The organism is Sporosarcina contaminans (genome assembly GCF_042679045.1).
In the GTDB taxonomy this organism is placed as follows: Bacteria; Bacillota; Bacilli; order Bacillales_A; family Planococcaceae; genus Sporosarcina; species Sporosarcina contaminans.
This window is the reverse complement of record NZ_JBHTLT010000123.1, coordinates 1-47,127: the sequence shown is the minus strand read 5'-3', so window position 1 is coordinate 47,127 and position 47,127 is coordinate 1. Positions and strand designations below refer to the sequence as shown.

Genomic DNA, 47,127 nt, shown 5'->3' with positions numbered 1-47,127 from the left:
GGAACGGAAAGCGACGGTTGTCAGGGGTTCCCCATTTATTCTCCAACCAGAAAGGGACTATCACAGAAAATCAGTTTTCACTGACTTTCTGGACAGCCCCTTTCTCATTGTTTAAAGCTAGTTATGTCCCAGCCTCTTTCAAATCAATTATCGGAACCGCTTACTCAGAAAATTTCTTAAGTTGATCTCCTATAACATCGCTGAGCGAGAAGCCGGTTTCTTCCGTCATTTCATAATCACCAAATGATTCATTGTCTTCTTTTTCAATCAAATCTTTAATGCTTAGAGACAAACGGTTTTCATTAGCGTTCACATCAACGACTTTGACTTTCACTTTTTGTCCTTCTTCGAGGACTTCATGCGGCGTGCCGATATGCTGATGGGAAATGCGGGAAATGTGCACCAATCCCTCGACGCCAGGCAGTACTTCAACAAACGCACCGTAAGAAACGAGACGCTTTACAATTCCTTCAAATACCGAGCCGACTGGCGCCTTTTCTTCAATACCTTCCCAAGGTCCAGGCAAAGTTTCTTTAATAGATAAAGAAATCCGTTCAGAATCTCGGTCAACTGACAATACTTTTACGCTAACCTTGTCTCCTTCTTTTAAAACATCAGATACTTTATCTACATGCTCATGGGAAAGCTGTGAAATATGGACGAGTCCATCGACACCGCCAATATCGATGAAAGCACCGAAAGATGCAATGCGCTGAACTGTCCCTTCAAGCACTTGGCCTTCTTTGAGATTTTCGAGCACTTCTTCTTTTTTTTGCGATTTCTCTTCTTGGATAACCGCACGATGGGATAGGATCAGACGATTCTTTTCCTTGTCCATCTCAACAATTTTGAATGTCATCGTACGTCCTTTATAATCCTCGAAAGATTCAACGAAATAATCTTCAACGAGCGAAGCAGGTATAAAACCGCGAACGCCAAGATCGACGACTAAACCGCCTTTTACAACATCTTTCACTTCTGTTTCAATCGTTTCTTGATTTTTGAACTTTTCTTCTAAAGAGTCCCAAGCGTTCTCTGCATCCACTTTACGCTTAGAAAGGACATAGTTTTCATCTTCAACTTTTGTAATAACTAATGTCAGTTCATCGCCCACATTAACTGCATCTGATGCTTTCTCGATATGCAGGCTCGATAATTCGCTAATCGGGATGACACCGTCGAATGGTGCGTTAGGGATTTCTACTGTTACCGCTTTGTCTTCAATCTTTGTAACTGTAGCGGTTACCTTGTCCCCTTCTTTATATCCGTTCAAAGCGTCCAAATTCATCTCTTCAGTCATATGTAGTCCTCCTCCATAATGAATCCTACTTCTATATTATTCGAATCAATCGATAAAAACAAAAAATTACCCTTACGATTCATTTATTTAGTTCTAAAAGTTTACGGATTTCATCCATAATGACAGCAGTGACCTCATCTGCAGATGCACGTCTTTCACGGTATGGGGTCATATCGATTGGTTTGCCGTAGACGACTCGCAGCCGTTTAAATGGTTTATATGGGCCTATAATCGCACATGGCACAACAGCGGCATCTCCTTTCAAAGCGAAAAAGCCTGCGCCTGATAATCCCTTGCCTAACTCTCCGGTTTTGCTTCTCGTACCTTCTGGAAATAGACCAACCACTTCCCCGCCTCTCAGTAACTTTAAAGCGGTCCTTAAAGCTTCACGGTCGCTCATGCCACGTTTGACCGGAAAAGCATTAACCTTTGGCAAAATGGTTTTTAAGATCGGCATGTTAAACAGCTCTTCCTTCGCCATGAAATGGACCGTTCTTGGACACGTGATGCCTACGACTGGCGGGTCCAAGTTATCGATATGATTCGTACAAAGCAACACCCCTCCTTCTTTCGGGAAATTTTCCTTACCTATGACTTTTATGCGATAAAGCGGAAAAAAGATCGTACTGACAAGCATTTTGCCTAATGGATATAAATTCATCGTTCCATCCTCTTTTCAGCAAGTTCTATCACTTGATCCGCGACTTCCTCAATTGACAAAGAAGTCGTATCAAGTAGAATGGCATCCTCTGCCTGTTTTAAAGGAGAAACTTCGCGTTCGCTATCAGCCCTGTCACGTTCTTTAATATCCGCTATCAATTGCGCCAAGGAAGTTTGAATGCCTCGTCGTTGATTTTCAATATAGCGACGGTCTGCACGTTCTTCAACGGATGCCGTCATAAATATTTTCAAATCTGCATTGGGCAGCACAGCAGTGCCGATATCCCTTCCATCCATAACGACCCCAATGCCAGCAGCCAAATCCCGCTGCTTTGCTACCATCATCTTGCGGACATTCGTATGAGCAGCTACTTGAGATACGTTTGCGGTCACTTCTTGAGATCGAATGACCTCCGTACAATCTTTGCCGTCTATAATAACGGCTTGACCATCTCTATTAGGCTGTAACTGGATGTCCGTCTCCTCGAGCAATTTCGAAAGATCTCTATCACTGTCCATATCTATGCCTAACTGAAGCGCCTTATGCGTCAATGCGCGATACATCGCTCCTGTGTCGATATATGTGAAATTCAACTTTTCAGCAATTCTTTTTGCAATCGTGCTTTTTCCTGCAGCAGCTGGTCCATCAATTGCAATAATAATCCCTTTTGACATATCATCTACCCCCGAATTCAAATCAAAAACATTGTATCACAAGGAAAAGGGAAAAGTCCTAATGTACAGGACTTTTCCCGATGAACCTTTCATTTCTCGTTTCGCTCCATCAGTTGTCTTTCAAAACAGAAACGAATGATATTTCGGCGATCAATGTCATCAACTTGTAAAAATTGCAACGATGCGATCTTCCGTTTGTCCTTTTCCCAAATCCGAATAACTTCCGCCTCTGTTCTCACATACTTCACTTCATCTTTTTCAAAAGGAAGTGCGATCGTCAAATGAACAGTATCGTTTTCGGCAAAAAAGTCTTTCGAACTAAGATATAGCGCGATTCCTCCTGCACTTATGTCAGCTGCAACGAACTGTTCGTACACACCATCAAGGCAAACTGCAACGTCAATCGCAGTTTCTACGCGCACGAATTCTCTTCTTTGAATTTTGATCAGTTGATCATCGCCAGGATAGTTCATTTTCAACATCGGAATGCCGCGGTTCAATCGTCCTTTTACTTCACTACGAAATGCGTAAGACATTTTATCTTCCACAAAGGAAATGAGGAGTTGCGTACCGTCCATAAAAAATGCTGTACGGTTCGTTTCAATATGGGTTGGATAATCAATCATGAAAAACCCTTCTTCGATATCCACCACTTTACTTTTATATTTGTCACCTAACTCCGTATAGTCTTTATCGATGATAATTGTGGTACCTATCGAAAGTCGCATTACGAAACACCTACCCTCAACAATATATCTCTATTATGTCATGGGTATGGTGAATTGCCAATATGGTTTCAATAAGTTACTTTTTACTCTAAACGTTCTGTCTTTATTACTTCTGCCGTTTCTGTATCCACTACGATCCGATAAGTTCCTGTATGCCCATTTTCATCTCGAATTGCTGTAAGGTAGTATGCAAGCCTTTGTTTCTTTTCATCATTTTCAACATAGGCTAATTCGTCCTTCATAATTTTAACATCATCATGGAAAAAATCTTTCCAATCAATTTTATTAACTTGCTGTCTTGCAAGTGTTTCTTTTCGTATATACTCTGCAGCATCCAAGCCTAAAACATCCCCGGTATCTTTGGAGAGTTTCAAGTGGATAGTATCTGAAAATACTTTCGCCTTATAAAATGGTTCTTGACGTACATATACAAAGTGATAGGCATTGCTATTCTCCCTTGATTCCTCATAAACCAAATCCTTATATCCCGCGCGCTCAAGAAAATCCTCCGCTTTTTCTTTCACTTCTTCAAACGATAAATTGGTGTTGCCGACAGAACGCTCTGATAGGTAAGAGAGGACATGGCCACCCTTCTCGGTAATATCGATATATCCAACAGATTCATTTGTTGCAAAACGAATATGGAAAAATGGATATGGTGAACCAGGTTTACTCATCTCTACACCAATCACTTCATTTGAAACTTCCGGAAACAATTTTTTGAATCGCTCAATCGCTTGATCCTTTGTAACTTTAGCATCGTCCAAATCTTTCAGCTCTTTTTTCTTCATAGCATCCGATTCGCTTGCTGTGAGTGGAAAATCACTTTCAGTATATTTCTTAACTGTATTCCCCATATTGGACCAATCATAGTCCGGACTCGTACCGTCCAACCGCTCCGTCCATTCATTGATATTATACTTGCCGTCCATAAGACCAGCTGTTGCAATTTGCCACTCATCCGCCATAACTCTTAAATTATTTGACGCCTTCGACATCACTTCGTAATATTCTTGTGGATTCGACAGCCGATCCGCTTCTTTAGCATAGTTACCAAGCCTTCCAAGATAATTCATCCATGAAGTGGAAAAGCTATTATCAAACGGCAACGATGAAACGGAACTCTTAATGTCTGAAGAAAGTCGCCAAACATCTTCTCTTGCTTTTCTTGAACCATCGGAGTCATTAAACAGCAATGTCTTCTTCACTGCAGTATCTAACTCCTCCAACTTCTCAGATGCGTCAGACATTTTTTTTGCGTATTGCGTACTAAGTGCCAAAGACAAATTTTCATTCTCTGTAACTTTTGTAAATGAAAAAACTCCTAAAACAGCCACAGCATATGCGAGTAAAAAAATAATTTTTTTCATATTAAAGAAACAGTGCCGGTAATGAATATCATCGCCGAAACTATTTGCTTAACCTCCCTCCAATGAAATTTTAACTGCAGAAAATATGCAAACCAATTTTCTTAATTTGAGGTCTTGACCATATCCATTTGCTTGTTGCGGTAATCGGATTAAAGTAATAAATTGCATTTTCGGATGGATCCCATCCATTAATTGCATCTAACACTGCTTCTTTTGCCCTTTCATTTGGCGTAAGCCAAATTTGACCGTCAGCTACAGCCGTAAATGCACCTGGTTGGAAAATGACACCGCCAACCGTATCTGGAAAGTCAGGATGTTCAACACGATTTAAAATGACAGCCGCAACTGCTACTTGACCTTCATATGGTTCTCCGCGGGCTTCTCCATAAACCGCATTAGCCATTAGTTTTAAATCTTGCTCTGAATACTTTGAAGGTAAATGGATATTTTCTTGTTTACCTCCTCCCGCCTTAACTTGGGTAGATAGTGGCTTACCCCCATAATGGGTGAATTGATTCCCTTTTCTCAAATTATCCATGACGAATTTTTCATCATAATTTGAAGCTGCAATTAATTTCTTTTTAGTTTGGGAACCGGCAATACCATCGATCGGCAACCCATATTTATCTTGGAAGTTTCGCAAAGCCCAATAAGTTCCGTAGCCGAATTTCCCGTCAATTTTGCCGTTATAGAAGCCGATATATTGAAGCCTCGCTTGCAATTCGATCACATCGTCTCCCGTTGCCCCTTGTGATAGATCACGTGGACTGAAAGCTCCAATTTGGACAGGTGAAGTTGCATAGGCACAACTAAGCAATAATACAATTGCCAAAAGCTTTATTATCATTTTTTTCAATGTCATCGCCTCCTTTTTCACAGTCTGTCCAATTCAATTTGTTTTATAACGATCCCGTTTCTTGTTTTCCATTGCCAACTTTAATAATCGTCCATCTTCTTATGCTTGCTTCATGATTTAGTCATTTCAAACATGACACGCCTATAATTGCATATACAAAAAAAGCGAATTCCTCATCTGCAAGGAATTCGCTTAATAATCGTTAGTAATTTCAACCTATCAATTCTTCTACATTTTCGTCTCTGCTTTTTTTCGGAATTGTTGCATGGCAAAGGTGTGGGCATATTTGACGCGCGTCAATCCAAACCACCATAAGAAAAGCATGAATGGGATAATTAAATATAATGATAGATCATTAACAGCCAAAATACCGTTATAAATAAAATGCAATAGAAACGGAGCAAAGAATGCGAAAAACAACATGCCTCGATGATTGGCAGTAGAAGCAAATTTTGCTCTACCAAAATAGTATCCCATAACAACACCGAAAAGTGCATGACTTGAAACAGGCAACAGCGCTCTTAAAAAAGCAGTGTCCAAACCGAATGTAAATAAATATAAAATATTTTCAACCGTTGCAAATCCTAAAGAAACGCTTGCACCATATAAAATGCCATCATATGCATCTTCAAATTCTACATGTCTATAAATAGAAATGATTAATATAAACCATTTAAAAAACTCTTCAATCCAACTTGTGAAAATAGCATTTCTAAAAAACTCATTTGTGAAAATTTCCTCTTCCTCGAAAACATGTTGGATAAACATAATCGGAAAGGTCATAGCCGCCCCATATATAAATGTGTGAAATATTGTACGGGATGGATCTTTGGCTATTTGTTTCCGTAAGTAAAAATAGCTAAAGAGCGCCAGTCCAGGCGCAATCGCTACAGTAAGCAATATAAACATGCTGGCGGCCCCCTTCAAAGCCATTATAACATGATTTTCAACCTTTTCTGTCAAGAAATTGAAAGGCAAAGCGTTCGAAGTATAATTTTATAAAATATAGTGAAATTATTTAGAAGGTGATTTGCAATAATATACAATGTCTCTACGACTTGCTTTCTATATGATTCGCAATGAGACCGCCATGCAAACGACCATTTTCAATGAATATTTCGTTTGCATTATTTCCGGCCGCTATCACTCCTGCAATGTAAAGGCCTTCGATTGTTGTTTCCATTGTTTGTTCATTAAACAATGGTCGGCCTGATTCCTCATCAATTTGGATTCCAATTTTTTTAAGGAAGGCATGGTCTGGGTGGTAGCCTATCATCGCAAAGACATAGTCGTTTTCCAATAAATGCAACTGTCCATCTTTTTCCATCGTCACGGATGTAGGTGAAATTTCAACAACTTTGGAGTTAAAATGCATTTCAATTTCACCATTTCTAACAAGGCTATCGAAACCTGGAAGTATCCACGGCTTGACACTAGGGGAATATTCACTTCCACGGTAAATGACCGTTACGAACGCTCCTGCGCGCTGCAGCTCGATTGCAGCATCTACCGCTGAATTCTTTCCTCCTATGACGACAACTTTCTTGCCGAAAAACGGATGTCCTTCCTTAAAGTAATGATATACGTTCGGCAATGACTCACCGGGAACACCTAATTGATTTGGTTGATCATAATATCCTGTCGCCACGATGACATATTTCGACGCATATTCGCTTTTATCGGTTAAAACGTGAAATTGGTTGTCTTTCTTTACAACTTTTTCTACTCTTTCATAATTGTTGATTTGTAAGCCTTTCAATTCAGCTACTTTTCTGTAATAGACAAGTGCGTCGTTTCGCTTAGGTTTTTCTTTCGCCGTAATGAACGGAATATCTCCAATGGATAATTTTATGCTTGAGCTAAAAAAGGTTTGATGCGTAGGGTAATTGTATATTGAATTGACGATATTGCCCTTTTCAATGATTAATACATCCATACCGATTTTTTGTAATTCAATTGCTGCCGATAATCCGCAAGGACCACCACCAACAATTATGGCATCTTTCGAATTCATTTTTATTGCACTCCTTCATATCATCCATACAATATGTTTAATAATGAATTTTAATGACGTGGCATTCTGGCGCAGCACCGAAACGCAAAGGCAGTAAGGAAGTGCCATAGCCATTGCTTATTAAATTCGCTCTTCCTCCTAAGTCGCAAAAACGCCCTACTTCATGAAGGCCAAATTTGCCGAACCGAATTTGTCCTCCATGTGTATGTCCAGAAAGCATTAGTTGAGGTTTTACATATTCTTCAACTTTTCTTACTAAAGATGGTGTATGAGTTGCTACGATTGTATAAGGAAATTGCTTTGAAAGCTGGATGGATGCTTCGACATCGACATTTTTACTTGATGGATCATCAGTTCCACAAATGCACCAATCTGAATGGCCGTCAATTGCAACCCCTTCATTATCAAGAATCTTTACGTTAGATGAGGATAATATTTCCCTTAAATGAGTTTCACCGACTTCTCGATCGTTGTTCCCCCATATGAAACATGCCGGTCCTAAACTGGACAGTTTTGAAACGTTCTTTTGAATCCGATTGAGAGGTACCCCTTTTTCAGCGAGATCACCCCCAATTACAACCAGGTCAATCTCACCATGCCGCCGTACTCGTCTCAACAACGTTTTATTAATTTTTCGTCGATGAATGTCCGAAATGAAAAATATTGTTAAAGTACGGTTTTCTTTTTGAGTCATATTCAATTGGTGCAAACGAACGTTTCTCCCTTTTGCAAACAAAAACATATATAAGAGAAATGCTAGATTAGCGCCTGTTAACCACTTAACTAAATTAAAAATCTTTTTCATTTTGCACCTGCCATAAGAAAAAGGCAAAGATCTTGGCTTTGCCTCTTCAATCCATTTCAATAGTTTTATGGGATAATCAATTTTTGACCGACTCTTATTTCATTCGATGTGAGTCCATTCGCTTGTTTGATTTTATCGATCCCTTTATCCGAACCATAGTAATTAACTGAAATTCGATATAATGTTTCATTTTGACGAACAATATGGGTTTTTCCTGTGTTTTTCGGAGGGTCCGGCTTCTTTTCTTCTTGTTTTTTCACGGGTTCTTTTATTGATTCTTTCGATGGTTCTTTTTCCGCTTTTTGATCAATCTTTTTAGGCTCTGTTTTTTGGTCTACTTGCGTCGACTTGCTATCATTGTTATTTTTTTCCTGAACAGTCCCTTGACCGCTATTATTGTTCCCAGTCACATTCTTTTTATCCTCTTTGTCATCTTCTTTGTTATCATCATCTGCCACTCCAACTGCTTTGTCAGTCGGGTCTTGGTAATTAGGAGTGTTTGTGTCGATCTCTAATCGGACATTTGAATCTCCTACACTTGCAGAGCTGCTATCTGTTCCGAAATAAAAATTATAAATGACATAAACGAAAATCATGATAGGAATGAATGTGAAAACACCTAAAATGACATTGATCACTGTATGACTTGAAGCCTTTTTCCGTCCTTTACTATGACGTTCCGCTCGGGAAGGCAACTTGCCTCCATTCATACGCTCAAGTACATCGATTTCTTTGCGATGTTCCTCAAATTCAATTTTGTAATCATTGTTTTTCATCGGCATATTCTCCTATTCCATGTCGCTCTTCCTTATATTATGACGAATCTTGTAACAAAAGTAAACGGACAACGGACCTCTATTACAGGAGAGATAAAATTCTTTCATCCCAACTACGAGCTCTTTTACTATGTCGTTCTACTAATCGTTGATTGGATGAGAGCCATACAGCATTGGGCAAGCCACAAACAGAGCAACAATATTCGCGTTTGCTATCCAATTTTTCATCAAAATACGACATTAAACTTTCACGAATACACCTTTGACCTGTAATCAGTTGAACCATTTCGTGCACTTCACTATCTTTTTGTTTAGCTAGACGGTCAACAATGTGAAGAACTTTGTCGATTGAAAACTGCTCCATATAAAAATCAAGTACCCTTTTAGCTGTCTCTCCTAAACTCGCTCGATCAGCCGCTTCATCATCGTTAACGCCTTCTGATAATAAATATGCATAATGCATTATCTGTTCTTCTGCTGGTAAATCATTTTGAACGATGAATCGAGTCATATCTTCATCACGTGGCACATAAAGCAACGTCGCTGCAGCAGGCTTACCATCTCTCCCTGCCCTTCCGACTTCCTGGACATATGCATTCATATTGGAAGGCATATGCTCATGAATCACTTGCCGAATATCTCCTTTATGAATTCCCATTCCGAAAGCATTCGTCGCGCAAATCCATTCAATTTCACCGTTAATAAATTGCTCTTGAATAATCGCACGATCTTCATTTTCTTTTCCTGCGTGATATGCCTGGACAGCAACTCCAATACTTTGCAATTCAGTAGACAGCTCATCTGCCCTCTTTCGCGATGAAGCATAAATGATCCCTGGACCAGTTGTAGCTGTTACTCGTTCTTTAATCCAATCATATTTTTCATCATATGTATTTAGTTGGATAATACAATACGATATATTTTGCCGATCAAGTGAATGTCGCTCTACTACTGGATTATCCATATGTAAGTAATCTGAAATTTCTTCGATAACTTGACTCTGAGCAGTTGCCGTCAAAGACAAAATAGGCGGGCGTCCATCAAAATCAATCAACTTTCCAATCCTTAAATAATCCGGACGGAAATCAAAGCCCCACTGCGAAACACAATGGGCTTCATCTACTACAATAATTGATAGCTTCATCGAACGTAGCTTATTTGCAACACGTTCTTGCAAAAGCATTTCTGGAGAGACAAATATGAATTTATATTGCCCTAAGTTTTGCAAAGCGATTTTGCGCTCTTGAAATGAAAGAAAGGAATTGAGGGCAATTACACTTTTCTCTCCATTCTTTCGCATTTGCGCTGCTTGATCTTCCATTAATGAAACGAGCGGGGAAACGATAACGACCGAACCTTCCAGTAAATAACCAGGAAGTTGATAGCATAACGACTTTCCCATACCCGTAGGTAAAATGGCGATTGTATCTTTCCCGCTTAAAATATGCTGGATCACTTCTTTTTGACCGGGTCTGAATTTTTCGTAACCAAATCGTTTTTTTAACGTTTCATATAGTTCAATCATCTTGTCCTCCTGTATTTATCGACAAAATGAGCCGTAATTGGAAATAGGATAATGCTTGAAATTCATCCTTTAGCACCCTTAATCGTTTCGTTTGCAGTTCTTTCATCTTTAACCTTACTGCCTGAACATCCCTTTCCGTTACAAAAGAGTGAATCGGGAATCTTTCATCATGGATTGCCATTTCAACAAAATGATCTTCTATCGTACTTAATTTCAAATTACGCTTTGCTGCAATTTCCTCCATAGTTAGCCCTTGTAAATAAAGTTTTTTCGTTGCTGTTGCTGATTCGGTCAAATCTTCAACTATGCGAATATCAGCTGCGATTGAACTCATAATCGGAAATTCTTTTTTATGCTCAACAATTGGCAGCAATCTATGAAGGCTTTCCAAAAATAATAGACGTATGGAGGAAGGGGAACGTTTCAATTCAATAGAAAGCTGATCATACGTCATTGCCGCATTTTTATACCCTGTAAGCCTGTATGCAAAAATAAGCTTCTGTTCTTCAGACATCCCGGACTGAACAATAGCTTTTATTAACTCTTTTCCAATTTGCCTTGCAAACTCCGGATCAGCCAATGGTCGATTCATAAAAAAACGTTTAACGAAAATTTGTATAGTACGATCTGATTCAATCGGCAAAAAAGATCGGTTGCCATTTTTTATATTTGAAACGGTTTGCACGACAAGGGAAAGCCTTCTGAAAAAGAGTAGTTCCTTGCCTCGATAACTCCAACCTTTAAAATGAGTTGATGGGAGCTGTTGCAGCTGTTCAAAACCTATTTCTGTAATAAAAACTAGCTGGTCTTTTATTTCTATCAAATGTTCTTTCTGAAGTAAATGAATAGCCTCCTCATACTCTTCGACCTCTACTTTCGGCAAAATAGAAAAGTACGGTTTCAAATTAAAATACTTAACATCTGAGAGTGTCTGGCCGGATTTTTTGCCACGCAATATGTATAATGCTGCGTTTTTAGAACGCTCGCCATGCATCTTCCCTATAATCTGCAATAGGATTGAAGATAGTTTCATAATATTGTTTTCCCCCATTTGTCAAAGTTTTATTGTTGAAACTTATCCTAAACAGCTTTAGAATGGAAATGGAACGAAATCGATAGTGCGGATAGAAGAGGAGAGAGCATCAATGTCTACATGCAAAAAATATACAATTGTTGACCAAGATACATGTATCGCCTGCGGAGCTTGCGGGGCAGCTGCGCCAGATATCTATGATTATGACGATGAGGGGATCGCCTTCGTTATTTTAGATGATAACACGGGTACAACCGAAGTTCCAGAAGAACTGTTGGAAGACATGGAAGACGCATTCGATGGCTGCCCAACTGACTCCATCAAAGTTGCGGACGAGCCTTTCGACGGTGATCCGTTAAAATACGAAGACTAATGTATTTCATTCGCACCATTCAGAAAGAAGTTTCGAACGTCGAATCAATCGACATTTGAAACTTCTTTTTGAGTGGACTATTTCTTCTCAAATAAAAATTGGCGAACGGTTCGTCTATCCGCTCGCCAATATTTTAATTGTTCTATATTATGCTGTTAGCTTTTGCTGTTGGTTATGAATCCATCTTTCCATATTCTTATACAGCAGCAATGAAATAATCAATAGCATGATCCCTTTTATAATATTGAAAGGTAAAATCCCTAACACAATCATATTGAATAATGCTTCTCCAGTGTAAGAAGGCATATTCAAAAAATAAGAATACATAGGCAGGAATACTAGGTAATTCAATAAACTCATACCAATTGCCATTGTAAATGTGCCTGCTATAAGACCTGCTGTTAAACCTTTCATGGATCTCACCTTTTTAAAGATCCAATAAATTGGCATGATGAACAAGATGCCGGTTACAAAGTTTGCAATCTCGCCTACCGGCACACCTGTCGGACTGCCCGATAAGAACCAATGCAAAACATTTTTCAACAACTCGACCGCAATTCCAGCTACTGGGCCCATCGTCATAATCGCCAACACAGCCGGTATTTCACTAAAATCAATTTTTAGGAATGCCGGTAAAATAGGAAGCGGAAAATTCAATTGCATTAAAACGGTTGAAATACTTCCTAAAATAGCGACGAGAATCATTTTGCGTAATTTTTTATTACCCATTTCTTCCTCTCTCCTTTTTCGATTCACTTCAAAAAGAGGAAAGGTTCGCCGTGTTTCTGAAAATTGTTCATTAAAAAATCCCTAAAGCAATTGCTTCAGGGAGAGTTTTCAAAGGCAACTTTAAATAAGGGTTATCAAAGAGGTTCTTTTACTCCACTTTGCCCCATACTTAAATAAGCACCCTTTTTGCGAACAACACAAAAAAGACGGCTGCACCTTCACCTTCTCCCATCCAGACTATACTGTCGGCTCCGGAATCTCACCAGAATCAGCTGTTAAGCTCGCGGGCTAAGAAGACAAACTTCCATTTCCGCCGGTCGGGAATTACACCCTGCCCCGAAGATGAATCATATTCTATTACCTTTTCATTGTATACAATAAAAGTTCAGATGTAAAGTAGTCTGTTTGTCATGCATAAATCGTTTATTTAAAGGTTACACCGTGCACATTTATTGCTATACTATTTCATACTCGATCCTTTTCATAGTAAGCAGCTAACATATGCCAATACTTCTCATGGTAAGCAATAGATTTTTATCGGTTTTCGCCATAGTTAGAACATCAAGTTATAGCTTTCTATAACGTATAAATGGCCAAATCATGATGATTTGACCATTCATTATTCAGTGTACAGAATAGGATTTACTCCAACCGGCATCGGCAATGCCTTCGTTAAATCGTATTTGTCAAACTGATCTTGAACAACATTTTGCAGTTGAACGCTCATGTCAAAACTACTTGCAGTTAGCATAAAACCCTCAATCATATTCAATGCCTCATTTGGTGCCAACGTTGATAAGTCGAGCGGTTCAGTAAATTGGATTGTCACAATCCCTTTCGACTCCTCAACGGTATAGTGAACCGTCTCTGGAACGATTTCCTCTACAATTTCATTCTCAGCCTTTTTCATGGATAGTAAAGCGGCGCTAACCGAGCTCTCATCACCATTTTCATGCGGCACTAAATATTCCTGTCCTGTTGGCATTATATATTTAAAATAAGGAGAATGCCTTTTCAAAGCAAACTGTTCGAACTGTCCTACATACTCGAACACCACTGGGCTGTTTTTCTCATCAACAACTTTCCATTCATTATAATTACCAAAAGTCGCTTTCGCCGAATTTTCATAAACTCCTACTGCAGCCGGAGACATGTCGTATTGGTGATCTTCTGGCACTTCGTGGATAATTGTGCCGTCAGCTTCACTTATAGTTCCTTTATACGGATGATAATCATCAAATCCGTATGCCTCTTCATCAATCTTAGGAGCGAATTGATTGTAAAGAGCTACAAGGTCCGGCTCTCCTTTTACATTTTGGGTTGGTATAAGAATGGAGACAGGTATAACATTCGCTTCATGAACAAGGCCTAACGGCAACATTTTCATCCCTTCCATCTCATCTTCCAAAACAATATGTGATATTGCCATATCGGCAGTAGAGAATGTGCTAATGTTCGGTTCGTCAAAAGCGGCATTATCCGCTTCCGATTCGCTTTCCTCTGTGGAATTTTCTAATGCTCTTGAGTCTTTTTGACTCATCTTCGATTCAGGATAAGATTCAACTGCTGTATCCGTGCTATTTTTGAGCATAGATGGAACAATTAAACTGACCATTATCAACGCTGCAATCGTTACAATCGCTGGGATCCAATTATGTTTCTTGCGGCGTTTCGACTCCTTCAATCGGCTATCCGTTTTCAGCCGTTCCAATATTTCCGAAGCTGGACGGTCATCCTTTACTTTCGGCATTGAATGAAGTAATTGTTCAATTTTGTCGTCATTCCAATGATTGTCATCCATTCAACTTCCCCCTTCTGCCGAAAGAGCTTTCAACTTCTTTTGCAATGCTTTAATTGCTCGATGCTGTGTCGTTTTTACCTTACCTTCCGACCAGCTCAAAGTTTCTGCGGTTTCTGCAATGGATAGCTCTTGAAAGTATCGTAAAACAATAACCATCTTCTGGTCTCCCGTACATGTATTCAATACTTGCAGCATTTGCTTCATATCATCATTCATTTCAGCAATTTCATCAGGTTGGACATCAGGAGAAACGAGCTCACTCTTTTCCCAATCAAACTTGTCATATAAGTGTTTTTGCCTTACAGATTTTTTTCTGAAATGATCAATCGCCACATTTTTAGCAATTGAAAACAGCCACGTCTTCTCGGAACTTTTCCCCTCAAACCCGGCATAGGCCTTCAAAACTCTAATATACACCTCATGCATCAAATCTTCCGATAATAATCGATCCCCTGTTAAATAGGTAAGAAAATTGAATACATCCTGGTGGTATGCTTCATACAGCCGGTGGAAAACGGAGTCATCCACTTAATCCCCCCGTTCAATACATTAGTCGTAAATCGAGATGATAAGTTTCATCTCAGCTATAATGATTTTATTCCATATTGTTACATAAAAACTTATTGCTCCTCTTGTAATTGTTCAGAAGGATGATCTACAGGGAGCACGCATCTGAATACCGTTCCTACTTTTTCTCCTAATTCCGCAGAAATTTGCCCTCCATGTGAATCAATAATTTTTTTTGCAATTGCCAAGCCTAAGCCAGTTCCCCCTTTTCCTCTCGTACGTGCTTTATCTGCTTTATAGAAGCGTTCAAATATATATGGCAAGTCCGCTTCGGGAATGCCCGTTCCTGTATCAGCAACTAATATTTCTATATTGTCCATTCTTTTTTCGACATAGACGGTCACTTTCCCTCCATCGGGAGTGTGTCGGATTGCATTGTCGATTAAATTGGTGAAAACCTGTTCCAAACGATCAGCATCCGCATTAATAATAAGATGTTTATTATTTTCATCATATTGAAGAGAAAGCTTTACATTCGCATCCCTTGAAATTTGCATGAATTTCGTTATGACTTTATTCATGAAAGGAATCATTTCAAAACTATTTTTGTACAAGCGCATATGCCCTGATTCCATTCTTGCTAAGTCAAGGAGATCCGTGACAAGCCGGCCCATCCGCTTAGATTCATCATGGATGATCTGTACCATCTCATTACGCTCTTCATCACTAGCCATGACATCATCGATAATTGCCTCACTATATCCTTGAAGCATGGAAATCGGCGTCCGCAATTCATGAGAGACGTTGGCGATGAAATCGGAACGGAGTTTGTCCAATTTATGTTGATCCGTCATATCCCGCAGTACTGCCACTGCTCCCCTAATACTATTCTCGCTATAAAGCGGGCTAATGGAGATAGCATAAAACTGGCCGCCTAACTCAAGTTCATCTTCGACTTCTTCAGCGAAAGAAATGACATGCTCTAACATATGAAATACTTCCGGAGGTAAAGGTTTGTCCTGCTCTCCTCCATTTTGCCAATTTTGTAGCAAACGATCTGCCTGAGGATTGCTTAACAATATTGTATAGTCACGATTAAAAGTAATTACCGAATCGGTCATGGATGTCAAAATACTTGATAATTGCTCTTTTTCCTGTTTAATTAGTTCCATTTGGTATTTCAGCTGCCTGCCCATTTGATTGAAGGCTGTTGCCAATTGACCGATTTCATCATTTTGATTCGCTCGTAGCCTCGTATCAAAATTTCCTTTCGACAATTCAAATGCAGCTTGCTTCATCCCCCTTAAGGGAGAGGTAATTTTCGTAGAAAGGAAGAATGCGAAAAAGGTTGTTAATACGAATGCAATAAACGCTGAAAGAAAGACAATATGCGTTGTCCGTTTCGTTGTCCTATGCACTGCATCTAAGCTTTGGTACATAATAATTGAATGATAAACTCCATCTTCCTCTAAAAATGGATAGGACAGCACTAAATATTGCTCCATAACATGCTCATCGTTAATGGATGGCAACACCATCTCTTTTACAGACTTTTCATTGAGCGTAACTGAAGAAAAAAACTTTTCCTCTGACATAATTTTTCTCTCAATTTTATCTTCGTTCAATCCTTTATGAAATGAGTCTAAAATTTGTCCATTCGAATCAACTAATAATGCATTTGTTTCGTTATCTAAAATATCCCGAATAATTAACCGCATCGCATTTGCATCTTCATGATCAATAATGATTTTTCCGATCGTCGTCGCTTCTCGTCGCAAGGTGTCTTCCGCTTGTTTCGTGTGAAAATTATCCAAAAATTCCAGCAAAAGAACGGTTACGATGAACAACACAAAGGAAACGAGAAGCAATATGGTTGCCCATAGCTTCCCGACGATAGAATTCCATATTCTATTCATTCATTCGGCACCTCGAACTTATATCCGACGCCCCAAACCGTAACAATCATTTTAGCCGCACGTTCAGAAACACGGCTTAGCTTTTCACGTAGCCGTTTTACATGCGTATCAACTGTTCGCAAATCTCCAAAAAACTCATAATGCCATACTTCCTTTAATAATTGCTCCCGATCAAACACTTTGTCTGGTGACTTAGCTAAGAAATAGAGTAGCTCGTATTCCTTAGGGGTCAAGTTTACTTCTTTCCCTTCTGCAGTGACGCGGTGAGCATCATGGTCGATTGTCAGTTGTGGAAATACGACAAGATCTTTAGAAGTTGTAGAAGCGGTAGAATTAGAGAAAGTTACAGATCTTCTTAAAATCGCTTTTACGCGCAATACGACTTCCCTCGGGCTGAATGGTTTTACGATGTAATCATCCGCACCTGTTTCAAAGCCGGCTACCCGGTCCGATTCTTCTCCTTTCGCTGTCAACAAAATAACGGGGGTCATCTGTTTTTGTTCACGAAGTTCTTGCAACACTTCCATACCATCTTTTTCAGGCATCATCAAGTCAAGCAAAATACAGTCATATTGATTGGTTAGTGCTTTCTCCAAAGCTTCTGCACCATCAACCGCCTCTTCAATTTCAAAGCCTTCGCGCGATAAGTACATATTTAAAAGACGACGGATACGATCTTCGTCATCCACAACTAATAATTTTACAGTCTCTTCCACAAATGAAAACCCCTTTCATAAAGATTCCTAACTTTATTGTACAAGTTGCAAGAAAAAAAAGAAAGACTGTACAGCCTTTGAAGAGCTGCACAGTCCTTAGGAATTCAATAACTCGGCGCTCAATGTTCAGGAATTTAGACTCCGGCGGCAAGTTTTTCTTATAAGGCAACAAGCGCCTTATGTTCAAGACCTCCGACATACAGGATGTATTAGTGCCGACGTTGTCACAGGACGCCCCTCTTCGCTTTTGGTATCATCCAGACTCCGAGGGGCAGCCCTTCGGGTCACTTCAGAACAGAGTCTAAGGCAAAAAGCGCCTTATGTTCAAGACCTCCAACGCCTGTCGAGGCTAAACGGCGTTCTCCGCTTTTGGTATCATCCAGCTACGAACGCCAGCCTCTCGGGTCGTTTGGGCCTGCACGGTGCAGGTCATGCAGTCGTTGTCGCAGGACGCGACGTTTTTAGACTGCCTTCCTTTCCATAAGGCAAAAAGAACCTTATGCTTAGGCTCTCCAGCGCCTGTCGAGGCTGAACGCCGCCCTACGCTTTTGGTTAAGCATATGAGTGTAGGCCGGCTATGATTAGGTTGACGGCGATTAGGTTGAACATAATGATGACAAATCCTATGACTGCAAGCCAAGCTGATTTTTCGCCTTCCCAACCGCGCGACAGTCGCAAGTGAAGGAATGCTGCATAGAATAGCCACGTAATAAGCGCCCAAACTTCTTTAGGATCCCATCCCCAAAATCTAGACCACGCTTCATGCGCCCAAATCATTGCGAATATGAGTGCTCCTAATGTAAAGACTGGGAAGCCGATCAGCACTGAACGATAGCCGATTTCGTCCATCAGCTGTGAATTCGCCTTTCTCGCAAACGGCTGGAACAGAGCCGCAATTGGCTTTCGAATTATCAACCGCAAAAGTATATAAAGTACAATACCCGTCATGACGGACCAAACGAAAGTTGTTAGCGTCTTAGCATTGACTACTGCCGGCATTTCAGCCCATGGCTCCATCGTACCCGGTGTCTGGGCTTCATATTGATGCATTCCGAATAGCGGCGGATAGTTGTATTCAATCTTAGCTGGTCGATCATTTTTATCAATGTACGTAAAGTGCGCCTCGTAACCCGCAACTTTAAACGTAGTCGAAGATAATACGAAACCTACTACGATAATAAGAACGAACATTATGCTTTCCAGCCAGAAACGTTGCTTGGACCCTTTTGTCAAATCCACATTTTTCAGCAAGTAAATTAGGCCCGCCACTGCGCTTATTGCCAATATGGATTCACCAAGTGCAGCGGTAATGACGTGTATCGTCAACCATTTACTCTTAAGTGCCGGAATAAGTGGCGTCACCTCTCTTGGGAACATCGTTGCGTAAGCGATAATAATGATAGCGATCGGCAACGCGAAAAGTCCTAATGAAGGTGTTTTATATAAGAAGAACAGTAATATGAAAGCACCGACTAACATCATGCCAAAGGCAGTTGTAAATTCGAACATATTACTGACAGGTGCATGTCCAGAAGCCATCCATCTTGTTATAAAATAACCTAAATGAGTGATAAAACCTATAATTGTAATGGTTATACCTATTTTACCCCATCTATTGTTTCTATAGGATGCTTCGGATTTCGCTCCTTTAACTGCGCCGCCAAAACATACTGTAGCGACCATATATGCTATGAAAGACACTAATAGTAGGTTGGCGCTTAAGGATGCTAATCCCATTATTATTTTTCTCCTTTCTCTACTTCAGTTTCAGACTCTTTGTCTAACCGATCTGTGTATGAAGGTAGATTTGCATATTCTTTGACCGTATCAATTTCTTTCTTCAAGGAAAAATAGTTTTTATTCGTATGGGCAGCCAATAGCATTTCATTATTTTTGCCTTTTTGGACCCAAATCCTTCTATGATTCCAATACGATCCTTGGACAACACCGATCATGAAGATCAATCCACCTAATAGAAGGATATATAAGGTTTTATCTTTCCGGATCGTCAAACCAGAAATATCGCGTGTATCGGCACTGACAAATTTCACTGCATAATCATTGTTCTCTGTTTCAAGTGTTTGTCGGATCGCAACAAAGCTTTTCTCGCCCTCAGGTTTCTCCGGAGTAGACATTTTGAAAATGAACGCAGGATTGTTTGGAATTGGAGATTTTGAAACAGGTTCTCCATCTTCCACCCCTGCATAATCCGCATAATAACCAATTAACTCAACCCGTGCACCATCGTTTAACTCGTAAATGCCTTTCGGATCATCCAGGTCAATTGTAAACTCACCGAAGGATTTTCCGGTTTCCTTTTCAATCAGTTGCATTTTCATGGATTTCAGTTCATCTAAGCGGTAATCCATTTGGAAAACATTGTATCCATCAAATTTAAGTGGTTTGTTGACGATTATAGGATACTCTTTCACAACTTCAAGATCTTCTGAACCGGGGAGTCCTCCCTCTTTCGCTTTGTATAAAACGACATTCGTCTGGTAATTTTTAACGATTGAAACTTTATCCAAAGCGTCGCCAAATACTTCATCCGCTTCTTCTTTCGTATAGTTTTCCATTATGAATTCTTTGCTTTCCAAATAATAATCCGGTGCACCTGGAATATTGCGCAATTCACCTTCGCGGATCCACATCGTTTCATCTACATAGAACCCTGGAATGCCTCTTAACAAAATACCGAATAGAAATATGATTAAGCCTGTATGGTTAACATACGGACCCCAGCGTGAAAAACGGTTCTTTTCCGCTAAGATCGCTCCATCTTCCACTTTCACATTGTATTTTAGCTGCTTTAGCTTTTCCTCAGCTTTGCGCAATGCCTCGTCTGGATTGTCAGACGTTCCTTCTCCATAAATTCTCTGTCTTTTCATAAATGAAGAATGCCGCTTCGTCTTTTGCTTTTTCAATGATTTATATAGCGGAATAACACGGTCGACACTTGCAATAATGATCGACGTGCCTAACATGCCGACGAGTACTTTAAACCACCAGCTGTTATACATATCATGAAAGCCAAACTGATAATAAAGTTTGCCGAAAATGCCATAAAGCCGTTCATAATAAGCCGCTACTTCCGCCTCCGATTGAGCTGGCACGTAGAGTTTCTGCGGAAATAATGTACCGATGGCAGATGCAACTAATACAGCGACGATAATGCCGACCCCAACTTTTACACTTGAAAAGAAGTTCCAAACTTTATCAATTAGCGATCGTTTGTACGTTTGGGATCTTCGCGCTGACCCTTCATAGCGCATGTCTACAACTTCACTTTGTTTTGCTTCTTCGGTTAACGGTCGTCCGCATCGTTCACAGAGGACCGTTCCGAACGGATTGTCATGTCCGCATTGGCATTTAATTTTACTCATTGTGAACAAACTCCTTATGGTTGAATACTTTCCATATACGACTTAATCTCTTCCTCTGTCATCTCGGTCGTAATGATCTTCGTTATTTTCCCATCTTTATCAATTAGAAATGTTGTAGGAAGCGGGACGATATTAAACGTATCTCTTACGTCTTTCGTCTTATCAATAACAATCGGAAAAGTCATACCGTACTGTTCACGAAAAGTATCCACTTTCAGATTCGATTCACCAATATTAACGGATAGCACTTTAACGCCTTTATCCTTAAATTGCTGGTATTGCTCTTCAATATAAGGCATTTCCCGTTTACATGGCGGACACCAAGTTCCCCAAAAGTTTAAAAACACGCCTTCCCCTTGATAATCTGATAAGCGATGTTTATTGCCTTCCAGATCTACCAATTCAAAATCAGGCGCCTTGTCCCCTACAGCCAATACTTTTACTTTGTCTTTCGAAAATATGGAAAAAAGAATTGCTGATGCAAGTAAAAGTAAGACAATGCCTCTAAAAATCAAGCGCTTCTGCTTTTTTTTCGCGTTGGACACTCGTTTAGCCTCCTAACGATAAATAAATTCAAATTCAATTATAACAGAACAGGTTTTGTAAAAATGATCAAGTCGTGATAGGTTTGTGAACATTATGATCGCGATGTTTATCCTATCTTGCCTGTTTCGGCTAGCACTCGCAATTGCTTTACTTCATGTGTTGTCAGTTCGCGGGACTCTCCCGCATTCAACCCTCTCGTCGTCAAGTTGGCAAATGACTCTCGCTTCAACTTTTCAACTGGACAGCCAATTGCATCGAACATTCTACGAACTTGACGATTTCTTCCTTCGTGAATTGTAATTTCAACGATCGCAGTACCACCTTTTTTATCGACTGATTGCATTTTTACACGTGCCGGTGCAGTCATGCCATCCTCTAAACGAATTCCTTTTTCTAACTTCCGTAAATTTTCCCGGCTTGGAATCCCTTTTACTTTCGCAATGTATTTCTTTGAAATACCAAACTTCGGATGCGTCATCAAATATGAAAAGTCACCATCATTTGTTAAAATGATCAATCCAGATGTATCATAATCAAGACGCCCTACAGGAAATATGCGTTCATCGACCATCGGAAGCAAATCTAACACCGTTTTTCTGCCTTTCTCATCACTGACAGTCGATATGTACCCTCTCGGTTTGTATAGTAAATAGTAGACAAACTGTTCTTTGACAAGTTCGACTCCTTCCACTTCAACTCGGTCAGTCTTGGAAACTTTCGTTCCTAATTCTGTTACGACAACGCCGTTCACTTTTACTTTTCCTTCAATAATCATTTTCTCTGCTTTTCTTCGTGAAGCGACACCTGCTTGCGCTAATACTTTTTGTAATCTTTCCAATACGTCACCTTCTTTCCACCTCAAAAAATTATGTCATATTTCAGCTCAAATGAAAAGAAGACCGACCTAGAATAGGCAGTCTTCCCATTTCTTTTTTCATTATTGCTGATGAATGATAATTTCTGCAGATAGTAGTGGCTCATGGTCCAATGAAACAATCCAGGTTCCTATGCTTTCTTTATCCTTCCCTCGTGGAACATAAACGACATGAGAAACTCTTTCACGTTCTTCATCTGTTAATAAAAGCTTTAAAGGCTTCTTTAATACTCCTTCAATTCCTGGCAAAATTGTGTAACGACCTTTTTTTGCTACGGTTTGCAGTTTGTATTCCTTAAATTTTTGATCGGCCAACTCCGTATGTGTGTTCCAATCATTGCCGTCATTTAATGTGACGATAATTAGTTTTTTTCCATCTTTCTCAAAAAAAGTGGCTAACGTCCTGCCGGCTATTTTTGTAAAACCTGTCTTGCCCGCTACCGCGTACTTGTTTGTATGAATAAGACGATGCTTATTTTTATAGCTTCTAATGCCGTCCTCATTTCTTTGGACAAAATTCTCTGTCGATGCAATTTTTTTAAATTGTTCATTTTGCATTGCATAATATAACATCAAACCAGTTTCATACGCTGTGGAAAGATGCTCATCATCGTGAAGACCCGATGGATTTGTAAATGTTGTATTGTCCAATCCGTATAAATTCGCTTTCTCGTTCATTAAATCGACAAAACCATCGACAGACCCTCCTGCATACTCCGCTAATGCATATGCTGCATCATTCCCTGATCTAAGCATCAACCCATACAATAATGTATCGCTTTCGACTGTAGAACCTTGTTCTAAATAAATTGAAGAACCTTCCGCAGAAGCAGCCTCAGGCGAAATAATTACCTCTCCTTTTGGCGCCCCGCTTTCAATAAACGTGAATGCTGTCCACATCTTCGTCAAACTGGCAATCGGCAATCTTACATTTTCATTGTATCCGTCCAAAAGCCTTCCTGTGTCGCCATCAAGCACTGCCCAAGCATGTCCGCCTGCAGCTTCCTTCGGGGAAGCGGCAAACAGGATTGATAGAAAAAGGACTATAGCCACTGCACGTTTCAAGCATCGTTTCCTCCTTCGTCGTTCATTTCAAATGCTTCTTGGAATTTTGTCATAAACAAATCCGTATCTCCACTTTCAAAATCAATACTTTCATCATTATCCGCAAGTGGAGGTAAGTCGTCTATGGACTTCAAGCCGAAACGATCCAAAAACAAATCCGTCGTACCATACAAAATCGGCCTGCCACTGCCTTCCAACCGCCCTTTCTCCATAATCAGCCCTTTTGCTACTAAAGTTTGAATTGGACCATCAGATTTGACACCGCGTAAGTCATCGATCTCAACTCTAGTGACCGGCTGTTTATAGGCGATGATTGCCAACACTTCTAAAGAGGCTTGCGTCATTGACTTCGGTGCAGGATTTTCAAGCAATCGCAAAATGTCATCCGCATACTCTGCTTTTGTTACTAATCGATAAGCTCCACCATATAGTTTAAGCGTAATTCCTGATTCCATACGATTGTCATATGATTCCAGCATTTTTTTTAACAGTTCTTCTATTTGTTCCTCATCAGTATCAGTTAACACGGATAGATGATTTGCTGTAAGTCCTTCATCCCCAGCTATGAATAAAAAACTTTCAATCATCCCGATTAATCGATGCTCATTCGACATCTAAATTCCCCCTCATTCCGAGCGTCACCGTTAATTTTGAAAAATTGTCTTCTTGCTGTACAATGACGTCAAGACGTTTCATTAGCTCCAAGAGGGACAGAAATGTGATGACGAGATCGGATAGATCTCCCGTCTCAAATAGTGATTCAAAATCACAGGTGCCACCTCGTTGTTCCAATCTCGTTAATATATTTTCCATTTTTTCACTTACAGACAATTCGGATCTCAGGACACTTGCCGTAAGCGGTGCACGCAGCTTTTTACGCTCCAACATTTTCTGAAAGGCAGCAATTAAGTCAAAGACATTCATTTTTTCATCTTGATCTATGTTATGAGGCTCTCCGAAAGCAGACAAGTCCTCCGGCAATTTAGTAAAATGAAATGAACGGTCTTCGGCAGATTCCTTAAGATTTTCAGCGGCTTCTTTGTATTTTTTGTATTCCATAAGCCTGGCGACAAGTTCATCACGGGGATCCTCTTCCATTTCGTAATCCATGCCGTCTTCTAAAGCTTCCCCTTCATGAACAGGAAGGAGCATTTTACTTTTTATTTCCAATAATGTCGCCGCCAAAAGCAAGTACTCGCTTAGCTCGTCCAATTCTAAAACGCGCATAGCGTGCAAATGTTCCATATATTGATATGTCAATTCCGCCATCGGAATATCATAAATATCAATCTCAAGTCGATTGATTAAATGTAGCAAAAGATCGAGAGGCCCTTCAAATGCCTCTAATTTAACTTGGTATGTCATATTCTTCCCCCATTATGTATAAAACCAAATAGTGATAGGAGTGATTCGATGCATCCTTATTACCATCCGTTATTCTTAAAGTTTATTGTTTATTTCAATAGGAATCAAGACTACTTCGAATGTCATGAAGTGTTGGAAGACTACTGGAAAACGTTTGATCATTTTAATAAAAACCATCCGTTAACCGCGTTTATTCTTCTATCAACGGGACTCTATCATTGGCGCAGAGGCAATATGAATGGTGCAACCCGTACGCTTGTGAAAGCTCAAAGCCGTTTTCTTTTATTTCATGATAATGAAATATACAAAGAAAAAATAGACTTCCAACGTTTATATGATGATACGAAAGCTGCTATACTAGCGGTGAAAAACAATGACTCTTTTTTTCCCGTTAAACTTTACATTTCCTCAGAGCAATTGCAAAAACTTGTCGATTCACTAACTGCTACTATGGAACTGTTACCCATCGGGAGCGATGCTGTCATTCATAAGCATATGCTTAGGGACAGGTCAGATATTCTTCAATTAAGAGAAGAAAAGAAAAGGGGCAGATCAAATTATTGATCTGCTCCCTCTTCTTTTTCACGGCATTTTTTCATGAAAGACTCCGTATCCCTTGTACTTTTACATTCCAAGTGAGGATATAGCTCAGATAGCTTCGCGATCATTTCACTGCCAATACCTTCCCCCCTAAAGGATGGATTAACAGAGAGATGCATAACAACATAAGCGTCTTCTTCTAACTTGATCCCCACTATGCCAATAAAATCCTCGTCTTGTTTAAGAAGAAATAACTGATAATTCTCTTCGGTTTCGTATTGCGTGATCGTTTCTTGCAATTTTTTTACTGACTTCTCACCAGGCATATATGATAATAAGCCCATGGCGATTTTTTCGTATGCCTTCTTATAACGTAAAAGCATCAATAGAATCCCTTCTTTTCAAAAATCCCTCAATACGTTTCTCACAAAGACGGTGCAATGTTAAAGAACGATACATCCCTCAATGTGAGAGACATATTTATTTAGTACATCGTACATCATAAGCTTTTCTTTTTCAATGAGCGGGAAAGTTCATTTATTTGGCCCTACATGTGGGGCAATAAAGTACCAATAAACAGCTCCCCAAATGATTGCAGCTATGATGATTAGGACAAAAAGGGTAATATTGCGTCTTCTCATTTCGATTGTTCACGTCCTATCTTTTGCAACGGGATATCCAGCCTTATTATATCTTCATAGGTCTCCCGACGGACAACTAATTGGTGTTGCCCATCTTCACAAAAGACAATTGCCGGTTTCGGCAAACGGTTATAGTTACTGGCCATTGAATACGTGTATGCCCCTGTACAGAAAATGGCAAGCAAATCCCCTTCTACAGGCTGTGCTATAAACGCTTCTTCAATCAACTTATCTCCTGATTCACAACATTTTCCTGCAATTGTTACTTTGTCCGAATGGGGATCCAACATCCTGTTTGCGCTAGCAGCAGAGTATTTTGCCCCATATAGCGCAGGTCTAATATTATCGGACATTCCACCGTCCACAGAGACATACGTCCTAATGTTCGGCACTTCTTTCGTGCTACCAATTGTATAAATTGTTGTGCCTGCATCCCCGACAAGCGATCTTCCGGGTTCAATCCAAATCTCGGGCAAAGGATAGTTATATGTCCGTGCCATTGATAGGACAGTCGATTCCATCTCTTCAACGTATTTGGACGGATGCAACGGCTCGTCTTCTGCTGTATAGCGAATGCCGAATCCACCGCCTAAATTTAGAACTGAACAAGTAAATTTGAACTTCTGCCGCCACTCTACCATTTTTGTCATCAACGCTTCTGCTGCTAAACGAAACGCCTCTGTTTCAAAGATTTGAGATCCAATATGGCAATGCATTCCCAATAGTTGGATGTATGGATGATTATGCAATTTTAAAAACGCATCATCCGTTTGCCCATTTTTCAAATCAAATCCAAACTTTGAATCTTCCTGTCCAGTCGTAATGTAGTCATGTGTAGACGCATGTACGCCCGGAGTAACTCGCAGCAAAACATTCATTTTCTCTTTCCGTGCTTCAGAAATTTCCTTGATCATCTCTATCTCGTGGAAGTTATCAAGGACAATGCAGCCAATTTTTTCGTCAAACGCATATTGTAATTCTGTATAGCTTTTATTGTTTCCATGAAAATGGATCTTTTCCCGCGGGAAGTTTGCAGCAACGGCAGTATGGAGCTCCCCGCCTGAAACAACATCAAGCGAGAGGCCCAGTTGTGCCGCAACTTCATAAATTGCAATGGAAGAGAACGCTTTACTAGCATAGGCAACTTGTGCTTGAATGCCGGCTTTTTTGAAAGTTTCTTGAAATGCTGCAGCTCTTTCTTTGAAAAGCGCAATATCATAAACTAATAAAGGTGTGCCATAAATATGTGCCAAATCAACTGTATCTACACCGCCGATTGTTAAATGGCCTTTTTCATTTACCGTTTGGGTTCCGTATAAGTACATAGTGAATTCCTCCATGTCGTATAGATAAGACTTTATCATAATACAGTGGAAGGAATCAATCTCCTACGACAATCGGTTCCGTTTTGGGGCATCTGTTATGAAAGGCCTCGGAGCATCAATCGTCATTGGATACCTAATCAGCACACGCTGCATTGCCTGTGGGAAAAATGGCAAAACTGGCCATAAATAGGGCACGCCCATCGGCTTCAATGAATACAAATAATAGAACAATAAGACGGTAGCAAGGAAAAATCCATGCGCACCGAATATCCCCGTCATAATTAAGATAAACAGCCTAAAAATCTTTGTTGTTATGCTTAATTCAAATGATGGAATTGCAAATGTAAAAATTGCACTTACTGCGACATATAAAATGACTTCCGCTGTAAACAGTCCGACATCGATTGCGACTTGGCCAATGACTATTGCGGCTACCAATCCCATCGCGGTCGACATTGGAGTCGGAGTATGAATCGCGGCCATCCTCAATACTTCGATTCCGACATCTGCAATAAACAATTGCACAAATAAAGGCACTTCTCCAGGATCATTCGGTCCGATATAGCTTAGAGACACGGGCAAATATTGCTGACGTGTCGCCAATAGGTACCAAAATGGCAGAAGAAATAAACTTAGTAAAAAACCTGTAAGGCGCAGCCATCGAACGAACGTGCCTATAAATGGTGCTTGCCGGTATTCTTCTGCATGTTGTAGATGGTGAAATATTGTCGTAGGCACTAAAATTACGGATGGTGATGTATCAACAATTAAAGCAATATGGCCTTCCAATAAATGCGCTGCACAAATGTCCGGCCGTTCCGTAAAGCGTACGAATGGCATTGGATGAAATCTTTGTTTAAATAGAAATTCTTCAAGTGACTTATCTGTCATTGTTAAACCGTCATGCTTAATTTCGTCTAATCGTTCACGGATGTAGGATAAATGCTCCTCACTGGCAGCACCTTTCATGAACGTTATTGCAACATCCGTTTTACCGTTTACAGACGTATGGTGCATTTCAAACCGCAGTTTTTCTGTTTTCAACCTTCTTCTAACTAATGCGGTATTCGTTATAATATTTTCCGTAAAGCCATCTCGTGAACCGCGGATGACTTTTTCTGTATCGGGTTCTTCCGGCTGCCTTCCGGGATAATTTCTTAAATCTGCAATGAAAGCATGTCCATCGGGTAATATGAAAGCGACCAAACCACTTAAAACATTTGTCAATATACTTTCCCTATTCTCCGCTTCATCTAAAGCATAATAAGGAAAGTACGTTAAAAACCAATCGGGGTCTTGACGATTTTCTTCCTCTTCATCAAACTTCTCTTGCATTTCTGTTAACAACGTAGTCAGCACTGCACCGTCAATCAATCCATTAATATAGAAAATAAGAACCGGCATACCCCAAAGATGCACACTTTTTGCTGTTGCATCGAAAGTTTCATTAACGCCAAACTGATCGCGGAACCAATTTTCTGCATCTTTCGTAGATGTAAAAAGGTTTGACATTTATTAATCCATCCTCACTTTGTCACTTTCCTCTGGCTGCGCACTCATCCAAGCCTTTAATTGAGCTAAGATCTTTTTCTCCAATCGCGAAACTTGCACTTGTGATATCCCAATTCTTTCTGCTATGTCACTTTGCGTGTAATCAAGATAATACCTCATGTAAATAATCGTTTGATCACGTTTATTCAATTTCGAAACTACATCTCGCAACGGGATATGGTCGAAAAATCTTTCTGACCGATCATCCTTAAGCTGATCCATTAGTGTTAAACTATCCCCTTCATTTTCGTAAAGCTGTTCATGGAGAGAAGCCGGGTCCCTTAAGGCATCCGATGCTAAAATAATTTCATCAACAGTCACATTTAGCGCATCCGCAATTTCAGATACGGAAGGAGATCTTCCTTGATTCTTAATATAATCATCCGTTACATGTCGAATTTTAAAACTAAGCTCTCGTATTGAACGACTCACTTTTACCATGCCGTCATCTCGTAAAAACCGTTGAATCTCACCTACAATCATCGGCACAGCATATGTGGAAAACTTCACATCGTATGACAAATCAAATTTGTCAATGGATTTCATAAGACCGATGCACCCTATTTGGAATAGATCTTCCAAATCAGCTCCTCTTGAGGCAAATCTCTGCACGATTGACCAGACGAGCCTTGTATTCCCTTCAACCATCATCCGCCTGGCATCCTTATCGCCTTCTTGAGATTGTTGAATGAGCACCCTCATTTTCTCCTGTGACAATAGAATATCTTGCTTTTCAACGGATGTATCCATCGGTCACCTCATTCTGCTGACTTCCGAGACTGGGGAAAACGTCTTCTCGAATCGCACAATAGTTCCATTTCCAATCGATGATTCTACTGATAGATGATCTGAAAAGCTTTCCATAATCGTAAAGCCCATGCCAGAACGTTCCATTAAAGGCTTTGTGGTAAACATTGGCTCCATTGCTTGTTCTACATCAAAAATTCCGTTGCCTTCATCTTGGACCGTCATAGAGATTTTATGATCGTCAATTACAGCATGAATTTTCACCATGCTGACTCCATCACAGTCATAACCATGAATAATAGCGTTTGTTACTGCTTCTGAAACGATCGTCTTAAATTCGGAAATCTCCTCCAATGTAGGATCCAAAGGTGTGATGAAGCATGTCATCGCCATTCTTGCCAGCGCCTCATTCTCTTCGATTGCTACGAATGATAATGTCATTTCATTTTTCATGAAGTACCCCTCCAATTTCACCTATTGCAGATTCAACCGAACCGTGCCTAATATTAGAATCCAAGCCGGAAAATTGAAAGATTTTCTCCATTGTCGGTGACGGGTTTAAAATGATCGTCTCACCATTGTATGGAGCCAAATCCCTCATCCTTCCTAAAATGAGTCCAACACCTGCACTATCCATAAATCCTAATCTTCCTAAGTCCCATATAACTGCATTTACTTGACCGCTAAAAATAGACGAAGATATCATCGTCCTTATTCTATTGGCTTCATGATTATCCAACTCCCCCGCCAAAGTAATTACTATAATGCCATCGATTTGTTTAATATCAGCCATGCTGAATCCCTCCTCTTAGCGGACTATTCAACATACAGAAAGCAAACTCCTTCCTCGCGACATAAGTAGTCAAACATTTCAAAACAACCCTTTTTTTCGACAATGATTTCCACCTTAAAAGCCTATCCATTTTAAGGATTGTTTACACCTCTTTGGTATAAATAAAAAACCGATCCAACATCCGAAAGATGTCTGGATCGGTTAATTATGAATGAAACTTATTCTGTAATCATTTCATGGATTAAAGAAGGTTTTTCCACTTTTTCTGGAGAGATATGAATATGCTTCATAATCAACTCCTTGGATTTATCAACGTTTTCTGTATTCGAGTGAATGACGGCCAACGGTTCACCTTTCATTACACGATCTCCAATTTTCTTTTTCAGCATGATGCCTACAGCCAAGTCGATTTTATCTTCTTTTGTCGCTCTTCCCGCACCTAATAGCATAGCAGCAATCCCAATTTCATCTGCTTCCATTTGCGTAATATAACCATCTTCTTGAGCTTGAACTTCTATTTGGTATTTAGCTGCAGGAAGCAAAGAAGGATTTTCAATCATTTCACGATTTCCTCCTTGAACCTCGACCATTTCACCAAATAGACGAAGCGCTGAACCGTCTTGAATGACTTGCTGCAATTGAGCGCGAGCTTCTTCGAGCGTTTCAGCCTTGCCTCCTGCAACGATCATTTTGCTACCTAACACAAGGCAAAGTTCCGTTAAATCTTCCGGCCCTTCTCCTTTCAACGTTTCAATCGCTTCTTTTACTTCAAGCGCATTGCCAATCGCAAAACCTAACGGCTGGCTCATGTCAGAAATGACTGCCATCGTATTTCTGCCAACTTCTTGACCGATTGCTACCATCGATTTCGCAAGTGCCTCTGCATCTTTTATTGATTTCATAAATGCACCATCGCCTGTTTTTACGTCTAGCACGATCGCATCTGCACCAGCGGCAATCTTCTTGCTCATAATCGAGCTTGCAATTAGCGGGATGCTATCAACCGTTGAAGTGACATCACGAAGCGCATACAATTTTTTATCAGCAGGTGTTAAGTTACCACTTTGGCCGATGACCGCCAATTTCAAATCATTCACTTGACGTACAAATTGCTCTTGCGTCAGTTCAATATGGAACCCTTCAATCGCTTCAAGTTTATCCAATGTACCGCCAGTATGGCCCAACCCTCTGCCGCTCATTTTAGCTACAGGGACACCGCATGCAGCAACTAATGGAGCTAAAATTAACGTAGTCGTGTCGCCCACGCCACCAGTTGAGTGTTTATCGACTTTAATGCCTTCAATCGGAGATAAATCAATTTGATCTCCAGATTCAACCATCGCCATCGTCAAAAATCCTTGTTCTTCCGCTGTCATACCTTCAAAGTAAATCGCCATGAGCAAAGCGCTTACTTGATAATCAGGAATTGAGCCATTCGTATATTGTTCAATGAAGAAAGAGATTTCCTCTTTTGAAAGTATTTCTCCATCTCTTTTTTTCTCTATAATATCTACCATTCTGAACAAAACAAATCACACCTTTTTCGTAAAATTCGAATCCATTGCGCTTCGCATAATTGCGGTCTGAACTCCTTAAAAATCCGTAACACCCGCTACATAGAGAAGATTTTATTCGCTGATTAAAGATAAAAAGCTTTTTCCGAATTCGGGCATCCTCACATTGAAGTTTTCAGCGATTGTTGCACCAATATCGGAAAACGTTTCACGAAGAGGTAATGCTCCACCACTTGTAAATGAAGGAGAATAAACAAGTAACGGGACAAATTCACGAGTATGATCTGTTCCGCTATGAACCGGATCGTTGCCATGATCAGCCGTTATAATTAGCAAATCATCTTTTTTAAGCGCACCTATGATTTCAGGCAATCGCGCGTCAAAATCTTGCAATGCATTGCCATAGCCAATTGGATCTCGACGGTGACCATATAAAGCGTCAAAATCGACTAAATTTGTAAAGCTCATTCCTTCAAAATCACTTTTCATGACATCGATCAACTTATCGACCCCATCCATATTGCTTGATGTCCTTACAGCTTCTGTTACGCCTTCTCCATTAAAAATGTCGGAAATTTTACCGACTGCAATAACAGCATAACCTGCGTCTTTCATTTCATTCATAACCGTTCTTCCAAACGGTTTCAATGCATAATCATGCCTGTTTGTTGTGCGGATGAAATTTCCTGGTTCGCCAACAAAAGGACGAGCAATGACACGACCTACTAAAAATTCTGGCTTCAAAGTAATCTCACGTGCGATCTCACAAATTCGATATTGCTCTTCAATCGGAATGATGCCTTCGTGCGCAGCAATTTGCAAGACTGGATCGGCAGATGTATAAACAATGATTGCGCCTGTATCCATATGTTCTTGACCTAATTCTTGGATAATTTCAGTGCCACTTGCAGGTTTATTGCCAATTACTTTACGTCCCGTCCTTTTTTCCAATTCATCGATTAACTCTTTCGGAAAGCCATCCGGATAAACTTTAAATGGTTTATCAATGTTAAGGCCCATTATTTCCCAATGTCCAGTCATCGTATCTTTCCCTACGGATGCTTCCTGCATCTTCCCGTAAAATCCAGCTGGCTGCTGTTCAACCGGTATGCCTTTTAGTTCCTTAATATTCGATAAACCTAAACGCCCCATATTCGGCATTTTCAAACCGTTCATCTCTTCAGCAATATGGCCTAATGTATTGGCCCCTCTGTCTCCGAACTGTTCGGCGTCCGGTGCTTCCCCGATCCCGACAGAGTCTAAAACGATTAGATGAATCCGGTTGAACTTCTTATTTTCCATATCTATCTCCTCCAATATGATTTGGCGATGTCTTTTTAAGCCCGCGGATGAAATTGCATATATACATCTTTCAACCTGTTTTTGCTGACATGGGTGTAAATTTGCGTTGTAGAAATATCAGAGTGACCTAACATTTCCTGTACTGCTCGCAAATCTGCACCGTTTTCAATTAAATGCGTCGCAAAGGAATGCCGTAAAATATGCGGTGTCAGTTCTTGATGTATACCCGCTTTAGAAGCGTATTCTTTAATTATTTTCCAACATCCTTGCCGCGTCAAACGTCCGCCTCTCATATTTAAAAACAACGCGTCCGTCTTCTTCAATTTAGCCAACTCCGGTCTGACCGATGTTATGTAATGTTCGCATGCTTTCATAGCACCGCTTCCTAACGGAATAATACGTTCCTTTCCGCCTTTTCCGAATACGCGGATAAACCCCATCGATAAATGGATATCTTCCACATCCAATCCAATCAATTCGCTGACCCGCATACCAGTACCATAAAGTAGCTCCAATAAAGCGATATCCCGCTGACCTAAAGGTTTGTCACCTTCAGGCATTGAAATTAGTCTATCCACTTCTTGAACAGAAAGCACTCTCGGCAACTTTTGTTCAATCTTAGGCATTTCCAAGTGGACTGTAGGATCTTGTGTTGTCACCTTTTCTCTTAACAAAAATTGGTGAAAAGAGCGGATTGAAGAAATATGCCGCGCAATCGTCCGGTGCGACTTCCCTTGTTCTTTCAGAGCTGACATATGTCGTAGTATTAAAGCTCTGTCGATATCATCCAGAGACTTTACTTCGGCCTTGTCCATAAAGCGTAAATAATCATTTAAATCCCGTTTATACGATCCGATCGTATTCACGGATAGCTGCCGCTCCACTTTCAGGAAATGTACATAATCCTCCAAAGCAAATTTCCCATCCCTCATAGTATCCCCGCCATTCAATCTTCTATTCTATTGAACGAATCATTATCCGTCGGATCCGGTTTTATTATGTAGTGCACCGGAATCTATTTCATGACTTTACAGAAAACCGTTGAACAATGATAAAAGGGACAGCGTCTATGCTATCCCCACTCATTTCTTGTTGTCTTTGTTTACGGATTTGCAATTTTCACAAATTCCATGGAAAGTTAGCCAATGATCTTTCACTTCAAATCCGAAGCGACTTTCCACTATTTTTTCTACATCACCTAAAAGATCATCTTGTATTTCAGCAACTTTACCGCATTCTATACAAATAAGATGATGGTGAAAGCGAGAAGCTCCCTCCTGTCGCAGATCATATCTTGACACCCCATCACCGAAATTGATTTTATCTACAATTTTCAGTTCAGTAAGTAATTCCAATGTCCGATAGACAGTTGCCAAACCTATCTCCGGAGCTTTCTCTTTTACAAGTAGAAACACGTCTTCAGCACTCAAATGGTCCTCTTCATTCTCAAGAAGAACCAAGACCGTCGCTTCGCGCTGAGGCGTCAACTTATAGCTGGCCCCGTGCAACTGCTTTTTTATCCGTTCAATGCGGCTCTCCATATGACGCCCCCCTCAACACTGATACCATTATATCAAATGGTCAATCCGTGTGACAACATAAAGGGAACGATTCACCGTTCGCTTCTATCGAATGAAGAAATGATAGAGTGTCATTTCAACTAATTGGACGATGAAAAACAATCCGACTAACATAGGCAGGACATGAAGTTCCCGGCGATTTCTAGATTGCCTTTTAAAGTAAGGCGGACTGATTATACCGCAAAATGTTAAAAAAAGAAAACAAGACAAAAATTGAAATGGGAACCACCAAACCGAATATGCGACTAACTTCATTTCCTGCGACAATAACATTGCAGAGCTCATACCGAATATGACACATTTAATCGCTCCGATGAATAACACAGTAAACCGTGTTCTTCGGTTGATTGAAAATAAAAATGCTGCAACGAAAAAAATGATCGCAACTAATAAAGGCTTGATTATCGAACCTTCCATATCCATTATTATTCGCTGATCAAAAAGACTTATTAAACTTTTAGAAGCGGACATCGGAATTTCACGAAAAAGAAGGGCCCCCCCGATATAGCAAATGGATAGAATGACAAATAAGTGGATAAATGATAAGGAACGGAACATAGGCTTCACCCCCGCATCGTTTCTATAACCTATGCTTGTCCGCTCCCAAATACATCAATTTTTTAAAAGTTTTTTAGCATAAAGGATGGCGAAAGCTGTTTTCGCATCAAAAATCCTTCCATCAGCCATCATTTCGTCCGCTTCTGCCATTGTACATTCCATGAGGTGAATAAATTCATCCTCATCGCCTTTTGCTGGATGTTCTATTTTAAAAAGGTCCTTCGCTATATAAAGATGGATGATTTCATTTGCAAATCCTGGAGATGTCGCAAAGGATTGCAAATAAGAGAACTGCTTCGCGCGATAGCCAGTCTCTTCTTCCAATTCACGCAACGCTGTTACATCGGGATTTTCACCTTTTTCAATTTTTCCTGCAGGAATTTCAATTAAAGACCTTTTTAGCGCTTTGCGATACTGTTCAACTAATAGTATTTTCTCATCGTCTGTTATGGCAATAATCGCTACAGCCCCCGGATGGTCGACTAATTCTCTTTGCGCCGTCTTCCCATCTGGCAATTCAACATCTTCAACTCTTAGGGAAATAATTTTCCCTTCATAGATGCTCTTTCTTCCAATTGTCTTTTCTTCAAAACGATTCACCGCAATTGCCCCTTTCACTCTATCGGATAAGCACAGCGCTTTCACTTTTTTCATTGCCATTGTAACATGAACAAAATGGGAGGTGCTCCAATTGAAAAAAAGAGAATTAGGGAAAAGCGGTATTTTTGTTTCAGAAATTAGCCTTGGTTGCATGTCGCTTCCTAATGACAAAGAAAAGGCTAAAGCCATTATCGACACTGCATTGGAGGCAGGCATCAATTTTTTCGACACTGCAGATTTATACGATTCTGGTAAAAATGAAATGATCGTTGGCAGCTTATTGAAAGAAAAAAGAGATGACATCATTTTATCTACAAAGGTTGGCAACGAGCGTATTGCAGGAGAGGATGGCTGGCGCTGGAATCCAAAAAAGGCGTATATAATGGAGGCGGTAAAAGAGAGCTTGCGCCGTCTAAAGACGGATTATATCGACCTTTACCAATTGCACGGCGGTACTATGGAAGATGACGCCTCGGAAACGATCGATGCTTTTGAGACTCTGAAAAAAGAAGGTATCATTCGCCAATACGGCATTTCATCCATCCGCCCTAATGTCATCAATCGATTTTTAAAAAAGAGCAATGCAGTTTCTGTCATGATGCAATATAGTTTATTGGATCGGCGGCCTGAGGAATGGTTCTCTATGATTCACGATGAAGGTGCATCCATCATAACGAGAGGGACTTTAGCGAAAGGCCTTCTAACAAATGACGGGCTAGTAAAAGCAGATCAACTGAACGGTTTTGCGGAGTATAGCACTTCTGAAATGAAAGAGACGGTTAAAATGCTATTGGAAGAGACAGCTAATCTTCATGCTACTGCCATTGCATTTAATTTACAAAATGAAGCGATCGCTTCCACAGTTATCGGGGCAAGTACAAAGGAACAACTATTGGATACGATCCTCGCGTATGAAGCAGATGTATCGCAGTCGGACTTAAAAGCACTCGAAAACAAGCTACATCTTCATAAATATCAAGAGCATAGAGTGTAAATGATGTGATTTAAAAGCCTAAAAGCCAAGCGTTCTTCTTCATGAAGTCGAACGCTTGGCTTTTTCATCTTGTAATCTTTTCGCAATGTAATTGTAATGATTACCCTACATCATATCGGGTATGTATTGAGTAGGCAAGAGTATTTAAATTGATTTGGAGGAGAATGAAATGAAAATGATAACAGAGAATAAAAAGTGGTTAAAGATTGGCGCAGCTACGGTTCTGTCTGTAGGTCTACTATCAGCATGCGGAGATGGTGACGATGACACAGATGTAGATGTGAATAATCCCCCGCCGGCTGATGTAGATGATGGTACGGGCGTAGATGACGGTACAGGTGTTGACGACGGCACGGATGTTGATGTCAATCTTGATGATGGAACAGATTCAAATATGGATACAGATACTGACACTGACACAGATGCTGATAATGATACTAAATAATAATGAAAGGCTGCCGGAATAAATTCAGGCAGCCTTTTTATTTACGCTTCTTGTTCGGTTAATGCTATTGTTTGCTTTGTTTCTTGTTCTGGTGCTTGAACAGATGCCTTGCGCTTTCTTGAAGGGATCATATTGAACATGATGTTGAGGAATATAGCCGTCAAACTGCCGGCTACAATGCCGTTGCTTGTTAAAATTTGAATTCCTTCAGGCAAATGCGAGAAAATATCTGGTACTACGGATACGCCAAGCCCTAATCCGATCGAACAAGCTACAATCATTGCATTTTCTTGTGATTGCCCGATTACTTTGCTGAGCATTTTAATCCCTTGTGATACGACCATGCCAAACATCGCAACCATCGCACCGCCTAATACGGATGTCGGAATGACTGTTGCCAATGCAGCAATCTTCGGCATAAGACCTAAAGAAATGAGCATTATTGCAGTAATTGCGATTACTTTACGTGACTTGACACCAGACATTTGCATTAAACCGACATTTTGAGAAAATGTCGTATATGGAAATGCGTTGAAAATGCCCCCGATGACTGAAGCTAAACCTTCTGCACGGTAGCCTTTCTCTAAATCCTTTTTACCAATTTCCTTTTCACAAATATCCCCTAAAGCAAAGTAAACGCCGGATGATTCTACTAATGATACCATCGCAACTAAAGTCATCGTTACGATTGGGAAAAGGTGAAAAGTCGGTGTTCCGAAGTAAAATGGAACAACCATGTGGAACATGGATGCTTCCTTCACTGCACCAAAGTCTACAACTCCAAACAACATCGCAGCGACTGTGCCCGCAATTAAGCCTAAAAGGATAGAAATCGAACGCAAAAATCCATTTGAAAAGCGGTATACTAAAATGATGAAGAGTAAAGTGCCGAATGATAATAAAACATTCGTTACGGAACCGAAGTCAGGCGCGCCTTGGCCCCCTCCCATATTGTTCAAAGCAACAGGAATCAAAGTGATTCCAATTATTGTAACTACAGAACCCGTTACAATAGGCGGGAAAAACTTAATCAGTTTTCCAAAAAACTTGCTTATCATTACAATTATAATGCCTGAAGCGATTACCGCTCCATAAATAGCTGATATGCCATAATTGCCGCCGATTGCAATCATCGGACCGACTGCCGTAAATGTACACCCTAAGACGACCGGCAGACCAATCCCGAAGAAACGGTTCGTCATGATTTGCAAAATCGTCGCAATGCCACACATTAAAATATCAATCGATACTAAATAGGTCAATTGAGTCGAGTTTAATCCGATTGCCTCACCGACGATCAATGGGACTAATATAGCCCCCGCATACATCGCCAATAAATGTTGGAAGCCTAAAACGACGGATTTCATTTTGTAGGCACCTCTTTTTTCAATTTGACTTCTCCGTTTTCAAGAGATTCTATAATCGCCAACGATTCAATGCGGATTCCTTTTTCTCTTAGCAATTCTCCACCTTGCTGGAAGCCCTTCTCAATGACAATTCCGACACCAGCCAACGTAGCACCTGCTTGTTCGATAATATCCATAAGGCCATTCACAGCCTGTCCGTTCGCAAGAAAATCATCGATCATTAGCACCGTATCATCTGCATTAATAAATTTCTTGGAAACCGATATTTCATTCGTTTCATTCTTAGTGAAGGAGTGAACTTTTGCAGTAAGCAAATCATCGACTAATGTTAGAGACTTGCGTTTTCTTGCAAATACGACTGGTACATTCAACTCAAGTCCCGCCATAACTGCTGGAGCAATTCCTGAAGATTCGATCGTCAAGATTTTAGTAATGCCCGCATCCTTGAATCGTTCCGCAAATTCCATGCCAATCGCTTTCATTAATTGCGGATCAATTTGATGATTCAAAAACGAATCCACTTTTAACACTTGATCTGATAAAACTTTACCTTCCGCCAAAATTTTATCTTCCATCTGTTTCATCTTCATTTCCTCCTTAATCGTTCACGATCAGCAGCAATATAAAAAACGGATGACCGTGCATCCATTCATTTCATGAGTGGAGCAAGGTCATCCGGACAGTTCCGAATGAAAAAAGGGGAACATGCGAGGCATGGTCCTTTATTCCGTTGCTTCTCATAGTCGGTTTATTTACGGTAAACCGGTAGAAACTTGCAGGCCATATTCCCGCGATTATATGAGTGGATGTTATTTTTAATAGGTTTTTATTATAACACGCATTCGACATATTTCAACAAGGTTTCTCTCTCTTTTTTACATTTGTTAATTTTTACCTTACTATTATGTTCATAACATTTACATTACTATTGTGACAAGTACATTAATTCGCATTATATAAGTTTATCATACTCGTTTTTCGGCAATAGAAGAACTGTAAGCCAATACAAAAACAGTAAGAAAAGGAGAGGTAAAACATGGCTAAAAATAATAACAACAATAACGACAACAGAGGCAAAATGTCATTAGAAGAAGCAGGACGTAAAGGCGGGGAAGCTACCGCTAAAAACCATGATCGTGACTTCTATGAAGAAATCGGGCGCAAAGGCGGAGAAGCTACTGCAAAAAACCATGACCGTGATTTCTACGAAGAAATCGGGCGCAAAGGTGGAGAAGCTACTGCAAAAAATCATGACCGTGACTTCTATGAAGAAATCGGACGTAAAGGCGGAGAAGCACGCGCACAACAAAATGACAACTATAATAACAATGGCAAAATGAGCAAGTCTGAAGCAGGACGCAAAGGTGGAGAACGCAGCCGCCGCGGACGGGATAGCTAATTAAGCGTACTAAATTATGAGAAGACCATTAAAAAAGGAACAATTGTGCTGAACATACAATTTAGCACAATTGTTCCTTTTCATTTCCATTCATTTATTATGCGTTAAAAACATTCAATTGCCACGAAACACCAAACTGATCCTGTACCCAACCAAATTTTTCACTTCCAGGAATTTCACCTAAGTCCATTAGTACTTGTCCACCTTCTGACAGTCTATGAAACAAACGTTCCAATTCGTCAATTGAATCACATTCAACAAACATTGAAATAGACGGCGTGAATGTAAATGCATGATGGACTGAACTATCAATGCACATAAAGGTTTCTCCATTCAAAATAAAAGTTGCTAGTCTGACAGTCCCATCCTCTGCATAATCAATTTGCTGAATTTCACTGTTTGGAAATAATGACTGGTAAAAATCCATCGCTTGTTTTGCTTTTCCTTCAAACATTAAAAAAGTTGTAATTGACTTTGCCATCTTATTTTCTCTCCTTTATTACAGCTTACCCATCTGCATGCAATTCCAAGACAATCGGGCAATGATCGCTGCCCAAAACATGTGGATGTATGTAGGAAGACTTCAGCTTTGGCAACATACCTTTCGTCGCGATGAAATAATCGATCCGCCAGCCTATATTCCGCTCCCTTACCTTATTCATGTACGACCACCAAGTATAGGCGCCTTCCATATCTGGTTGGAAATGACGGAACGTATCGATGAATCCTTCCTCTAACAATGCAGTCATTTTACCCCTCTCTTCATAAGTAAAACCAGAATTGCCTGCATTTGATTTGTAATTTCGAATATCGATTTCATTATGCGCTACATTTAAATCTCCGCAAAGGATGACTTGCTTCACTTCTGACAGCCGAACTAAATGATCTTTCATCCGGTCTTCCCATTCCAATCGGTAAGGCAAGCGCGCCAAATCTCTTTGAGAATTCGGAGTATACACATTTACCAAATAAAAATCTTCATATTCTAAAGTTAAAATTCGTCCTTCATATTCGGACTCATCATCCCCTACTCCGTATCGTACAGAGAGAGGCTCTTCCTTCGTAAAGACCGCCGTTCCGGAATACCCTTTTTTCTGTGCATAGTTCCAATATTGGTAGTAGCCTTCCAGAGACAAATCAATTTGCCCTTCCTGCAGCTTTGTCTCCTGTACACAAAATATATCTGCATCTTGCTCATAAAAATAGTCCAAAAAGCCTTTCCGGACACATGCCCGTAATCCATTTACATTCCACGATACTAACTTCAATTTTCTATTTCCCCCTATCAGCACTATTGTACAGCAAAGAGGATAGAAATATAAAAGAAGGGACTTAAACGTTATGTATTGATATACTTAATCACTTCAAAAATATAATCTTCAATCGGTTTAGATGTATTAACCTTTAAACAATCATAGCCTGATGGCTTGGCGCAATTTTCAATTGTATTCTTGAAAATTATCTCTGATTTCACCTCTTCTATTTGACTTATTAATCGCTTTCGATTTCTCAGCCTTCGATTAATTGTATGGAAATCATTTACATAACATTCGATATATTTGTATTTCGCATTATACTTATTGGAAAAAGCTGTACCCTTATGAACCATTTCTTCATATAGGCACGGGCTATCAAATATGACACTATTTCCCAATGACAACTGAAAGTCAATGAATGACCAATCGATATTATATGAAATTTTTCCCGCAAGCTTTGGATCTATATTTCCGTCCCCTACACTATGAAGCAACGCAGATTTCGAAATATCATGATCTACGATAATTGCACCGGTCCTTTTTGCAATTTCCTTAGCCAAAGTCGATTTTCCTGAACCAGGAAAGCCCGACATTTGTGCAAAAAACATGTCTCTCACCCTATCTGTCTATTTAGTTACATACTATCATAGCAAAACAACCAATTTTATTTTTCACAAAATAGACTTAGGTCAGTCATCATAAACAAAAAAGCCAGACAAAAAATCAGTATGATTTTGTCCTGGCTTCTGTTTCAATTATAGGTAAACTTTATGATTCCTTGCTATTTGCAAAAGCGATCGCAATTCGCGTTCCGATTTTCGCATTATGTTTTACTAACGCAATGTTTGCGTCCAAGCTTTTGCCTTCTGTCAAGTCCTTCACTTTCCCTAACATGAATGGAGTGACGTCTTTGCCCGAAATGTTTTTCTCTTGTGCTTCCTTAAGCGCTTCTTGAATAATTCCGTTAATGAATGCTTCGTCAAGCGCATCCTTTTCTGGAATCGGATTGGCGATGACTGCCCCTCCTTGCAAACCTAAATCCCATTTTACACGAAGCATGTCCGCAACTGTTTCTGGATCATCCGCACGGAAGTTGATTGGGAATTCACTTCTGCGTGTGTAAAAAGCCGGTAATACGTCTGTTTCATATCCTACGACGGGGACACCTTTCGTTTCAAGATATTCCATCGTCAAACCGATATCCAAAATGGATTTTGCCCCAGCACAGACGACAGCAACATTTGTTTTCGCCAATTCTTCAAGATCAGCAGAAATATCCATCGTTGTTTCTGCACCACGATGTACGCCGCCGATTCCGCCAGTTACGAAGATGCGAATTCCTGCTAAATCAGCACAAATCATCGTTGCTGCAACAGTAGTTGCGCCCAACTGTTTCGTCGCAATTAAGTAACCAAGATCACGGCGAGACGCTTTCGCGACCCCTTGGCTATTACCGAACATTTCAAGCTCTTCGTCAGAAAGACCAATCTTAATTTGACCATCGATTAACGCAATCGTTGCAGGTACAGCTCCATTTTCTCGGATAATTTGCTCTACTTCCCTTGCTGTCTCAACGTTTTTAGGATATGGCATTCCGTGAGAAATGATTGTTGACTCTAAGGCAACAATCGGTCTTCCAGTCGCCATCGCTTCTTGTACTTCTGCTGAATAAGATAGATATTGTTTCATTGTAAAGCCTCCAGTTCTTTTTCAAGTTGTTCTGCTGTCAAATCCTGTCTTACAGTGTCATTCGATTCAAGCGTTTTAGCGGCATTTACTAAGCCAGCCTTTATTGATTGTTGCCAATCCATGTTCAGAAGATATCCATGAAGTACTCCAGATACAAACGCATCGCCAGCACCTGTTACATCTTCAACTGAAACGCCTTCCACAGCCGGGAAGTGAATGACTTCTGAATTTTTAGAAGCTGCCATAGCACCCTTGCTTCCTGCAGTTACAATTACATTTTCAACTCCGCAATCCATTATGGACTTTACTGCATTTCGCCAATCCTCATCAGTCTTTATCGGTTTATTCGTATAAACTTCAGCTTCATCGCGATTGCATATGAACCAAGTGACACCCGTTAGATGATCAGGCAAATGGCTCATTTTCGGTGATGAAACCGGTATGATTACGAACGGGATAGAGTAGCGTTGTGAGAAACTTTTCACATATTCTACTGTCTCTTTTGGACAATTTAAATCAATGATGATTGCAGCTGCATTCATCATTATCCGTTCCTTCTCTTTCATGTATTCAACAGAAAGTTTTTCGTACACATCCATATTGGCCATTGCAACGATCAATTCTCCGTCCGGATTTAAGACAGCAGAGTATGAACCGGTAGAATAGCTATTCATCATATTGACGTCGGAAATACTCATATGCATGGAAGAACTTTGTACAATCGCTTCCCAATCAGCATCATTTCCGGCCACTGTCAGCAAACGAACAGGATGGGAAAGCCGTCCTAAGTTTTCTGCGATATTACGTGCAACCCCGCCGACCGACACTGTTAAATTCGCCGGGTTGGACGTTCCTAATTGTGCTTTTTCTTTCAAATGGTATTTTCGGTCAACATTGGCACCTCCAATGCAAACGACTTCCTTTTCATCTGCAAGAATATATGCCCTACCTGTTATTTTACCTGCTTTCATTAATCCTGAGATCAAATTCGCAAGTGCAGGCCTTGACATTTGAAGTGCATCAGCCATTTCCTGTTGGGTCAAAAAAGGGTTCTTACGAAGAAGTTCAATGACAGCCAACTCTTTTGCATTCAAAATTTATCACCCTTATCATTTACACTCTGGCCTACTTTTCCGACTACTCAACAAAATTGTACGCAAACGGAAACTGTTCGCCGAATGTTTAACGTCATGCAACAATCATTTAGTATTCGTTAAACATTTGTTTTCATTATAAACATATGTTTATATTGTTGCAAGAAAAAAATGAAATAAGCAATTGCTCATTTCATTCGAATGCTTGGGATACATCATATAACGACAAATCAATATCAATTTCTTTTTGCAAAGCGATATTGGATAGTTGTTTTCCTAAAAAAGGGCCGACCGTAAGTCCAGAAGCTCCTAACCCATTTGATATGAACGCATTCGGATAATTAGGGAGTTGCCCGATAACCGGTAGAAAGTTAGGTGTAAATGGGCGAAAGCCTGTTCGAACTTCTTCAAAAACTATATTCGATAAATCGGGACAAACAGTTAGCGCTTTATCCAGTACTTCATGTACACCTCCAGCTGTCGGGGAAGTAAAAAACTCCTTGCCATCTTCGTGTGTAGCTCCAATGACAATTTTTCCGCCTTCAAAAGGTACGATGTATTGATCAGTTGGCGGCATGACAACCGGCCAGTCCTCTGTTTGATCATTTTCTGCAACTAAATGAATGATTTGTGCTTTTTGACCACTTACTTTCATCTTGAGATTTAACGTTTCCAAGAAATCGTTTGCCCAAGCTCCTGCTGCAACGATAAAACGGTCAGCCTTATAGAGACAACCATTTACTTCAACCGCAACAATATTGCATTCTTCCACAATTGGAAGAGCAGAACCATAAACGACATGAGCGCCTACTTTTTTAGCTGCTTCTATTAGAGAATCACGCAGTTTTCTTCCATCAACACGGGCTGCTCCTTCCACAAAAACAGAAGAATATCCATCTTTCACGAATGGGAATTTCCGTTTCGTTTCTTCGAACGATAGCAAATGGAGTTCTCCGATTTCAGGTGCATCCTCTTTACGCATTCTTCCTCGTTCAAGCATTTTTTCTAATTTCTTATGTTCCGTATGCAAACTTATGGCACCAACTTTCCGGTAGCCAATATCCGTTAAACCATCTCGTTGAAGTTCTTCCACTAAAATCGGGTAATAAGCGGCTCCTGCTTTTGCAAGAGAGTACCAAGCTTTGTTTCTCCTTTGAGACAGCCAAGGGCAGATAATACCCGCGGATGCGGCAGTCGCCTGCCCATCATCTTGTCGATCAATGATCGTCACTTCCGCTCCTTTTTTTGCGAGATGATATGCGGTAGATGCGCCTAATATCCCTCCGCCAATTACGATAACTTTAACCATCAAAACACCTTTTTCCATTTTTCTTCTATTGTACAAATGAATTCTATTGGAAACAAACATGAAACCGCTTCCAAAAAAACTTAATAATAAAAGTATTCTATGTCTTTCTTTTTTCTAAAAATGCAGTATAATTGTTTTATTCAACATTAATTGGTCCGGGACCAAAACGAGGAGATTTGATTTGCATGACAAGATTACCCATCGAGATTAAGCTTAGCGACACAAGAAAAGAAAAACCAAATCCAAATTCACTTATTTTTGGAAGAAGCTTTACGGATCATATGTTCATAGCGGATTATGAAGAAGGTAAAGGTTGGCGCCGGCATCGAATTGTTCCTTACGCTCCTTTGCAATTAGATCCGGCATCTATCGTCTTTCATTATGGTCAAACTGTATTTGAGGGCTTAAAAGCGTATCGAACTGAGGATGGTACGATCAAACTGTTCCGCCCACAAGAAAATATGAAAAGGTTGAATCGTTCTTTGGAGCGACTATGCATGCCAAAAATTGATGAGGAAGCTGCTTTGCAAGCTCTGACACAATTAATACTCATTGAAAAGGATTGGATTCCGACATTGCCCGATACTTCGTTATATATCCGTCCGTTTGTCATTGCAAATGAAGCTTTCCTTGGTGTCGCGCCGTCAAAAAAATATCAATTTATCATTATTCTGTCTCCTGTAGGATCCTATTATAAAGAAGGGATCTATCCAGTGAAAATCTTAGTTGAAAATGAATTTGTCCGCGCCGTTAAAGGTGGAACTGGAAATGCTAAGACAGCAGGAAATTATGCCGCAGGTTTAAAAGCACAAGAAGTAGCCGAACAATCAGGTTACTCCCAAGTACTTTGGTTAGATGGAATCGAACGAAAATACGTTGAAGAAGTGGGCAGCATGAATATTTTCTTTAAAATCAATGGTGAAGTAATCACCCCAGCGATCAATGGCAGCATATTAGAAGGGATCACCCGAAAATCCGTCCTCGAGATGCTACGGCATTGGAATATACCGGTCTCGGAGCGAAAAATTTCAATGGATGAAATTCGTAATGCATACGAAAAAGGTCAGCTAGAAGAAGTATTTGGAACTGGAACTGCAGCGGTTATTTCCCCAGTAGGGGAATTGAACTGGGACGGCTATAAGATGATTGTCAATAATGGTGAAACAGGCCAGTTATCTAAAAGGCTATATGAGAATCTTTCTCAAATACAAAAAGGTCAAATGGAAGATCCATTTGGCTGGGTGATGGAATTGAAAAGCGATTTGGCAAGATTAGCTTAATTGACTCTGATTAAAAAAGATCGGGGCTGTCCAGAAAGTCAGTGAAAACTGATTTTCTGTGATAGTCCCTTTCTGGTTGGAGAATAAATGGGGAACCCCTGACAACCGTCGCTTTCCGTTCCAGGC

50 protein-coding genes and 2 riboswitches are annotated in these 47,127 nt (G+C 40.1%); of the genes, 6 read left to right on the top strand and 44 right to left on the bottom strand.

The window, feature by feature from the left end; translation table 11 throughout:
• Nucleotides 1-160: 160 nt before the first annotated feature.
• The 12 genes from rpsA to ACFQ38_RS15255 all read right to left on the bottom strand — a co-directional run bounded on the left by rpsA (nt 161) and on the right by ACFQ38_RS15255 (nt 11,742).
• On the bottom strand, nt 161-1,300 hold the full coding sequence (gene rpsA / locus ACFQ38_RS15310; protein WP_381481981.1) for a 30S ribosomal protein S1: 1,140 nt from the start codon (nt 1,298-1,300) through the stop codon (nt 161-163).
• 79 nt (nt 1,301-1,379) lie between these two features.
• Nucleotides 1,380-1,961 (bottom strand): lysophospholipid acyltransferase family protein, encoded by a 582-nt coding sequence (locus tag ACFQ38_RS15305; RefSeq protein ID WP_336825172.1) that lies wholly within the window; start codon nt 1,959-1,961, stop codon nt 1,380-1,382.
• Nucleotides 1,958-2,635 (bottom strand): (d)CMP kinase, encoded by a 678-nt coding sequence (cmk, locus tag ACFQ38_RS15300; protein WP_381481979.1) that lies wholly within the window; start codon nt 2,633-2,635, stop codon nt 1,958-1,960. Before cmk ends, ACFQ38_RS15305 begins: the two co-directional genes overlap by 4 nt.
• 89 nt (nt 2,636-2,724) lie before the next feature.
• Nucleotides 2,725-3,363, bottom strand: a complete 639-nt coding sequence (locus ACFQ38_RS15295; RefSeq protein ID WP_381481977.1) for a flagellar brake protein — start codon at nt 3,361-3,363, stop codon at nt 2,725-2,727.
• Between the two features lie 83 nt (nt 3,364-3,446).
• On the bottom strand, nt 3,447-4,733 hold the full coding sequence (locus ACFQ38_RS15290) for a PepSY1/2 domain-containing protein (protein WP_336825175.1): 1,287 nt from the start codon (nt 4,731-4,733) through the stop codon (nt 3,447-3,449).
• A 70-nt stretch (nt 4,734-4,803) separates the two neighbouring features.
• Complete coding sequence (gene sleB, locus ACFQ38_RS15285; RefSeq protein WP_336825176.1) at nt 4,804-5,595, bottom strand: spore cortex-lytic enzyme; 792 nt, start codon at nt 5,593-5,595, stop codon at nt 4,804-4,806.
• A 222-nt stretch (nt 5,596-5,817) separates the two neighbouring features.
• Nucleotides 5,818-6,498 carry a glutamic-type intramembrane protease PrsW gene (gene prsW / locus ACFQ38_RS15280; protein ID WP_336825177.1) on the bottom strand — a complete coding sequence of 227 codons (681 nt, stop codon included), beginning with the start codon at nt 6,496-6,498 and terminating at the stop codon, nt 5,818-5,820.
• Between the two features lie 142 nt (nt 6,499-6,640).
• Nucleotides 6,641-7,603, bottom strand: a complete 963-nt coding sequence (locus ACFQ38_RS15275) for a YpdA family putative bacillithiol disulfide reductase (RefSeq protein WP_381481974.1) — start codon at nt 7,601-7,603, stop codon at nt 6,641-6,643.
• Nucleotides 7,604-7,640: 37 nt separating this feature from the next.
• Nucleotides 7,641-8,408: a metallophosphoesterase gene (locus ACFQ38_RS15270; RefSeq protein WP_381481972.1), complete on the bottom strand. Its 768-nt coding sequence runs from the start codon at nt 8,406-8,408 to the stop codon at nt 7,641-7,643.
• Between the two features lie 65 nt (nt 8,409-8,473).
• On the bottom strand, nt 8,474-9,184 hold the full coding sequence (locus ACFQ38_RS15265; RefSeq protein WP_336825180.1) for a LysM peptidoglycan-binding domain-containing protein: 711 nt from the start codon (nt 9,182-9,184) through the stop codon (nt 8,474-8,476).
• A gap of 82 nt (nt 9,185-9,266) precedes the next feature.
• Complete coding sequence (locus ACFQ38_RS15260; RefSeq protein WP_336825181.1) at nt 9,267-10,709, bottom strand: RecQ family ATP-dependent DNA helicase; 1,443 nt, start codon at nt 10,707-10,709, stop codon at nt 9,267-9,269.
• On the bottom strand, nt 10,702-11,742 hold the full coding sequence (locus ACFQ38_RS15255; protein ID WP_381481969.1) for a helix-turn-helix domain-containing protein: 1,041 nt from the start codon (nt 11,740-11,742) through the stop codon (nt 10,702-10,704). Before ACFQ38_RS15255 ends, ACFQ38_RS15260 begins: the two co-directional genes overlap by 8 nt.
• A 112-nt stretch (nt 11,743-11,854) precedes the next feature.
• Here ACFQ38_RS15255 and ACFQ38_RS15250 point away from each other — a divergent pair, with 112 nt between their 5' ends.
• Nucleotides 11,855-12,115 (top strand): ferredoxin, encoded by a 261-nt coding sequence (locus ACFQ38_RS15250; RefSeq protein ID WP_336825183.1) that lies wholly within the window; start codon nt 11,855-11,857, stop codon nt 12,113-12,115.
• A 147-nt stretch (nt 12,116-12,262) separates the two neighbouring features.
• On the opposite strand, the gene ACFQ38_RS15245 is transcribed toward ACFQ38_RS15250, so the two are convergent.
• The 12 genes from ACFQ38_RS15245 to ACFQ38_RS15190 all read right to left on the bottom strand — a co-directional run bounded on the left by ACFQ38_RS15245 (nt 12,263) and on the right by ACFQ38_RS15190 (nt 25,017).
• Complete coding sequence (locus tag ACFQ38_RS15245) at nt 12,263-12,844, bottom strand: ECF transporter S component (RefSeq protein ID WP_336825184.1); 582 nt, start codon at nt 12,842-12,844, stop codon at nt 12,263-12,265.
• Nucleotides 12,845-13,060: 216 nt separating this feature from the next.
• A riboswitch (FMN riboswitch) is annotated at nt 13,061-13,192 on the bottom strand.
• Between the two features lie 271 nt (nt 13,193-13,463).
• Entirely contained in the window at nt 13,464-14,645 is a 1,182-nt protein-coding gene (locus tag ACFQ38_RS15240; protein ID WP_336825019.1) for a hypothetical protein, read from the bottom strand.
• Nucleotides 14,646-15,173, bottom strand: a complete 528-nt coding sequence (locus ACFQ38_RS15235; RefSeq protein ID WP_336825018.1) for an RNA polymerase sigma factor SigX — start codon at nt 15,171-15,173, stop codon at nt 14,646-14,648.
• Between the two features lie 92 nt (nt 15,174-15,265).
• On the bottom strand, nt 15,266-17,068 hold the full coding sequence (locus ACFQ38_RS15230; protein ID WP_336825017.1) for an ATP-binding protein: 1,803 nt from the start codon (nt 17,066-17,068) through the stop codon (nt 15,266-15,268).
• Nucleotides 17,065-17,784, bottom strand: a complete 720-nt coding sequence (locus tag ACFQ38_RS15225) for a response regulator transcription factor (protein WP_336825016.1) — start codon at nt 17,782-17,784, stop codon at nt 17,065-17,067. The genes ACFQ38_RS15230 and ACFQ38_RS15225 overlap by 4 nt, the downstream gene beginning before the upstream one ends.
• A 552-nt stretch (nt 17,785-18,336) precedes the next feature.
• The gene (ccsB, locus tag ACFQ38_RS15220) at nt 18,337-19,521 is read right to left on the bottom strand and encodes a c-type cytochrome biogenesis protein CcsB (protein ID WP_336825015.1); all 1,185 of its coding nucleotides are present in this window, start codon (nt 19,519-19,521) and stop codon (nt 18,337-18,339) included.
• Between the two features lie 2 nt (nt 19,522-19,523).
• Entirely contained in the window at nt 19,524-21,167 is a 1,644-nt protein-coding gene (resB, locus tag ACFQ38_RS15215; RefSeq protein ID WP_336825014.1) for a cytochrome c biogenesis protein ResB, read from the bottom strand.
• Between the two features lie 14 nt (nt 21,168-21,181).
• Nucleotides 21,182-21,712, bottom strand: a complete 531-nt coding sequence (resA, locus tag ACFQ38_RS15210) for a thiol-disulfide oxidoreductase ResA (protein ID WP_336825013.1) — start codon at nt 21,710-21,712, stop codon at nt 21,182-21,184.
• 107 nt (nt 21,713-21,819) lie between these two features.
• Nucleotides 21,820-22,551 carry a pseudouridine synthase gene (locus tag ACFQ38_RS15205; protein ID WP_336825012.1) on the bottom strand — a complete coding sequence of 244 codons (732 nt, stop codon included), beginning with the start codon at nt 22,549-22,551 and terminating at the stop codon, nt 21,820-21,822.
• 99 nt (nt 22,552-22,650) lie between these two features.
• Nucleotides 22,651-23,652: a D-alanyl-D-alanine carboxypeptidase family protein gene (locus ACFQ38_RS15200; RefSeq protein ID WP_336825011.1), complete on the bottom strand. Its 1,002-nt coding sequence runs from the start codon at nt 23,650-23,652 to the stop codon at nt 22,651-22,653.
• Nucleotides 23,649-24,266, bottom strand: a complete 618-nt coding sequence (gene scpB / locus ACFQ38_RS15195) for an SMC-Scp complex subunit ScpB (RefSeq protein ID WP_336825010.1) — start codon at nt 24,264-24,266, stop codon at nt 23,649-23,651. Before scpB ends, ACFQ38_RS15200 begins: the two co-directional genes overlap by 4 nt.
• Nucleotides 24,256-25,017 carry a segregation/condensation protein A gene (locus ACFQ38_RS15190; RefSeq protein ID WP_336825009.1) on the bottom strand — a complete coding sequence of 254 codons (762 nt, stop codon included), beginning with the start codon at nt 25,015-25,017 and terminating at the stop codon, nt 24,256-24,258. The genes scpB and ACFQ38_RS15190 overlap by 11 nt, the downstream gene beginning before the upstream one ends.
• A 48-nt stretch (nt 25,018-25,065) precedes the next feature.
• Here ACFQ38_RS15190 and ACFQ38_RS15185 point away from each other — a divergent pair, with 48 nt between their 5' ends.
• Nucleotides 25,066-25,581 carry a DUF309 domain-containing protein gene (locus tag ACFQ38_RS15185; RefSeq protein ID WP_336825008.1) on the top strand — a complete coding sequence of 172 codons (516 nt, stop codon included), beginning with the start codon at nt 25,066-25,068 and terminating at the stop codon, nt 25,579-25,581.
• On the opposite strand, the gene ACFQ38_RS15180 is transcribed toward ACFQ38_RS15185, so the two are convergent.
• From ACFQ38_RS15180 to ACFQ38_RS15125, 12 genes are all read right to left on the bottom strand, one after another.
• Entirely contained in the window at nt 25,575-25,940 is a 366-nt protein-coding gene (locus ACFQ38_RS15180) for a GNAT family N-acetyltransferase (protein WP_336825021.1), read from the bottom strand. The two genes, ACFQ38_RS15185 and ACFQ38_RS15180, sit on opposite strands and share 7 nt — an antisense overlap.
• Before the next feature lie 254 nt (nt 25,941-26,194).
• Nucleotides 26,195-27,523 (bottom strand): diaminopimelate decarboxylase, encoded by a 1,329-nt coding sequence (gene lysA / locus ACFQ38_RS15175; protein ID WP_381481962.1) that lies wholly within the window; start codon nt 27,521-27,523, stop codon nt 26,195-26,197.
• Nucleotides 27,524-27,586: 63 nt separating this feature from the next.
• Complete coding sequence (locus tag ACFQ38_RS15170; RefSeq protein ID WP_336825006.1) at nt 27,587-29,035, bottom strand: spore germination protein; 1,449 nt, start codon at nt 29,033-29,035, stop codon at nt 27,587-27,589.
• A gap of 3 nt (nt 29,036-29,038) precedes the next feature.
• Nucleotides 29,039-29,824 carry a SigF/SigG family RNA polymerase sporulation sigma factor gene (locus ACFQ38_RS15165; RefSeq protein ID WP_336825005.1) on the bottom strand — a complete coding sequence of 262 codons (786 nt, stop codon included), beginning with the start codon at nt 29,822-29,824 and terminating at the stop codon, nt 29,039-29,041.
• Between the two features lie 3 nt (nt 29,825-29,827).
• Nucleotides 29,828-30,274: an anti-sigma F factor gene (gene spoIIAB, locus ACFQ38_RS15160; RefSeq protein ID WP_336825004.1), complete on the bottom strand. Its 447-nt coding sequence runs from the start codon at nt 30,272-30,274 to the stop codon at nt 29,828-29,830.
• Nucleotides 30,264-30,614 (bottom strand): STAS domain-containing protein, encoded by a 351-nt coding sequence (locus ACFQ38_RS15155; RefSeq protein WP_336825003.1) that lies wholly within the window; start codon nt 30,612-30,614, stop codon nt 30,264-30,266. Before ACFQ38_RS15155 ends, spoIIAB begins: the two co-directional genes overlap by 11 nt.
• Before the next feature lie 218 nt (nt 30,615-30,832).
• A complete protein-coding gene (locus tag ACFQ38_RS15150) occupies nt 30,833-32,131 on the bottom strand; it encodes a pyrimidine-nucleoside phosphorylase (protein WP_336825020.1) in 1,299 nt (432 codons plus the stop codon).
• 111 nt (nt 32,132-32,242) lie between these two features.
• The gene (gene deoB, locus ACFQ38_RS15145; protein ID WP_336825002.1) at nt 32,243-33,430 is read right to left on the bottom strand and encodes a phosphopentomutase; all 1,188 of its coding nucleotides are present in this window, start codon (nt 33,428-33,430) and stop codon (nt 32,243-32,245) included.
• Between the two features lie 35 nt (nt 33,431-33,465).
• Nucleotides 33,466-34,362 (bottom strand): site-specific tyrosine recombinase XerD, encoded by an 897-nt coding sequence (gene xerD, locus ACFQ38_RS15140; protein WP_336825001.1) that lies wholly within the window; start codon nt 34,360-34,362, stop codon nt 33,466-33,468.
• 150 nt (nt 34,363-34,512) lie between these two features.
• On the bottom strand, nt 34,513-34,971 hold the full coding sequence (fur, locus tag ACFQ38_RS15135) for a ferric iron uptake transcriptional regulator (RefSeq protein WP_336825000.1): 459 nt from the start codon (nt 34,969-34,971) through the stop codon (nt 34,513-34,515).
• An 84-nt stretch (nt 34,972-35,055) separates the two neighbouring features.
• The gene (locus tag ACFQ38_RS15130) at nt 35,056-35,568 is read right to left on the bottom strand and encodes a hypothetical protein (RefSeq protein WP_381481957.1); all 513 of its coding nucleotides are present in this window, start codon (nt 35,566-35,568) and stop codon (nt 35,056-35,058) included.
• A gap of 54 nt (nt 35,569-35,622) precedes the next feature.
• Nucleotides 35,623-36,168: an NUDIX hydrolase gene (locus ACFQ38_RS15125; protein WP_336824998.1), complete on the bottom strand. Its 546-nt coding sequence runs from the start codon at nt 36,166-36,168 to the stop codon at nt 35,623-35,625.
• A gap of 91 nt (nt 36,169-36,259) precedes the next feature.
• Between ACFQ38_RS15125 and ACFQ38_RS15120 the strand changes: the two genes are divergently transcribed.
• Nucleotides 36,260-37,162 carry an aldo/keto reductase gene (locus ACFQ38_RS15120; protein ID WP_336824997.1) on the top strand — a complete coding sequence of 301 codons (903 nt, stop codon included), beginning with the start codon at nt 36,260-36,262 and terminating at the stop codon, nt 37,160-37,162.
• A 169-nt stretch (nt 37,163-37,331) separates the two neighbouring features.
• Nucleotides 37,332-37,607, top strand: a complete 276-nt coding sequence (locus tag ACFQ38_RS15115) for a hypothetical protein (protein ID WP_336824996.1) — start codon at nt 37,332-37,334, stop codon at nt 37,605-37,607.
• Nucleotides 37,608-37,648: 41 nt separating this feature from the next.
• Here the strand turns inward: ACFQ38_RS15115 and ACFQ38_RS15110 are convergent, their stop codons facing one another.
• Both ACFQ38_RS15110 and ACFQ38_RS15105 read right to left on the bottom strand, forming a co-directional pair.
• Entirely contained in the window at nt 37,649-38,974 is a 1,326-nt protein-coding gene (locus tag ACFQ38_RS15110) for a nucleobase:cation symporter-2 family protein (protein ID WP_336822573.1), read from the bottom strand.
• Complete coding sequence (locus tag ACFQ38_RS15105) at nt 38,971-39,558, bottom strand: xanthine phosphoribosyltransferase (RefSeq protein ID WP_336822572.1); 588 nt, start codon at nt 39,556-39,558, stop codon at nt 38,971-38,973. The genes ACFQ38_RS15110 and ACFQ38_RS15105 overlap by 4 nt, the downstream gene beginning before the upstream one ends.
• A gap of 136 nt (nt 39,559-39,694) precedes the next feature.
• Nucleotides 39,695-39,796: riboswitch (purine riboswitch) on the bottom strand.
• A gap of 214 nt (nt 39,797-40,010) precedes the next feature.
• Between ACFQ38_RS15105 and ACFQ38_RS15100 the strand changes: the two genes are divergently transcribed.
• The gene (locus ACFQ38_RS15100; RefSeq protein ID WP_336822571.1) at nt 40,011-40,373 is read left to right on the top strand and encodes a general stress protein; all 363 of its coding nucleotides are present in this window, start codon (nt 40,011-40,013) and stop codon (nt 40,371-40,373) included.
• 97 nt (nt 40,374-40,470) lie between these two features.
• On the opposite strand, the gene ACFQ38_RS15095 is transcribed toward ACFQ38_RS15100, so the two are convergent.
• From ACFQ38_RS15095 to ACFQ38_RS15070, 6 genes are all read right to left on the bottom strand, one after another.
• Nucleotides 40,471-40,854 carry a VOC family protein gene (locus tag ACFQ38_RS15095; RefSeq protein WP_336822570.1) on the bottom strand — a complete coding sequence of 128 codons (384 nt, stop codon included), beginning with the start codon at nt 40,852-40,854 and terminating at the stop codon, nt 40,471-40,473.
• A gap of 25 nt (nt 40,855-40,879) precedes the next feature.
• Nucleotides 40,880-41,641, bottom strand: coding sequence for an exodeoxyribonuclease III (locus ACFQ38_RS15090; protein ID WP_336822569.1), 762 nt, complete (start codon nt 41,639-41,641; stop codon nt 40,880-40,882).
• A 71-nt stretch (nt 41,642-41,712) separates the two neighbouring features.
• The gene (locus ACFQ38_RS15085; protein ID WP_336822568.1) at nt 41,713-42,237 is read right to left on the bottom strand and encodes an AAA family ATPase; all 525 of its coding nucleotides are present in this window, start codon (nt 42,235-42,237) and stop codon (nt 41,713-41,715) included.
• A 160-nt stretch (nt 42,238-42,397) separates the two neighbouring features.
• A complete protein-coding gene (locus ACFQ38_RS15080) occupies nt 42,398-43,318 on the bottom strand; it encodes a pseudouridine-5'-phosphate glycosidase (RefSeq protein ID WP_336822567.1) in 921 nt (306 codons plus the stop codon).
• The gene (locus tag ACFQ38_RS15075) at nt 43,315-44,412 is read right to left on the bottom strand and encodes a PfkB family carbohydrate kinase (protein ID WP_336822566.1); all 1,098 of its coding nucleotides are present in this window, start codon (nt 44,410-44,412) and stop codon (nt 43,315-43,317) included. The genes ACFQ38_RS15080 and ACFQ38_RS15075 overlap by 4 nt, the downstream gene beginning before the upstream one ends.
• Before the next feature lie 193 nt (nt 44,413-44,605).
• Nucleotides 44,606-45,721, bottom strand: a complete 1,116-nt coding sequence (locus ACFQ38_RS15070) for an NAD(P)/FAD-dependent oxidoreductase (protein ID WP_381481983.1) — start codon at nt 45,719-45,721, stop codon at nt 44,606-44,608.
• Between the two features lie 185 nt (nt 45,722-45,906).
• Here ACFQ38_RS15070 and ACFQ38_RS15065 point away from each other — a divergent pair, with 185 nt between their 5' ends.
• Nucleotides 45,907-47,001: a branched-chain amino acid aminotransferase gene (locus ACFQ38_RS15065; protein WP_336822565.1), complete on the top strand. Its 1,095-nt coding sequence runs from the start codon at nt 45,907-45,909 to the stop codon at nt 46,999-47,001.
• The last annotated feature ends 126 nt before the right edge of the window (nt 47,002-47,127 follow it).

Bases quoted from the DNA above. Each gene is read 5' to 3' on its own strand.
- ACFQ38_RS15065 (WP_336822565.1), top strand. From the start codon at position 45,907: ATGACAAGATTACCCATCGAGATTAAGCTTAGCGACACAAGAAAAGAA.
- deoB (WP_336825002.1), bottom strand. From the start codon at position 33,430: ATGGAAAATAAGAAGTTCAACCGGATTCATCTAATCGTTTTAGACTCT.
- ACFQ38_RS15190 (WP_336825009.1), bottom strand. From the start codon at position 25,017: ATGACATACCAAGTTAAATTAGAGGCATTTGAAGGGCCTCTCGATCTT.
- ACFQ38_RS15170 (WP_336825006.1), bottom strand. From the start codon at position 29,035: ATGTCAAACCTTTTTACATCTACGAAAGATGCAGAAAATTGGTTCCGC.
- ACFQ38_RS15070 (WP_381481983.1), bottom strand. From the start codon at position 45,721: ATGGTTAAAGTTATCGTAATTGGCGGAGGGATATTAGGCGCATCTACC.
- ACFQ38_RS15185 (WP_336825008.1), top strand. From the start codon at position 25,066: ATGCATCCTTATTACCATCCGTTATTCTTAAAGTTTATTGTTTATTTC.
- prsW (WP_336825177.1), bottom strand. From the start codon at position 6,498: ATGTTTATATTGCTTACTGTAGCGATTGCGCCTGGACTGGCGCTCTTT.
- ACFQ38_RS15095 (WP_336822570.1), bottom strand. From the start codon at position 40,854: ATGGCAAAGTCAATTACAACTTTTTTAATGTTTGAAGGAAAAGCAAAA.
- spoIIAB (WP_336825004.1), bottom strand. From the start codon at position 30,274: ATGAAAAATGAAATGACATTATCATTCGTAGCAATCGAAGAGAATGAG.
- ACFQ38_RS15085 (WP_336822568.1), bottom strand. From the start codon at position 42,237: ATGTTTTTTGCACAAATGTCGGGCTTTCCTGGTTCAGGAAAATCGACT.
- lysA (WP_381481962.1), bottom strand. From the start codon at position 27,523: ATGTACTTATACGGAACCCAAACGGTAAATGAAAAAGGCCATTTAACA.
- ACFQ38_RS15180 (WP_336825021.1), bottom strand. From the start codon at position 25,940: ATGCTTTTACGTTATAAGAAGGCATACGAAAAAATCGCCATGGGCTTA.
- xerD (WP_336825001.1), bottom strand. From the start codon at position 34,362: ATGAGGGATGGGAAATTTGCTTTGGAGGATTATGTACATTTCCTGAAA.
- fur (WP_336825000.1), bottom strand. From the start codon at position 34,971: ATGGAGAGCCGCATTGAACGGATAAAAAAGCAGTTGCACGGGGCCAGC.
- ACFQ38_RS15275 (WP_381481974.1), bottom strand. From the start codon at position 7,603: ATGAATTCGAAAGATGCCATAATTGTTGGTGGTGGTCCTTGCGGATTA.
- rpsA (WP_381481981.1), bottom strand. From the start codon at position 1,300: ATGACTGAAGAGATGAATTTGGACGCTTTGAACGGATATAAAGAAGGG.
- ACFQ38_RS15115 (WP_336824996.1), top strand. From the start codon at position 37,332: ATGAAAATGATAACAGAGAATAAAAAGTGGTTAAAGATTGGCGCAGCT.
- ACFQ38_RS15080 (WP_336822567.1), bottom strand. From the start codon at position 43,318: ATGAAACAATATCTATCTTATTCAGCAGAAGTACAAGAAGCGATGGCG.
- ACFQ38_RS15150 (WP_336825020.1), bottom strand. From the start codon at position 32,131: ATGGTAGATATTATAGAGAAAAAAAGAGATGGAGAAATACTTTCAAAA.
- sleB (WP_336825176.1), bottom strand. From the start codon at position 5,595: ATGACATTGAAAAAAATGATAATAAAGCTTTTGGCAATTGTATTATTG.
- ACFQ38_RS15130 (WP_381481957.1), bottom strand. From the start codon at position 35,568: ATGTTCCGTTCCTTATCATTTATCCACTTATTTGTCATTCTATCCATT.
- ACFQ38_RS15305 (WP_336825172.1), bottom strand. From the start codon at position 1,961: ATGAATTTATATCCATTAGGCAAAATGCTTGTCAGTACGATCTTTTTT.
- cmk (WP_381481979.1), bottom strand. From the start codon at position 2,635: ATGTCAAAAGGGATTATTATTGCAATTGATGGACCAGCTGCTGCAGGA.
- ACFQ38_RS15105 (WP_336822572.1), bottom strand. From the start codon at position 39,558: ATGAAACAGATGGAAGATAAAATTTTGGCGGAAGGTAAAGTTTTATCA.
- ACFQ38_RS15270 (WP_381481972.1), bottom strand. From the start codon at position 8,408: ATGAAAAAGATTTTTAATTTAGTTAAGTGGTTAACAGGCGCTAATCTA.
- ccsB (WP_336825015.1), bottom strand. From the start codon at position 19,521: ATGGGATTAGCATCCTTAAGCGCCAACCTACTATTAGTGTCTTTCATA.
- ACFQ38_RS15265 (WP_336825180.1), bottom strand. From the start codon at position 9,184: ATGAAAAACAATGATTACAAAATTGAATTTGAGGAACATCGCAAAGAA.
- ACFQ38_RS15240 (WP_336825019.1), bottom strand. From the start codon at position 14,645: ATGGATGACAATCATTGGAATGACGACAAAATTGAACAATTACTTCAT.
- ACFQ38_RS15100 (WP_336822571.1), top strand. From the start codon at position 40,011: ATGGCTAAAAATAATAACAACAATAACGACAACAGAGGCAAAATGTCA.
- ACFQ38_RS15245 (WP_336825184.1), bottom strand. From the start codon at position 12,844: ATGGGTAATAAAAAATTACGCAAAATGATTCTCGTCGCTATTTTAGGA.
- scpB (WP_336825010.1), bottom strand. From the start codon at position 24,266: ATGTCGAATGAGCATCGATTAATCGGGATGATTGAAAGTTTTTTATTC.
- ACFQ38_RS15295 (WP_381481977.1), bottom strand. From the start codon at position 3,363: ATGCGACTTTCGATAGGTACCACAATTATCATCGATAAAGACTATACG.
- ACFQ38_RS15255 (WP_381481969.1), bottom strand. From the start codon at position 11,742: ATGAAACTATCTTCAATCCTATTGCAGATTATAGGGAAGATGCATGGC.
- ACFQ38_RS15110 (WP_336822573.1), bottom strand. From the start codon at position 38,974: ATGAAATCCGTCGTTTTAGGCTTCCAACATTTATTGGCGATGTATGCG.
- ACFQ38_RS15290 (WP_336825175.1), bottom strand. From the start codon at position 4,733: ATGAAAAAAATTATTTTTTTACTCGCATATGCTGTGGCTGTTTTAGGA.
- ACFQ38_RS15155 (WP_336825003.1), bottom strand. From the start codon at position 30,614: ATGGCTGATATTAAACAAATCGATGGCATTATAGTAATTACTTTGGCG.
- ACFQ38_RS15260 (WP_336825181.1), bottom strand. From the start codon at position 10,709: ATGATTGAACTATATGAAACGTTAAAAAAACGATTTGGTTACGAAAAA.
- ACFQ38_RS15230 (WP_336825017.1), bottom strand. From the start codon at position 17,068: ATGAATAGAATATGGAATTCTATCGTCGGGAAGCTATGGGCAACCATA.
- ACFQ38_RS15250 (WP_336825183.1), top strand. From the start codon at position 11,855: ATGTCTACATGCAAAAAATATACAATTGTTGACCAAGATACATGTATC.
- resB (WP_336825014.1), bottom strand. From the start codon at position 21,167: ATGAGTAAAATTAAATGCCAATGCGGACATGACAATCCGTTCGGAACG.
- ACFQ38_RS15165 (WP_336825005.1), bottom strand. From the start codon at position 29,824: ATGGATACATCCGTTGAAAAGCAAGATATTCTATTGTCACAGGAGAAA.